Source organism: Williamsia sp. M5A3_1d, from assembly GCF_053345315.1.
The window spans coordinates 856,905-912,689 of sequence record NZ_JBKEZX010000002.1 but is presented as its reverse complement, the minus strand read 5'-3'; the positions used below and the strand labels follow the sequence as shown (position 1 = coordinate 912,689).

The window sequence follows — 55,785 nt, the reverse complement described above, 5'->3', positions numbered from 1 at the left end:
AGTTCGGCGAGCGCGGCGCGGATCTGGTCGAGCCGCTCCTCGCGGTGGGTCTTGTAGAACCGTGCGACCGGGATGAGGTCCGGGTGGTCGGGGCCGTGTCCGGGGAGCAACGCGCATCCCTCGCCCTCGACGATGAGTCGGTTCAGTGAGTTGAGGTAGTCGCGCAGAGTGCCGTCGCTGGGGTCGAGAACCGTGGTGCCGGAACCGAGGATCGTGTCGCCGGTGATCATGGCGCGGCCGATGACGCGTACGGGTTCGGTGGCTGCGGTGTTCGCGGGGTCGCCCTTGGCGAGGTGTTCGACGAGGAAGCTCGTGGAATCCGCGGTGTGGCCCGGCGTCAGCAAGACGGTGATCCGGAGTCCGGCGGCCTCGATCACCTCACGGTCGGTGAGGATCGCGCCGTCGCGGCAGTGCGCATCGGTGCGGGCGCGTACCGGTGCGCCGGTCATCTTGTGGAAACGCTTGATCGCGTCGGTGTGATCGGCGTGGCGGTGGGTGATGAGCACCAGCGCGACATCGCCGGTCTCGGCGACCCGCTTGAGGTGCTTGCGATGGGCACGGGGACCGGGGTCGACGACGACACAGTCGGTGCGCCCGGGTGCCTGCAGGATCCAGGTGTTGGTGCCCTCGAGTTCCATCATCCCGGGGTTCTCGCACAGCACCACCGAGGCGAACGCGGTGACGGGGCGTCGGATCTCGTACGCGGGATGCGCTGGGGCGGTCATGGCACGAACGCTACCGGGTCCGGTCATGGTGCACCTGTGCGTTCACAGCCCACTGACAGTGGCGCGCAATGGTCCTGCCAGTTCGCGTCCCTAGTTTTCGAGGTGTGCGGAGATGGTCCGCACGCCCACGTGTCGGACTCGGCGCAGGACAGCAGGAGTGAAGAGTGAACATCAAGAAGGCAGCCACATCCACCATCGCCGCGGGATTCGTCGGTGCCGCCATGCTCGGCCTCGGCGTGACCGCCGGGACCGCGAACGCTGCGCCGGTGGCGCCGAACACCCACACCCAGCAGCAGGTGCAGCGGCAGCAACCCCAGCAGCAGCGCGTGGTCACCGTCAACCGCCCGAACTACCGTCCCTTCACCTATCGCGGTGCGCACGTGACGCCGCGGTACGACGTCGCGCGCGGCCAGTGGGGGTTCACGTTCGACCGCACCTTCGTGCACGTGGTGCTCGTGCGCCGCTGACCCGCTCGCCCGCGGGCGACACCAGAACTCGACGGTGGGAGGGTGCGCACCCCCGCAGACGCACCCGAACACCGTCGATCACCGGACAACCCGGCAGACCCCGTCCGTCTGCCGGGTTGTTCGCCGTCGGTCAGTTGACGGCGTGCGCGATCCGGTCGAGGACGCCCTGGATGTGCAGACCACGCCGCGCGTCACAGTCGTGATCGGCTCCGGTGGCGACGGTCTCGAGGAACTCGTCGATCAGGACGGCGAAGCAGTCGGGTGATGGCGTGCTGCGGTCGGTCAGCTCCACGACACCGTCGGGGCCGTGGACGCGGAACTGGCTGATGGTGGGTCGCGCCGGAACCCGCAGCGACAATTGCATCGCCGTGCGGGCGCCGGATTCGTGGACCAGTGACACCGACCAGACGTCGGAGCCGCGGTCGATCGACGCCGCCTCGACATCGACAACGGGGCCCAGGGCGCGGTCCATGAGGTCGACCACGTGCGGACCGACGTCGAGCAGAGCGCCGCCGTCGGCCCGCCACTGAGATGCCGAGTAGCGACCGCCGAGCAGTGCGCCCGACAGCCACACGCCGAGGCCGCCGGTGAAGGTCCCGGCGTCGACGGCGTGGAGGAACGCCCGGGTCTCCGGGGCGAAGCGTCGGGTGAACGTCACGATCGACCGCACCCCGGCCTCGGTGACGGCCTCGACGACCGCGTGCGCATCGGCGAGGGTGCCGGCGATGGGCTTGTCGAGGATGACGTGTTTCCCGGCGCGGGCGGCCTCGATCGCCAACGGAGCCTGCGCCTGCGGGGGCACGGCGAACGACACCGCGTCGTTGTCGCCGAGCAATGCCTCGAAGCTGTCGAAACGGGGGATGTCGAGGTCGGCCGCGGCCTCGGGACGTCGGGTCCACACGCCGGTCAGCGTGACGCCGGGATGGGCGGCGAGGGCGGGGATGTGGGTGTCGCGAGCCCAGGGCCCGCCTCCGACGACGGCGATGCGCATGCCGACGAGCCTAGGCCCGTCGCCCGGGATGGCCTGTCGTCACCGGCCCGCGGGAGCGTCGCAACCACTCGAACCACGCGTCCATGCCGTCGCCGGTCTTCGCGCTGACCGGCAGGATCGCCGCGGACGGGTTGGCCTCGCGGACGGCGCGGATGTAGTCGTCGAGATCGATGTCGAGGTACGGCACCAGGTCGATCTTGTTGATCACCACCACGTCGACGCTGCGGAACATCACCGGGTACTTCTGTGGTTTGTCGTCACCCTCGGTCACCGACCACACCATGGCGCGTCGGTGTTCGCCGACGTCGAACTCGGCCGGGCACACCAGGTTCCCGACGTTCTCGATCACCACGAGATCGAGGTCGTCGAGGTCGAGGCCCTGCAGCGCGCGGTTCACCATCGGGGCGTCGAGATGGCATTCGCCGCCGAACCCCTCGGAGGTGTTCAGCAGCGACACCTGCGCGCCGCGACCCGCGAGGCGGGCGGCGTCCAGATCGGTGGCGATGTCGCCCTCGATGATGCCGACCGCCATCTCGTCGGCGATGGCGTCGAGAGTCGCCTCGAGCAGGGTCGTCTTGCCCGAACCGGGGGAGCTCATGAGGTTCACCGCGGTCACCCCGGCCGCGGCGAACGTGGCGCGGTTGATGTCGGCGCGGTGATCGTTCTCCCCGAAGATCGCGTCGAGGACGTCGACCCGCTCGCGACCGGTGTCGTAGCCGGACATGTCACCGTGGTCGTGGTCGTGGTCGTGGTCGTGGTCGGTGTGCGTGTGCCCGACACCGTCGTCGTGTCGATGAAACCTGCCCATGCCCGCCTGCGCCTCTACTCGGCCGGTGCGTTCGACCGTGTCGAGACCGCGTGCGGCGGAACCCATCCGCCGAATGCCTTCTCGAGCTCGAGTGCGATGGCGATGGTGACGTTGTCGTTGCCGGGCTGCGAGGCGACCTGCACGCCGACGGGCAGATTGCGGGGACTGAATCCCAGTGGCACCTCGGTGACGGCCATCCCCAGCATGTTGAAGATCGCCGCGCCGCCGAACAGCCAGGGGCGGGCCAGCGTGCCGTGGTGGAACGGCGCGGGTTGCGGCAGCGGCGGATGCAGCATCACGCCGTTCTCACCGATGGCGCCGGCGACCTCGTCGGCCAGGTCGCGGGCGAACTTGTCGATCAACTTGCGCGCCGGCGGCGGCAGGAGTTCTGGGAGGCGGTCGCCGATCATCGCCAGCTGCAGCTGAAGACTGTTGGCGCGCAGCACCGCCGGGGTGAGGTGCCGTTTCGGTGTCTCGCCGAAGGAGTCGAAGAGGTTCATCACCGAGGTGCCGGCGTGGCGGCGCAGTTCCATCAGGTAACTCGCGATCACGCGGCGCATGGCCGGCATCGGCTGCCACACGACATCGGCGCCGCGCTCGGCGAGCGCCTGACCGGCGGCGTCGCGGGCGTCGCGCACCGACCTGTCCATCGGACGCAGGTAGCTCGATTTCGTCGGGATCACCACGCGCAGACCGTCGAGGTCGACGGAATCGACCGAGCCGCAGCGGGTTCCGTCGGCGTCGTCGGCGAGGATGCGCAGCAGCGGCATCAGGTCGGATGCGCGGCGCGACATGGGTCCGAGCGTCTCGAGGAGATCGACCTCCTCCTCACCCGACAGCGAGGGGATCGATTCGTTCGCGGGCACCAGCCCGGGGGACGGCTTGTGGCCGAAGACGCCGCAGTAGAACGAGGGGATACGGATGGAGCCGCCGGTGTCGCCGCCGACACCGAACGGGATGCCGCCGCCACCGATGGCCGACCCCTCACCGCCCGATGATCCGCCCGAGACCCGACGCACGTCATAGGGATTCGAGGTGCGGCCGTAGACGCTGTTGGTGCTCTCGATGCCCAGGCACAGTTCGGCGGTGTTGGTGACACCGACGACGATCGCGCCCGCGCGGCGAAGCCGTTGCACCGCAATCGCATCGACATCGGCGATGATGCCCGCGCGACTCGACAGGCCTGCGGTGTGCGGCATCCCGGTGACCGGGATCGACTCCTTGATGGTGCAGGGCACCCCGAGCAGCGGGCGGGCGGGATCGGCCTTCGTACGGGCGGCGTCGACGGCGTCGGCCTCGGCGAGCGCGGCGTCGAACCGGTCGCGCGCGATCGCGCCGAACTCGGCGCGGGAGCGCAGGGTGTCGACATGGAACTCCACGACCCGCCGCGAGGTGGTGCGACCGTCGGCGATGGCCTCGGCCAGCTCGAAGGCCGAAGCGGTGCCGATCCAGGCGTCATCGACGGGTGTCGAGGCGGACGAACGTCGTCTGGCACGTGGCTGTGTCACACCGACGACCCTAGTGGAGATGACGCCGAGATCGTCCGTCTCCGCGACCACCGCCGGCCATATGCCGGAGGTGACCCCGTGCTCGGACGATCTCAGCGGAAAATCGGGTGTGCGCGGCGCGGGCGACTCCGTACCGTCTCGGCATGGTCAGTGAGGGAACGGTCCGATCGTGGGACTTCGACAACAAGTTCGGTGTCATCGAATCCGTCGACACGCCGGGCGGCTGTCGTGCCATGTCCTGGGACGTGATGGTGGAGGGAGTGTCGGTGACCGGCGAAGACGGGTTCTCCACGATCGGCTTGCCGGTGGGCGAATCGGTCGGTTTCGAGTGGAAACCGGCCGCCGGCGACGAGGAGTTCGACTTCTGCGCGGTCGCGGTGTGGCCTTCGCGATGTGACCCACCCGCGGAGATCCCCAGGGGTGCTTTCCGCACGTCGCTGTGGACGATGACCGACGGCGACGTGCGCGGCGATGGTGCGCAGATAGCCCGAGAGATGAACGCCGCCGACCTCCCGGAGCCACCGCCTCGCGCGCCGCTCCCGCGGACCGTCGGCACGGTCCGGTCCTGGAAGCCCGACGAGGGCTGGGGCGTGGTCGATTCGGCCGAGACGCCGGGCGGTGCGTGGGTGCACTTCAGCGAGATACGCGGGGTGAGCGGGTTCCGCACGCTCGAGACCGGAGCGCACGTCGAGTTCGCATGGGAAGAGGCCCGGCAGGATGGGTTCGCCTACCGCGGCAGCGACATCGACGTCATCGAGACACCCGCGACATGAGACGACTCCCGCGCCAGTGATCACTGGCACGGGAGTCGATGCGTGACGCAGGACTATCGGGAGGTCAGCGCGCGCGTCGGGCGAGACGCTCGGAATCGGCGATGAGGACGCTCTTCCCCTCGAGTCGCAGCCATCCGCGCTGGGCGAAATCGGCGAGCGCCTTGTTGACCGTCTCACGGGAGGCGCCGACGAGCTGGGCGATCTCCTCCTGTGTGAGGTCGTGGGTGACGCGCAGGGCGCCGGCCTCCTGGGTGCCGAACCGCTGGGCGAGCTGCAGCAGCTGCTTGGCGACACGTCCGGGGACATCGGTGAAGATGAGATCGGCGAGGTTGTTGTTGGTGCGTCGCAGGCGCCGGGCCAGGACGCGGAGCAGCTGCTCGGCGATCTCCGGACGATCGGCGATCCACGCCTTGAGGGCATCGCGGTCCATCGACACCGCGCGGACCTCGGTGACCGTGGTCGCCGAGGAGGTGCGGGGCCCGGGATCGAAGATCGACAGCTCGCCGAACATGTCCGACGGACCCATGATGGTGAGGAGGTTCTCGCGGCCGTCGCCCGACCGGCGACCGACCTTCACCTTGCCGGCGAGGATGATGTAGAGCCGATCGCCCGGTTCGCCCTCGTTGAAGATGACGTGTCCGCGCGGGAAATCGACGGGCTGGAGTTGCTTGGTCAGTGCGGCGACTGCGCTCGGCTCGACTCCTTGAAAGATGCCGGCCCTCGCCAGTACTTCCTCCACGTACGCCCCTTCCTAGGGTGCTGCGGCGGGTCGGGCCCGCGACAAGTTGCTCGGCAGTGTTGAATTTGTCACCACGCCACGGCTGAGTCTACGGCCAAGACTGTTGGCGGGTCCGGAGAACGTCGACAACGCCGCCACCTGCGTCGTTCACGCGGTCGGCGGGCGAGGTGTGCGGGACTGGGTCGGGGTCAGCTGGCCCGGACCGTCGGGGCCACCGCGGCGGGGTGTTCGTCCTCGGCGTCGTCGCGACGGGCGCGGAACTCGTCGAGCGCGGCGGGGAAGCCGTCGACTGCGAGTGTCTCGACCTGTTCCGGGGCGGCGCCGGCGAGGAACTCCTCGACGTCGTCGCGGGTCACGCTGTCGTCGTTGATCTGGTGTTCCATCTTCTCCATGGCCAGCGCGAAGAGCATGAGCACTGCGGGGAAGAGCAGTACCGCGAGTCCGTGCATGTGCAGTAGTGAACACGACGCAGGTCTCGGTGGGGCAACGAAACCCGCGGGTGGAACCCAAGCGTTACCTTCGGCCGATCAGGCGACGTCGCCTCGGCGTCGTGGTGGCTGACCGGAAGCTGAAGAAGCGGCGGCCGACCCCACCGACCTCGCAGAACGGGGCACTGCGCTCAGTAGGCTGGAGCAGGTGAGCCCAGATCACCCCACCAGCGCCGCGCCCGGGTCCGCCCGTCGCACGCGGCGCGCCACCGCGGCCGACCGTGGCACCGAGACCCGCACCGGGCTGGTCCGTCGGGCGCGTCGGATGGATCGCACCCTGCAGACGGCCTTCCCGCACGTGTACTGCGAACTCGACTTCACCACCCCGTTGGAGCTGTCTGTCGCGACGATCCTGTCGGCGCAGTGCACCGACGTACGCGTCAACCTCACCACCCCGGCGCTGTTCGCGCGGTACCCCGACGCCGCGGCCTACGCCGGCGCCGACCGCACCGAACTCGAGGAGATGATCCGCTCCACCGGCTTCTATCGGAACAAGGCCAACTCGATCATCGGCCTCGGGCAGGCCCTCCTGGAACGGTTCGACGGCGAGGTGCCCGGACGCCTCGAGGACCTCGTCACCCTGCCCGGCTTCGGTCGCAAGACGGCCAACGTGGTGCTGGGCAACGCGTTCGGCGTCCCCGGCATCACCGTCGACACCCACTTCGGTCGGCTGGTGCGCCGATGGAACTGGACCACCGAGACCGATCCGGTGAAGGTCGAGCACGCCGTCGGTGAGCTGATCGAACGCAAGAACTGGACCGATCTGTCGCACCGCGTGATCTTCCACGGCCGTCGCGTGTGCCACGCCAAGAAGCCGGCCTGCGGCGTGTGTGTGCTGGCGAAGGACTGTCCGTCGTTCGGCGAGGGACCGACCGAGACCGAGAAGGCCGCGGCCCTGGTCAAGGGCCCCGAGACGGCGCATCTGCTCGCGCTGGCGGGGGTCTGAGACCTCCGATGCGATCCGGTCTGCAACGCATCCCTGCGTCCGCTCGGTGGTCGATCGCCGCCCTCGTGGTGGTCATCGCGCTGATCGTGGCGATCTGGCCCCGCGACACCTCCTCCCCCGACGCCGCCCTGGGCGCGGGTCAACCCACCACCGCCGGCCCCATCCCCGGGGCGAGTGCGTCGGTGAGCGCCGGTGATCTCGACGCCGCCCGCGCCCGCGCCGCGCTGGCCCCGTGCCCGGTCGGTACCGGTCCCGCGCCGGGCACCTCGGCTCTCGCCGGGGTGACGGTGCCCTGCCTGGGCGCCCCGGGCGACGTCGACATGGGAGCGGCCACCGCGGGACGTCCACTGCTGGTCAACTTCTGGGCACCGTGGTGCCTGCCGTGCCGTCGCGAACTCCCCACCGTCGCCGCCTTCGCCGCGTCGGCGGCGGGCAAGGTCGACGTCCTCGCCGTGCAGGCCAAGGAGGGCTCGGAGAACCCGGTGCTCGCCCTGGGTCTGCTCAGCGAGATCGACGTGCGGTTGCCGTCGGTGGTCGACACGCAGGCGAAGATCGCCGCGGCCCTGGGCATCCCGCGCGCCTACCCGGTGTCGGTGCTGGTGCGGGCCGACGGAACCGTCGCGAAGGTGCTCCCGGAGGTCTTCACCGACGAGAAGTCGATTGCCGACGCGGTGAACCGGTACCTGGGCGTCACCCTGTGAGCCGCGATCGCGACGCCGCGGCCGCCACGGTCGAGGCCGGACCTTTGGTGCCCGCCGACGAGATCCCGGCATGGCTGCGTCCCCTCACCGACAACGTCGACGGTGTCACCGACAGCGTCAACAATCGCGGTGGCGACCGCACCCGGCTGGTGCAGGCCGCGTTCCGACGCGGGTCGCGACCGGCGTCGGTGCTGGTGTTGTTCGGCGGCGCCTTCGACAGCGACCGTAACCCGCCCGCCGACGCCGACGTGCTGCTCACCCAGCGGGCGACGACCCTGCGCAACCACGCCGGGCAGGTCGCCTTCCCGGGTGGCGCACGCGATCCCGGCGACGACTACCCCGTGGGCACCGCGCTGCGCGAGGCGCAGGAGGAGACCGCCCTCGACCCGGGCGAGGTCCGCGTGGTGGCCCGCCTGCAGTCGTTCCCCGTGCCGCCCTCGGGCTTCGACGTGATCCCGGTGATCGCGTGGTCGCCCGACCCCGGGCCGGTGCGCGCAGTCGATCCCGGCGAGACCGCACGCGTGGTACGGGTGCCGATCGCGCAGATGATCGACCCGGACAACCGTTTTCAGGTGCAGCGCTCGGTGATGGGCGGACGCGTGTACCGCGGGCCGGCGTTCTGGGTCGCCGACATGCTGGTGTGGGGTTTCACAGGCGGTCTGCTCGACGCCATCTTCGACACCGCGGGATGGACCGTCCCGTGGGACACCGACGACGTGCGTGACCTCGCGGACATGCTCGAGAAGACAGGACAGCGATGAGCGGTTCGGGTTGGGTCGATCTCGTGGTGATCGCGATCGCGTTGCTCGCGGCCGCCTCGGGGTTCCGGCAGGGCGCGGTCGCCTCGGCGCTCGCGTTCGTCGGCGTGGTGCTGGGTGCCATCGCGGGGATCCTGTTGGCACCACACATCATCGACCACATCGGCGACCGGCGGTGGCGGTTGGTGGTCGGTGTCGGTCTGCTGGTGGTGCTCGTCGTCATCGGTGAGGCGTCGGGGATGATCCTCGGCCGCGCCGCCCGCGGCGGCATCCGGTCGCTGCTGGTGCGTCGCGCCGACAGTGTCGTGGGGTCGCTGCTGCAGGCCGTCGCCGTCCTCATCGCGGCGTGGTTGCTCGCCATCCCGGTGAGCAGTTCGGCCGAACCCACCATCGCCAACGCCGTACGCGGGTCGAAGGTGCTCGGCGGTGTCGACGACGTGGCGCCGGGATGGCTTCGGCAACTGCCCAGCGATTTCAGTTCCCTGCTCGACGACTCGGGGCTGCCCGAGGTCATCGGACCGTTCGGTCGCACACCGGTCACCAGCGTCGATCCGCCCGATTCGGGATTGCTGACCCTGCCTGTCATCGCGCAGCTCCGTCCGAGTGTGGTGAAGATCGAGGGTGTCGCACCCAGTTGCAACCAGGCGCTCGAGGGCAGTGGTTTCGTGGTCTCGCCCGAGCGCGTGATGACCAACGCCCACGTGGTGGCGGGTACGCGGACACTGCGCGTGCAGTCGGGCAACGGTGCGCTCGACGCGAAGGTCGTGCTGTTCGACCCCGACAACGACGTCGCCGTCCTCGACGTCCCCGGCCTCACCGCCCCGGCGCTGAATTTCGCCGATCGCAACGCCTCCACCGGCACCGACGCCATCGCGCTCGGCTACCCCGAGGCCGGTCCGTTCACCGCGAGCGCCGAGCGCATCCGTGAGGTGGTGAACCTCTCGGGACCCGACATCTACCGCGAGGGTGAGGTCAAGCGTGAGGTGTACACCGTGCGTGGGTCGATCCGGCAGGGCAACTCTGGAGGCCCGCTGATCGACACCGACGGGCGGGTGCTCGGCGTGGTGTTCGGCGCGGCCGAGGACACCGCGAGCGAGACCGGGTTCGTGCTCACCGCCGATCAGGTGCAGGCGAACCTGCGGGCGTCGGAGAACAACTCCGCGGCGGTCGACACGCAGTCGTGCGTGCACTCCTGACCGGCGCCGCTACAGGGTGAGCCGCAGGTGGTGGTCGAGCAACTCGATCACCCGCCCGGGGTTCTCCTCATGGGCGTAGTGGCCGCTCCCGTCGATCTCGGCGTAGGTCATCCGCGACGCGAAATACCGGCTGGCCGAAAGTGTCTCGGCGTGGATGTACCGGTCGTCGCGACCTCGCGCGGCGAGCACCGGGATGTTGAGTCGTCGGTTCATCAGCCGCAGGAACTTGGCGCCGTCGCGGCGGAACTGTGACCGGAAGGCCCAGCGGCGGTACTCCAGGCTGCAGAAGGCGACACTCGGGATCTGCACGGCGGATCGGTTGCGCCGCACCATCTCGGCGAACTCGTCGGTGCGCGCGAAGGCGGGGGTGGTGCGCTCGGTGAACATCGTCTCGATGAACGCACCGTCGTCGCGGGTGAGGGTCTTCTCCGCGGTGCGGGGCAGCTGGTTGCCGAGGAACTCGCCCATGAACGCCGACCGCTGGGGGCCGTTGCGCAGCACCGCGTGACGCAGGGCGCGCGGGTGCGGTGAGCCGATCACGGCGATCGACGTGACGGCCCGGGGATGCAGTGTCGCGGTGGCCCAGGCGACGAGACCGCCGTCGGCGTGACCGACCAGTGCCGCCTCGGTGTGGCCCAGGGCCCGCACGAGGGCGTTGGTGTCGCCGGCGAGCGTCCAGCCGTCGTAGCCGCGTGGCGGTTTGTCGGTGTCGCCGTAGCCGCGCAGATCGAGCGCGACGGCTCGGAAACCGGCGGCGTCGAGCGCGGTCAGCTGGTGGCGCCAGCTCCACCAGAACTCGCCGAACCCGTGCAGCAGCAGCACCAGCGGCCGATCGGTGCGTCCGGACCCGCATTCCACGGCGTGGAACCGGATGCCGTTGGCCCGGACGTCGAGATCGATCCATGGTCCGTCGATCCGCGCCGTCGACGGATCGGGCGCGGTCACCGGTGTCTCAGGTTCTCGGCTCAGGGGCTGGCGATCAGCGCGTCAGCGGCGCGGGGCGGCGCCGATGCCACCGGGGAGGTCGACCGGCGCGCCCTTGTCGCCGCCGGGCAGCACGCTGGGGAGCGCCTTGGCCGAGTCGATGGTCTTCTTCGGGGCCCGCACCCGTTTGAACACGATGAAGCCGACGACACCGACGACGATCGCGAGCACCAGCAGGATCAGGAAGACGATCCCGAAGGCGGCCCAGCGGGGGAGCCACTCGTCGAGGAGTTCGGCGAGGAAGAAGAAGAAGAAGAAGCTCGAGTACAGCGCGACCACGGCGGCGACGATGAACAGTCCCGCGCCGATCGCACCCTTCTTGACCTCACCGACGATCTCGGTCTTGGCCAGCTCCACCTCGGCCCGGACCAGGGTCGACATGTGTGAGGTCGCGTCCTTCACCAGACCGCCGATGGACTGCTCGGCAGGGTTGTGCGGATCGCTCAGCGGTATCGAGGAGACGTTTCTGCCGACGTGATCGGATGCACGGTCGTCCAGGCTCACAGCTGTTCCTCCATTGCGGGTCGGGCTACGGCCTCATCGTGCCATGCCCCTCATCGTGTCATGCAGCTGTGGGGTTCGACATCGGCAGACCACCCGGACCGGCCGATGCCGAACCACGTCCTCACGCGTTGGCCCCGGTGAGGGATCGGACCACCGCGGCGGCCGGCTTGTCGGCCCAGGTGTCGGTGTAGACGCCGAAGGTGCTCTCCGCGTCGGTGGTGTCGGCGGAGTTGCGATCGACGAGGGTGTAGATGAACGCCGGCCCCGCGTACGAGAGCGTGCGCCACGTGGTCACGAAGTCGCTGATGTAGTCGGCCTGCTGTGCCGCGCTGACCTGCATCGTCGACAGTCCGTACTCGGTGGCCCAGATCTTCTTCGCCGAATCGCCGTGGGAGACCATCAGGCCCCGGATGTCGTTGACCTGATTCAGCGGCGAATCGGGCAGCGTCGCTCCCTGGGAGAACCTCGTGGAGTTCTGATACGGGTGGAACGATAGGGCGTCGAACTTCCCGGCCGCCCCGGCGGCGTACATCTGCGAGACGAAATCGACCGGGTTGAGGCTGTAGCCACCCCAGGTGACCACCGAACCCAGCACGCCGCCGACGACGACGGCCGAGCTGTTCGCCGCCTTGATCTTCGGGTAGGCGGCGGCCAGCAGCCGGGTGTACCCGGCGGGGTCGGGGGCCGGGGCGTAACTGATGGCGCCGTTCGGTTCGTTCCAGATCTCGTAGGAGGAGATGGCCGAGTGGTACCGCGCGGCGACGGTGCCCGCGAAGGCGCCGAAGTCGGCGGGATCGGTCGGGGGCTGGTAGACGCTCGTGTTGGCCGGGCGAGCCCAGGTGGGCGTGGTGGTGACGACGGCGAGCACCCCCATTCCGCGTGCCGATGCGGCGTTGACCATGTTGTCGACCCCTCCCCACGTGTACTGCCCCTTCGTGGTCTCGACCGCTGCCCACGGGACCACGAGGCGGACGTCGTGGATCCCCAGCGCGGCGGTCTCGTCGAGGTGTTTGGCGACTGCGGTCGGGTCGTTGTAGGCGAAGTAGAGGTCGCTGTCGGCGATGCCGAGGGTCGTCGATGCGGTGCTCACCGTCGCGGCGTCGGTGATGGCATCCGGGGGACGGTGTCCGGGGGATCCGAGGGCGGTGACGCCGATTATCAGTATCGCGATCAGCGCGATCAAAATTGATCGAAGAATGTCTCGGAGAGAGATCTGTGGTGCGATTCGCATTTCTGTGCTCCATTCCGGTGAACCCCCCGGAAGAATTCCAGTCAAACAAAATCCGGCCCAGAAAAGAAAGCGGTCCCGACGAATTCCATGAATGTGTTTTTGTGCGAGAGGTGCCGACGAACTTAAAATGTGTACAGAATGAACAATCGTTAGAATGGACGTTTGCGCAGTTCGGGGGCGGTGTTCAGGTTCCTGTCCGACGCAGATTCACTACGGCAAATGTGCGATACATAAACTTCGTGATCGGCCTCGAATTCATTCCGAGAATGTCCAAAATGATGCCGAATTCGAGTCATCGACGCCGAGATCGGCGTTCCGACGAATGGTCGCTCGATGTGTGAACGTGTCCGGTACGGACGTGTTCGGACCTGCCGATCACGCCTCGGTCGCGCGCGGGGTCCGGATGACGACGATGGCCTCGGCGGGGCCACGAGTGGCATAGCGGTGCGGGGTGTCGCTGCGCCACGTGTGCGATTCGCCGGACCGTAGGTGCGTGGTGTTCTCGACGGGCCCCACGTGCAGTTCACCCGCAACCACCGTCAGGTGTTCGGTGACGCCGGCGACGTGGCCGGGGGAGGTGTGCTCGGCGCCCCCGATGAACTCGAGGCGGAACACCTCGACCGTGGCGTCGGGCAGTTCGCGGACGTCGAGTGTCACCGACGTCATACCGCCGCTGTCGGTGCGGATCGACGCCGCCGTCAACGCGGTCATCGGCACACCGAGTGGCGTACACAGTGCGTACAGCGTCTCGATGGTGGGGTTACGCCGTCCCGCTTCCAGGTCGGACAGCGAGCTCTTGCCCACTCCGGACCGGCGGGCGAGTTCCGACAGACTCAGCCCGGCTCGCCCACGGAGTAGACGGACACGTTCGCCCACCGCGGCCGAGATCGACGTCGGTTCCATGGGTCTCGACTCTATGGCCCGAAGGCTCTATCGTTCTGTGAACAGAACGTTCTGTATGTAGAACGGTGCGGTGAGGTGGAGGGTTGGCGATGCAGCGGGTGAGTCTGTCGGTCCCGATAGGTGCGGGTGTCGTCACCGCGATCGTCGGGTTCACCAGTTCGTTCGCGGTGGTGCTGACGGGGTTGCGTGCGGTGGGGGCCAGTCCGGCCCAGGCCGCGTCGGGACTGCTCGCGGTGTGTCTGCTCCAGGGCATCGGCATGGTCGTGCTGTCGGTGCGACACCGGATGCCGATCGTTCTCGCCTGGTCGACGCCGGGCGCAGCCCTGTTGGCGTCGACGGCATCGGTCGGCGGCGGGTGGCCTGCCGCGGTGGGTGCGTTCGCGGTGACCGGGGTCCTCATCGTCATCACCGGGATGTGGTCGGGATTGGCGGAGCTCATCGGCCGTATCCCCGCTCCGGTGGCGCAGGCGATGCTCGCCGGGGTCATCCTGCCGCTGTGTCTCGCGCCGGTGACCGCACTGTCGGGCAATCCCGTGGCGATCGCCCCGATCCTGCTCGCCTGGCTCGCCCTGCTCCGCTTCGCGCCAAGGTGGGCGGTTCCCGGTGCCTTCGGTGTGGCCGCGGTGGTCATCGTGGTCGAGATCGTGCGGCGAGGATCTGCCATCGACGCGAGTGCGCTGCTGCCGCAGCTGGTCTGGACGACTCCACAGTGGACGCTGCAGGCGATCACCGGGGTGGCCATCCCGCTCTACATCGTCACGATGGCCGCGCAGAACGTGCCCGGGGTCGCGGTGATGACGTCGTTCGGCTACGCCGTCCCGTGGCGCTCGGCGATGTCGGTCACCGGTGTGGGGACGCTGCTGGGTGCCTGCTTCGGAGGACACGCCATCAACCTGGGTGCGATCAGTGCGGCGCTCTCGGCCGGGCCGCAGGCCGATCCCGACCCGCAGCGGCGGTGGGTGGCCGCGTTGACGGCCGGACTCAGCTACCTCGTCATCGGCGCGGCATCCGCCGCGACCGCGACGCTGGTGGTGCTGGCGCCGGAGGGCGTGGTCCAGGCCGTTGCCGGTGTCGCTCTGCTCGGCACAATGGCCGCGGCGATCGCCGCCGCCGTAGGCCCCGCCGACACCCCTGCCCATCATCGGACCGCCGCGATCGCGACGTTCGTCGTCGCCGCGTCGGGCGCGGTGTTCGTCGGTGTCGGATCTGCCTTCTGGGCCCTGGTGGCGGGGATCGCGGTCTACGCGGTGCTGCGTCCCCGACACCCCCGCGACGCCGCCGAGCTCACCCCTCGAGACGACGCCTGAGCTCGTCGATCTCGGCCTGCATCGCCTGCATCTTCTCGGCGTGGGCGACGTTGAGCTCTTTGACGTACTCGCGGTCGTACTGCGGCACGATGCTGCGTGAGCAGTTCCAGTCAAACGCCTCGATGTCGATGACGATCGACCGCTCGCTGCGCGCGGTGAGCCGCCCGTCGGCGACGGTCATCAGCCAGCCGTGCAGGTCGGGGTCGTCGGCGGAGTCGATCACCTGCGCATGTCCGTAGAACTTGATCCGGGTGCGCATCGGGAAGTCGGCGACGAAGATCGCCACGCGCCCATCGGTGTCGATGTTCGCCAACGACGTGAACTGGGAGTTGCCGTGGTGATCGGCGAAGCCGAAGCGTGACCCGCCCAGGTGGTGGATGAAGCCGCGGGGTCCGCTGCGGTACTGGACGTACGGCCATCCGGTCTCGGCCACCGTCGCCAGGTGTATCTGGAAGGCGTTCGTCAGCATCGAGATCTCGCGGCCGGAGAGTTCGGGAGGCCCGTCGTCGCCACGTTCCATCTCCGAGCCGTACGCGGTGTAGCTGCCCGTCGCGCGCTGTCGGGCGAGGGCGCGGGGCCCGAAGACGAGGTGGTGGTAGTGGTTGTTCGGCACACCGCTGAGGTTAGGCTCGCCCGATGGCCGCCCATAAGTTGCAACCCATCGACGACGTGTCCTTCTTCCACCGCGCGCCGGTGACCTACCGGTTCACCGTCGACCTCCCGGTGACGCCCGATGTCGCGTGGGCCGAACTGACACGGCAGAACACCCTCGACTGGTGTCGGATGATCAAGAAGGTCACGTTCACCTCGCCCGAGCCGCACGGCGTGGGCACCACGCGCACCGCCGAACTCGCGCCCGGGCTGGTGAAGATCGATGAGCGGTTCTTCGTGTGGGAGGCCGACGCCGAGGCCGGCACCTACCGCAACGCGTTCACCGTCGTCTCCGCGAACGTCCCCGGACTGCGTCGCTTCGGCGAGCTGACCGAGGTCGTCCCCTCCGGACTCGGGTCGCGGTTGACGTGGGCGTTCGCCATCGAACCCGCGGGTCCGCTGGCGAAGCTGCCGGGACTCTCGGTGGTCAGCAAGCCCGCGCTGGGTACCTTTCGCACCGACACGGTGAAGTACTTCTCGACGCTGGCCTGATCCCCGAGGGGCGTATCAGTCGTCGTCGAGCAGGCGGGTGTGCACCCGGCCCCGTCTGATCAGGGCTGCCGCCCCGATCAACGAGGCGACCATCGAGCTGAGAAGTACTGCGGCCTTGGCCAGCTCGGCTTCCTCCGGTGGTAGTGCGAGTTCGGCGATCAGCAGGCTGACGGTGAACCCGATGCCACCGAGGATGGCCACCGCGAGCATGTCCCGCGGGAAGAAGCCCGCGGGTTTGGTCACCCAGCCGAGGCGGATGAGCGCCCAGCTCACGCCGAAGATGCCCACGGTCTTGCCGACCACGAGGCCCACCATGATCCCGAGGGCGATGCGGTCGGTGAACAGGTCACCGGCCACTGACGGGCTCACGGGTACACCGGCGGCGAAGAGCGCGAAGATCGGCACGCAGATGGCGGCCGAGATCGGCTGTATCCGGTGTTCGAGTCGCGCGCCGGGAGCGTGGTCCTCGCCAGGATCGGATCGCACCCGCGTGAGCAGACCGAGGGCGACACCCGCGATCGTCGCGTGGATTCCGGCGTTGTAGACCGCCACCCAGGTGATGACGGCCAGCGGGACGTAGACGAACGGGCTGGTGATACGCCGCCGCTGGCAGACCCAGTACAGCGCCAGCGCCGCCACCCCGACGGCGAGCGCCAGGAAGTTCAGCGACTCGGTGAAGACGACGGCGATGATCGCGATCGCGATGAGGTCGTCGACGACGGCGAGGGCGAGCAGGAACACCCGTGCGCTCGACGGGATCCGTGACCCCACCAGCGCGAGGATACCGAGCGCGAAGGCGATGTCGGTGGCCGCGGGGATCGCCCAGGACCTCTCGATTCCCGGTGTGCCCCAACCGATGGCGAGGCAGACCGCGATGGGGACCACCACGCCGCCGACCGCTGCGGCGATGGGGAGTGTCGCCTGTTTGAGGCTCGAGAGTTCGCCGAGGACGATCTCGCGTTTCAGTTCCAGACCGGCGACGAAGAAGAAGACGGCCAGCAGCGCGTCCTGCGCCCAGTGGCCGATGGTCAGATCGAGACCGAGGACGTCGAGCCCCACATGGGTGTCGCGTAACGAGACGTAGGTGTCGCCCCAGGGCGAGTTCACCCACAGCAGTGCGACCGCCGCGGCGGCGAGAAGAACCATGCCGCCGAAGGTCTCGGTGCGCAGGTACCGCGCGAACTCGCTCGGGGACGGTGGTGACAACTTCGGCGCGTTGATGACGGGGTCCTTCGTGTCGAGGGGTCGGCTGAGACGTTGCCGACCAGACTTCCCGGCGCACCGGCTATGACTTTAACGCGTCTTTGACGGGGTGGGTGTCAGGCATGGACGGTGAACCGCTTTCGTAGCGCGAGTGACACGTAGACCAGGCCCACCAGTACCGGCACCTCGATGAGAGGGCCGACGACACCGGCGAGGGCTTGGCCGGAGGTGGCGCCGTAGGTGGCGATGGCCACGGCGATCGCGAGCTCGAAGTTGTTGCCCGCCGCGGTGAACGCGAGTGTGGTGGTGCGTGCGTAGCCGAGTCCCATCGCGGCGCCGAGGCCGTACCCGCCGCCCCACATCACCGCGAAGTACACGAGCAGAGGCAGCGCGATCCGGACGACGTCGAGGGGGCGCGAGGTGATCTGATCACCCTGCAGCGCGAAGAGGATGACGATGGTGAACAACAGCCCGTAGAGCGCCCAGGGGCCGATGCGGGGAAGGAACGTCTCCTCATACCAGTCGCGTCCCTTCACCTTCTCGCCGTACCGCCGGGACAAGAACCCGGCCACCAGGGGGATGCCGAGGAAGATGAGGACCGATTTCGCGATCTGCCACGGCGAGGTGGAGATGGTGGTCTGTTCCAGGCCCAACCATCCGGGCAGCACCGACAGGTAGAACCAGCCCAGGACCGCGAACATGACGACCTGGAACACCGAGTTGATCGCGACCAGCACCGCCGCGGCCTCTCGGTCGCCGCAGGCGAGGTCGTTCCAGATGACGACCATCGCGATGCAGCGGGCGAGCCCGACGATGATCAGTCCGGTGCGGTACTCGGGCAGGTCGGGCAGGAACAGCCAGGCCAGCGCGAACATCAGAGCGGGCCCCAAGATCCAGTTCAGGGCCAGGGACCCGAGCAGCAGTCTCCGGTCGCCGGTCACGGTGTCGAGGCGGTCGTATCGGACCTTGGCCAGCACCGGATACATCATGATCAGCAGGCCGATGGCGATCGGCAGGGAGACGCCGTCGACCGAGATCGACGACAACGCGTCGTTCAATCCGGGGATGCCACGCCCGAGCAGCAGGCCCGCGACCATCGCGACGCCGATCCACACCGGGAGGAACCGGTCGAGGGTCGACAGCTTGCCCACGACGGCCGGGGCGTCGGTGGTGGTGCTCATGCGCGCATCGTCATCGTGTCCGCCGCCGCAGGATCGACGGCGGCGAGCACGATCGAGAGCTGGTGCAGCGCTGCGGGGACGACGCGGTGGTAGACCCACGTCCCGCGACGTTCGCAGTCGAGCAGACCCGCCTCGCGGAGCACCTTGAGGTGATGGGAGATGGTGGGTTGCGACAGGCCGAAGGAGTCGGTGATGTCGCAGACACAGGCCTCGCCGGTGGCGTGGCTCGCCACGAGGCTGAGCATCCTCAGCCGCACCGGGTCGCCGAGTGCCTTGAACATCCGGGCCAGACCGTCGGCGTCGTCGGCGGTCAGGGGCTCGGCGACCAGGGGAGAGCAACACGGGTCCGACGTGTGCGCGGCGGCCTCGTGTATTGACATGTGTCTATATTGACGTTCGTCGATGCAGCATGCAACCGAACGGATGGTGAACGCGTGCGAGGTGGTCTCGACGATTCCCACTCTCCCCTCCGGGGAGGGTAGGGTCCGCCGAGTGTCCGAAACATCGACGGTGACCCCGTCCGAGCGCCAGTCGGTGCTCGCCACCCTGACATCGCCACCGCAACTGCGAACTGAGGTCCTCGCCGGCCTCGTCGTCGCGTTGGCGCTGATCCCCGAGGCGATCTCGTTCTCGATCATCGCCGGGGTGGATCCGCGAGTGGGCCTGTTCGCGTCGTTCACGATGGCGGTCACCATCGCCATCGTCGGGGGGCGCCCCGCGATGATCTCCGCCGCGACCGGTGCGGTCGCCCTGGTGGTCGCGCCGCTGGTCGCCGACCACGGGCTGAACTACCTCATCGCCGCAGTCCTTCTGGCCGGTGGGTTCCAGATCCTCTTCGCCGGCCTCGGCGTGGCGAAGCTGATGCGGTTCGTACCGCGCAGCGTGATGGTGGGGTTCGTCAACGCCCTGGCGATCCTCATCTTCATCTCCCAGCTCACGCATCTGATCGACGTGCCGTGGCTCGTCTATCCGATGGTGGCGATCGGGATCGCGATCATGGTGTTCCTGCCGAAGCTGAGTTCCGTGGTCCCCGCGCCGCTGGTGGCGATCGTGCTGCTCACCGGCGCGACGGTGGTCTTCGGCTGGAACAACATCCCGAATGTCGGCGACGAGGGTCAGCTGCCGTCCACCCTGCCGTCGTTTCTCATCCCCGACGTGCCGTTCACCCTGCACACGCTGTCGATCATCGCCCCCTACGCGGCGACGATGGCCGTCGTCGGTCTCCTCGAATCGCTGATGACCGCCAAGTTCGTCGACGACATCACCGACACCCACTCCGACAAGACCCGTGAGGGTCTCGGCCAGGGTGTTGCGAACATCGTCACCGGCTTCTTCGGTGGTCTCGGTGGCTGCGCCATGATCGGCCAGACGATGATCAACGTGAAGGTCTCGGGCGCGCGCACCCGGATCTCGACGTTCCTCGCCGGCGTGTTCCTGCTGATCCTGGTGGTCGGTCTCGGCGACATCGTCGCGCTCATCCCGATGGCCGCGCTGGTCGCGGTGATGGTCATGGTGTCGGTCGGCACCTTCGACTGGCACAGCATCACCCCGGCCACGCTGCGGCGGATGCCGAAGAGCGAGACGCTCGTGATGGTGGTGACCGTGGCGGTCACCGTCCCGACCGGCAACCTCGCCTACGGCGTCGGCGCCGGGGTGCTCACCGCGATGGTGCTGTTCGCCCGTCGCGTCGCCCACATGACCGAGGTGGTCGACGTCGCCCATCCCGACGAGCAGACCCGCGTCTACGCGGTACGCGGCGAGCTGTTCTTCGCCTCCAGCAACGATCTCGTCTATCAATTCGACTACGCCGACGACCCCACGAACATCGTCATCGACATGAGTGAGTCGCACATCTGGGACGCCTCCACCGTTGCCGCCCTCGACGCCATCATCACGAAGTACGAGGCGAAGGGCAAGACCGTCACCATCGTCGGACTGAACGACTCGAGCGCACAGCGCCACGACCTGTTGAGCGGACAACTCGGTGCCGGGCACTGACGGCCCGGTGGCGCACTCCCAGATCGGGGAGGTCGCCGAGCGAACCGGGCTGTCGATCAAGACGATCCGGCACTACGACGAGGTCGGGCTGGTGGTGCCCTCGGCCCGATCGACCGGGGGATTCCGGCTCTATACCGAGACCGACGTCGACCGACTGTTCGCCATCCGCCGGATGAAGCCGCTCGGCTTCACCCTCGACGAGATGGGCGCACTGCTCGAGTCTCTGGCCGTGCTCGACTCGTCGGCGGCGTCCGAATCCGAGAGAGCCACGGTCCGAACGTATCTCGCGGACTGCCACGCCCGGGCGACGCAGGCGTGCGAGAAGTTGTCCACCCAGCTCGATTACGCCCGCGAACTGACCGCGCAGCTCGCCGAACACGCCCGCGACTGACCTTCGGGGTCAGACCTTCGCCGAGGCGAGCTGCGGGTACATCGCTTCGATGGGCGCACTCAGGCCGGCCTTGACCGAACGCGTCAGGTCGTCGCCCAGCACCTCGAAGTCACCGGCTTCGACTGCGGCGTAGATGGACTCGACGAACGGTGCCGGTTCGAGTTTCGGGCCGTCGGCGCCGGCGGCCATCGGGGTGTCGACATATCCCATGTGGACGCCGACCACATGCACGCCCTTCGGCGCGAGTTCCAGGCGTAACGAGTTGGTCGCCGACCAGATGGCGGCCTTCGACGCGCTGTAGACACCACCGAACGCGTTCCAGCTCGCGACCGAGTGGATGTCGATGAGGGCCGCGTTCTCGGCGGCGATCAGAGCCGGGGCGAACGCGCGGGTGAGCAGCACCGGGCCGAAGAAGTTTACCTCGAGGTTGCGGCGCAGGTCCGCCTCGCTGATGTCGATGAGGCTGGCCGTGTGGGTGGTGATGCCGGCGTTGTTGATCAGCACCGTGACGTCGGGGGCGGCGGCGACCGCGGCGGCGACGGATGCGGGATCGGTGACGTCGAGGGCCAGCGGCACGACCCGCTCGTCGTCCCACTCGCGCGGGTTGCGTGCGGCGGCGTAGACCTTACGGGCGCCGTGCTCGAGGGCATGGGTGACGAACGGGTGGCCGAGACCGCCGTTGGCCCCGGTGACGAGGACGACGGCGTCGGTGAGTGTGGGCATGTGGACCTCCTGAAGACGAGTACACCGATCTGTGTACTAGCCATGCTAGACGATCGCGCAGGCGTTGTAAACAGATCGGTGTACTTGCCGAACGTGGAGGTGTTACTTCTTCTTGCGGATGTTCTCGAACACCGTGGGGTCGACGAGGGTCGAGGTGTCGCCGAGTTCACGGCCCTCGGCGACGTCCTTGAGCAGACGTCGCATGATCTTGCCGCTGCGGGTCTTCGGCAGTTCCGGCACCACGTAGATCTCGCGAGGCTTGGCGATCGGCGAGATGTCCTTCGACACCTGCGCTTTGAGTTCTTTGATGAGCTCGTCGCCGGTGTCGGTGGTGCTGCCACGCAGGATCACGAAGGCCACGATGCCCTGGCCGGTGGTCTCATCCGAGGCCCCGATGACCGCGGCCTCGGCGACGCCGTGGTGGTTGACCAGAGCCGACTCCACCTCGGAGGTGGAGATGCGGTGGCCCGACACGTTCATGACGTCGTCGATGCGGCCGAGCACCCACAGGGCGCCGTCGGAGTCATAGCGTGCGCCGTCGCCGGCGAAATACCACCCCTGCGAGGCGAACCGGGACCAGTAGGTGTCCTTGAAACGCTCGTCATCGCCCCAGATGCCGCGCAGCATCGCCGGCCACGGCTCGTCGAGCACGAGGTAACCCTGCTCGCCGTCGGCGACCGCGTTGCCGTCGTCGTCGACGATCTTCGCGCTGATCCCCGGGAGCGGACGCATCGCCGAACCCGGCTTGGTCTCGGTGACCCCGGGCAGCGGCGAGATCATCATCGCGCCCGTCTCGGTCTGCCACCACGTGTCGACGATGGGGCTGCGGTTCGCGCCGATCACGTCGCGGTACCAGCGCCACGCCTCGGGGTTGATCGGCTCACCGACGCTGCCCAGCAGGCGGATCGAGGTCAGATCGTGCGCGTCGGGGATCTCGCGACCCCACTTCATGAACGTGCGGATCAGGGTCGGCGCGATGTAATACGTGGTGACCTTGTACTTCTCGATGATCTCGAAGTGCCGGTGCTCGTTCGGAGAGTTGGGGGTGCCCTCGTAGACGATCTCCGTCGCGCCGTTCGACAGCGGACCATAGACCAGGTAGCTGTGCCCGGTGACCCAGCCTATGTCGGCGCCGCACCAGAACACGTCGGTCTCGGGTCGGTGGTCGAAGACGTTGCGGAAGGTGTAGTTGATCTGGGTGAGGTAGCCGCCCGAGGTGTGCAGGATGCCCTTGGGCTTGCCGGTGGTCCCCGAGGTGTACAGCAGGAACAGCGGGTGCTCGGCGTCGAATGCGGTGTAGGAGTGCGTGTCTGCGGCGTCGGCGACCGTCTCGTGCCACCACACGTCGCGACCCTCGACCCAGTTGAGGTCGGGGTCGTGGCCGGTGCGCTTGACCACCAACACCTTCTCGACCGACTTCGCGGCGTCGTCGCCGGTGCCCAGCGCCTCGTCGACGGCGGCCTTGAGCGGCGCCGGTTCGCCACGGCGGTACTGCCCGTCGGTGGTGACGACCAACTTCGCCGAGGCGTCGTCGACCCGCGAGCGCAGCGCGCCGGCGGAGAACCCCGCGAACACCACCGAGTGCGGCAGGCCCAGTCGGGCGCAGGCGAGGATCGTCACGATGGCCTCGGGGACCATCGGCATGTAGACCGCGACGCGGTCACCCGGCTCGAGGCCGATCTCGGTGAAGTAGTTGGCGGCGCGGCTCACCTCGGCGAGAAGGTCGGAATACGTGATGTCGCGGGTGTCGCCGGGCTCGCCGATCCAGTGGATCGCCACGCGGTCGCCGTTGCCGGCCTCGACGTGGCGGTCGATGCAGTTGGCCGCGACGTTGAGCTTCCCACCCACGAACCACTTCGCGAACGGCGCGTTCGACCAGTCGAGCGTGTCACCGAAATCGGTATCCCACTGCAGCTCGCGCGCCTGCTTGGCCCAGAACGCCAGCCGATCCGCATCGGCCTCGTCGTAGAGATCGGCCTGCGCGATGGCGTTCGCGGCGAAGTCCGCGGGCGGCGGGTAGGCGGCGGGATGTTCGGGCTCGCCTGCGGCAGTGGACTGATCGGTAGCGCTGGACATGGTGTGTCGATCACCTTTCTCTTCACACCGCGCTGGGGAGGTGACCCCGTCGTCGGTGCTCCTCGCGTCTTCCATGGTGAGGGTAGTCACGTTGGGATCGCGTTGCAGGCGGGTGGTGGTGACCGGCCGCGAGGTCGGGCCGCCGCCGGTAGATCGCCGACGACGGGTCAGCGACCCCCCGCACCGTCGGCGAGCCAGCGTTCGCGGCGCTGCGCCTGCGCGACCGGATCGGGGACGGGTACCGCGGCCAGCAGCTTCTTCGTGTAACCAGCCTTGGGGGATGTCAGCACCTGCTCGGTGGTCCCGACCTCCACCAGCTTGCCGTTGCGCATGACCGCGATGCGGTCGGACACCTGCTCGACGACGGCGAGGTCGTGACTGATGAACAGGCACGCGAACCCGTGCTCACGCTGCAGCTGGGCGAAGAGCTCGAGGACCGTCGCCTGCACCGAGACGTCGAGCGCGGAGGTCGGCTCGTCGGCCACCAACAGGGTGGGCTCGAGTGCCAAGGCCCGGGCGATGCCGATGCGCTGACGCTGCCCACCGGACAGTTCGTGGGGATAGCGGTTGCGCATCGTGGTCGACAACCGCACCTGGTCGAGCAGCTCCTCCACCCGGCGGTCGAGTTCCCTGCCGCGCATCGACCGCTTGAGCCGCAGGGGCTCGCCGATGGAGTCGCCCACGGGGAACCGGGGGTTGAGCGATGAACCCGGGTCCTGGAAGACGATGGCGACGTCGTCGCGGATGGCCTGCAGGCGACGACGGTCGGGATCGATCATCGACTTCCCGACGACGTCCATCTCGCCGTCGGTCGGTGCGAGCAACCCGACGACGGCGCGACCGATGGTGGATTTGCCCGAGCCGGACTCCCCGACGAGGCCGACCACCTCGGATCGGTCGATGTGCAGGGTCACGTCGTCGACGGCGCGGAACGCCGGTGCGCTGCCGCGGCCGGGGTACTCGATGACCGTGGCGCGCATGTCGAGTACCCGGTCTGCGCGCCCCGCGGTATCCGCGGTGGGGGAGTCCGCGGTTCGTGTCGTGTCCCCGGATGGCGAATCCGATTCTGCTGCAGCGACATCGGTGTCGGTGTGCGTGCCGAGGTGGGGGACCGCTTCGAGGAGCGAGACGGTGTAGGGGTCCGACGCGGACTGGTAGATGTCGAGCGCGGTCCCCGATTCGACGACCACCCCGTCCTTCATCACCAGCATCCGGTCGGCGATGTCGGCCACGACGCCCATGTCGTGGGTGATCAGCAGGATGCCCGCGTCGATGCGGTCGCGCAGGTCGCGCATCAGCTCGAGGATCTCGGCCTGCACGGTCACGTCGAGCGCGGTGGTGGGTTCGTCGGCGATCAGCAGTCCCGGCTCGTTGGCCAGCGCCATCGCGATCATCGCGCGCTGCCGCTGGCCGCCGGAGAGCTGGTGCGGGAAGGAGTCGACCCGGCGGCCCGGTTCGGGGATGTCGACCATGTCGAGCAGTTCGATCGCGCGGACGCGCGCGGCCTTCGGCGTCATCTGCCGGTGGCTGCGGATGACCTCGGCGATCTGGAAACCGATGGTGTACACCGGGTTCAGTGCGGTCATCGGCTCCTGGAAGATGACGGCGATGTCGTTGCCGCGTACGCCCCGGACCGTCGACGGCTTCGCCCCGACGAGTTCGTGGCCGCGCAGGGCGATGCTCCCGCCCACGCGCGCGTTCGCGGGAAGCAGGCCGAGCATGGCCATCGCCGTGGTCGATTTCCCCGAGCCGGATTCGCCGACGATCGCGAGCACCTCGCGGCGGGCCAGGGTGAAGTCGATGGTGTCGACGGCACGGAACCAGTCCTTCTGGGTCCAGAAGTCGACGGTGAGGCCGCTGACCTCGAGGATCGGGCCGTCCGCGCCCGCGCCACCGGCGAGGATGTCCTCGGATTCGGCGGGCTTGCCGCGGAGCAGGGTGGTCAGATCGAACATGGGAGATCCTCGCTGATGTGCTGGTGGCGTGCCCGGTGAGAGCATGGGCGGATGGAGACGGTGACCATCCGGCCGCGCGGTGCGCTGGTGACGGCGTGCGTGTTGTGGGTCATCGCGGCGGCCTCGACGGTGTACGGGTTCACCCTCGGTGTGCTGCCCGGTCTGTCGGTGGCGGGTCCGATGGTCCTGGTGGCGTCGGCGGCGTGGTTGCTGTTGGTCAATCCACACGTCCGCGTGAGTGATTCGGCGGTCACGGTGGTCAACCCGCTACGCACCTTCGCCGTCGACCTGCAGTCGATCGTCGATGTCGCGACGAAGTTCGCGCTGACCGTGGAGACGGCGCACGAGACCGTCGTCGCGTGGTCGGCCCCGGCGCCGGGCGGACGCGACCACGTCCTCGGTGCCCGGGAGGGGCGTCGACGACCGGAGGCGGGAGCGGTCCCGCGGTCGGCGATCCGCGCCGACGGCACGGTGGCGCCGGGTGACCTGCCGGGGTCGGGTTCCGGCGATGCCGCCGCCGTGCTCCGCAGGAGATGGGAATCAGCCCGGGCCTCGGGGGTTCTCGACGAACTCCCGATCACCGGTGTCCGAGCGCACTGGAATCTCGCGTCGATCCTCCTGGTGGTCGCGGGAATCGTCACGACGGTGATCTCTGTGCTGGTGGCGTGAGATCCGACTCGTCGTCGAGTCGCGGTTTCGCGGTCCGACCGAGCAGGCGTTCGTACCAGCGCACCTTGGGGATGTCGCGCTGCCGCGGATCGTAGGCGTCGCGCAGGCCGTCGCCGATGAAGTTGACCGTCAACGCGATGATCACGATGAACAGGCCGGGCCACCAGAACAGCCACGGCCGGGTGGTGAACGCGGCCTGGTTCTCGGTGATGAGAAGTCCCAGCGAGGTGTCCGGACTACGCACGCCCACACCGAGATACGACAGCGACGTCTCCAGGAGGATGGCGGTGGCGGTCATCAGGGTCGCCGAGACCACGATGACGCCGACGGTGTTCGGCAGGATGTGTCGAAAGATGATGCGCATCGGTGACGCGCCACCGACACGCGCGGCGTCGACGAACTCGCGCTCGCGCAGCAGCAGGAACTCGCCCCGCACCACACGCGCGAGCGATGTCCACCCGACGAGGCCGATCACCAGGCCGATGATGACGACGCCGGACTGACCGAACTTGGCGCCCAGGGTCGCGGCGATCGCGATCACGGGGATCGTGATGACGACGTCGGTCGAGCGCATCAGGATCGCCTCGGTCCAGCCGCGGAAGTAGCCTGCGACGGCACCGACCACGGTGCCGACGATGGTGGAGGTGAGTCCGGCGACGAACGCGACGACGATGGACTGCTGCGCACCGCGCATCGTGAGCGCGAAGTAGTCGATGCCGATCGAGTTCTGCCCGAACGGATGTGACCCGAGATGGAACGGGAACCGGTAGGTGGGGTGTCCGCCGTTCACCGTCGGTGACGGACTGGTGTAGTCCCACTTCCACCAGCCGGGGATGCCGGCCCACCCGATCGAGCTGTAGACCAGCACGATCGTGAGCACGAGGATCGCGACGCCCACCATCGCACCGCGGTGCCGGATGAACCGGCGGTAGACCAGCGAGCTCTGCGACTGCGCGGCGGTGGTCGGTTCCTCGGCCTCGGGGGTCGGCGGCCCGGTGTGGGCGGGCACCGAGGGATCGAACGGGGTGATCGGTGTCGTCATTGGAGCCTGATCCTCGGATCGAGTGCGGTGTACAGCAAGTCGGCGAGCAGGTTGAAGACCACGGCCGCGGTTCCGGTGACGAGGAAGAACGCCATGACCACGTTGGGGTTCACGTCCTTGAGCCCGGAGATGAACAGCGTGCCCATCCCTTTCCAGCCGAAGACGTTCTCGGTGATGACCGCGCCACCGAGGACGGCCGCGAAATCGTAGGCGACGACGGTGGTCAGCGGGATGAGCGCGTTGCGGAAGGCGTGGCGCATCACCACGGTTCGCTCGGTGAGGCCCTTGGCGCGGGCGGTGCGGATGTAGTCCTGGTTCATCACCTCCAGCATCGACGCGCGCGTGTAGCGGGTGTAGCTCGCGAAGCTGATGAGGATCAGCGCCGTGGTCGGCAACAGCAGCGACGTGGTGAGGTCGAGGAAGTGTTGCCAGGTGTTGCCGCTGAAGTTGGGCGTGGAGTCGCCCACGGTCGGGATGGGGCGACCGAACTTCTTGTCGGAGAAGCGGGCGAAGTTGCTGAGCACCCGGTCGAGAAGGACCATGAGGCCCGTTCCGATACCGGTGAACACCGCCGCGCGCACCGCGGGGCTGCGGTACTCCTCGCCGCCGACGAACCACCCGACGGCCGCCGAGACGACCACGGTGATGATCAGCAGGACGAACAGGAAACTGATCGCGGGATTGCGCAGCACCGGCTGCAGCACCAGTGCGAGGATCGTCCCGAGGACGGCGGTGATGAGCGCCGACGACAGCACGGGTCGGGCGGCGAGGCCCGCGGTCAGCGATGTGGCGGCCAGTGCGATGAGCAGCGACAGCACCAGGATCAGTCCGACACCGAGCGCGGGGCGCGCGAACCAGTCGACGGCCGAGAAGTACTGCAGGACCGCGACGACGACCACGAGCGAACCGCCGAAGGTGATGGAGCGTTTGCGTCGGTTGCCGCCGATCACCCCGGTGAGCACCAACCCGACGAGTACGCCGGCCACCACGCTCACCCAGATGGGGATGGAGGGGCTGGCCAGCCAGTTGTTGAACTTGATCGCACCGAACTCCTTGAGCAACACCGCGACCCAGAAGATGGGCAGCGAATAGAAGAGGAAGGAGGCGAAGGTGATCGTGTAGTCGAAGCCGCTGTACTGACGCAGCGCGGAGAGGATGCCGACGATGACGCCGAGCACCACGGCCAGGAACAGCGCCAGGATCACCAGTCGCAGTGTGGTGCTGATCGCGTTGCCGAGCACCGCGGTCACCTGCGTGCCGTCGATGGTCTTGCCCAGATCACAGGACACACCGGGTACGAAACAGCCGCCCGCACCGCGTAACCAGTTGAGATAGCGCAGGATCACGTTCTGATCCAGATCCAGCGCCTTGGTGACCGCCGCGATCTTGTTGTCGCGGACGGCGGCGGGGAAGCTCTCGAAGTTCTGGCGCGGATCGCCCGACCACACCGTGAGCATGTACATCAGGAACGTCGCGCCGAGCAGCACGAAGAAGCTGGTGATGAGTCGGCGGAGGACGAAGTAGAACGCGGGACTGCGCAGGAATCGCTTCGGCGACCAGCGCGCCGCGGTGGGTTCGATCCCGGAGTTCGTGGCTGCGGGATCCGACGTTGCTGTCGACATGGTGTGGACTCTCGAGGAATGGGGGCCGATGACCGGCCCGCGGACGGCGGACGCCAACGAACCGGGTGGCGCGGGCCATGTCGGCCGCGCGCCACCCGGGGCGAGAGTTCAGGTCAGGACTTGACCCAGCTCGCCGCGTCGAACGTCGCCTGCGTCTGGGTGGTGTTGAGCACCACGCCGGACACCCGCGGGCTGTAGGCGTTCAACAGCGGCCAGGCGAACACGGGGATGGTCGCCAGGTCCTTCCACAGGATCGTCTCGATCTGCTTGGTCAGATCGAGCTGCTGCGACTTGTCGCTCGTCTCGGCCAGCGTGGCCAGCAGCTTGTCGACCTCGGGGTTGTTGTACTTGCCGTAGTTCTGATCGCTCGTCGAGGTGAACAGCGGCGGGTTCTCCGACACCAGACCGCTACCACTCCAGGCGAACTGGGCCACGTCGTAGGCGCCGCTGGTGGTGGCCACGCCCCACTCCTTCGGGGTCAGCGCCTTCACGTTGTACTTGAACCCGGCCTGGCCGCACGAGTCGGCGATGAGCTGCTGGGTCTGCTGACGCCGCTGGTTCGGGTTGCCCAGGTAGATCGCGTTGACCGTGAGGTCGGTGACGCCGGACTTGGCGATGTCGGCCTTGGCGCCGGCGATGTCGACCGAGTCGTACGCCTTGCCACCGTCGGCGTCGGCGACGGTGGAGTAGCCGTCCTGGACCGGGTAGATGATGCGGGTCTGCATCAGGTTCGCGCTCGGCTCCACGGGCTTGATCAGCTTGTCGACGATCTCCTGACGCGGCAGGCACTTGGCGATCGCCGAGCGCAGCAGCGGGTTGGAGAACTTGCTCTTGAAGTTGAAGTCGAGGTGGTCGTAGGAGAACCCGGCGCCGGTGTTGATCTTCGCCGCGTCACCGAGCCCCTTGAGCGACGAGACGAGGTCGACGTTGGGCTGCGGCTCGATGACGTCGGCGTCACCGTTCTGCAGAGCCTGGACCTGCTGCTCCTGCGGGATGAACTTGATGGTGATGCCGCCGTTCTTGGGCTTGGCACCCCACCACTTGTCGTTGGGGACGATGGTGATCGACTGGCCGGCCTGCCAGGTCCCGAGCTTGTACGGGCCCGACGACGGGATGATGTCGGCCGCGGGCAGCTGCCCGGGTGCGAAACCGGTCCACTTGTTGTTCCAGAAGTCGGCGATCTTCGCGATCGCGGCGGTGTCGTCGTTCTTGACGGCCTCGGCGACGTTGACGCCGGTCTGCTTCTCGATCACGTGCGCGGGCAGCAGCGGCTGGTTCTGCGTGCCGAGCGCGACCTGCCAGTCACCGAACGGCTTGGCGTAGGTGACGGTGAACGTCTTGCCGTTGGGATCGTCGGTCGGCTTGTTGATGTCGGAGATGCCGGTGGTCGACGCGACCTGGAAGTCGCTGTACTTGCCGTTGTGTGACAGCCAGAAGAGGTACCAGTCGTCGGCGGTGACCGGCGTCCCGTCGGACCAGACGGCCTTGTCGTTGAGCGTGTACTTGACCGTCAGCGGGTTGTCGGAGACCTTCTCGAAGGTGCCGTAGTCGGTGTTGCGTTGGACGTTGCCCTTGGGGTCGACGTAGGAGAAGTAGCCGAACGTCTGGTTCTGCACGACGGCGTTGGCCACGGCGTTGGCGTTCGCGTTGTCGTTGTTGTACGCCGAGTACTCCTGCTCGTAGGCGTAGCTGATCTGGTTCTGGTTTCCCGCTGCGCTCGCAGATGCGCCACCGGAGTCACCCGTGTCGTCATCGGAACTGGTGCACGCGGTGGCGACCATGCTGGCGACGGCGATGCCGACGACCGCGGATATGAGTCTTCTGGACTTCATCGTTTCCCTCTTGCTTGTGAACGGGTGACGGCCTTGCGACGAGTTCGTTGAATGTGGACGAATCGTGGCCGAACGTTAGCGAACCACACACACCCCCGGCGGCATTACCCGGGAATTCACAATCAACACGAACGAAACATTTGGGCACCGAAATCGACGTTTTGCCGCATTGGTCCGACCGCCTTTCGTGGTGGGCGTCACAGGCCCGTCGAGGGTGCCGACCGGCCGCCCGCGAACTCGGCGACGGGCCGGCGGATTAGAGTTCGGGTGGTGACCGATCCGCTCGCGCCCCTGCTCGATCTCCCGGGTGTCGCGGAGGCCGCCGATTCCGCCCGCGAGGCACTCAGTGCCGTGCACCGTCACCCGGTCAATCTGCGGGGATGGCTCGACACGTCCACCGAGGCGTCGTGGCGGGCCGCGCACTCCTCGGCCGCGATCGAGGGGGTGAGCGCGTCGTTCAATCGTTCCGATGACGTCGACGACCCGGTGCTGGCCGGCGCGCTCCGAGTGGCCCTGGCTCTCACCGGCGACTCCCTCGACGCACTCGTGTCGGTGTGGACGCGGGCGCCGCTACAGGCACTCGCTCGGCTGCATCTGTTGGCCGCCACCGATGTCGTGACCGACCCGGACACCCTGGGGCGTCCCCGGGTCGACGCCGAGGTGTCCGAGCGACTCGAGATGCTGGCCCAACTCGTCACCGGCGCCACGTCTGTCGCCGCCCCCGTCCTCGCGGCGGTGGTACACGGCGACCTGTTGACCCTTGCTCCGTTCCCGGTCGCGAACGGGCTGGTGGCGCGGGCCGCGGCGCGTCTGGTGGCCGCCTCGACCGGTCTCGACCCCCACAGCCTCGGCTGCCCCGAGGTCACCTGGCTGCGCAGGATCGACCAGTACCGTTCGGCGGCAATCGCCTTCGGTGCCGGAACCGGTGACGGCGTGCGGGAGTGGGTGCTGTTGCACTGCGAGGCACTGTCGGCCGGCGCGGTGGAGGCCAGGTCGATCGCCGAGGCGCGGCGCTAGGTCTCCTCCGCGAGACCTGTTGGGATCGAGCCTGATACACAACGTAATACGGGCGGCCGGGGTGATCCGATGTGGATCATCCTGGCCGCCCGTCAGCACGGATCCGGGTTACCAAGCGTGCGCGGTGGGTTGCGTGGGTGGCCTCGGCGATGGACCGCGATGCGATGTCCCACGACGCCCACCCAAGGGTCGTCGTGGTTCTCACTGAACGCGATGTCGCAGGCCCGCAACACTTCTGCCTGTCGCGGCGTGCTCCGCGTGGGTGCTCGATATCCGTGCTGGGTCACGACGTCCGGGGGTCCATTTCTTCTCTTCCGAAGTGGACTTTGCCGCTCGTCGATCCCGTGCCCTCAGTTCTACACCGTGACGGCCATCACATCAAGGGCTCGGGGCCAGTGATTTCACCCGGATCCTCGTCGAGGGATGTCGCAGGTCCGAATCGGCAGCGGCGCTATCGGTTTCGGTTCCCGCGCAGTGCCGCGTACGTGAGGCCGCCGGCCACGACGGCGCCGACCCCGACGGCCGCGGCACCGGTGATCGTGCCGCGTGACGGTGCGCCCGGTAGGCGGTCGCGCAGCGACACCGGACGGGAGAACGTGAGCACGGGCCAACCATGAGTCGCTGCGGCCCTGCGCAACTGGCGATCAGGGTTCACCGCGGTCGGATGGCCCACCGCCGCGAGCATGGGGAGGTCGGTGATGGAGTCGGAATAGGCGAAGCATGCGGCGAGGTCGTATCCACGTTGCGCGGCGAGTTCCTCCATGGCGCTCACCTTGCCGTCGCCGTAGCAGTAGAACTCCACCTCGCCGGAATAGTGCCCGTCGACGATCTCCATGCGACTGGCCACGGTGGTGTCGACACCGAGCATCTGCCCGATGGGCTCCACGATCTCGCTGCCCGACGCCGACACGATCACCACATCGTGACCGCGGGCCCGGTGGCCGGCGATCAGATCGGTGGCCTCGGCGAACACCAGGGGATCGACGATGTCGTGCAGCGTCTCGGCCACGATCGCGCGCACCTGCTCGACGTCCCATCCCGCGCACATCTGCGTGACGTGCCTGCGCAGCCGCTCCACCTGGTCGCGATCGGCCGCGGTCAACAGGAACAAGAACTGCGCATAACTCGATTTCAGAACCGCCCGACGATTGATCAGACCTTCATCGAAGAATGGGCGAGAAAATGCGAGGGTGCTCGATTTCGCGATGATTGTTTTGTCGAGATCGAAGAATGCGGCGACGGGCGTCTCGGCAGCACCTGCCGACCTCGGGACACCGTCTCGGCCGAGCGGGGTCGCGGTCACCGTCCGAGCCTACGTCGGCGGTGGCCCCCTGGGGCGGCGCCCGCGGACCGTACCTCGGGGTTTCGTCTGGTCAGACGCCGAAAACTACCCAGAAGTAACAACCGTCGGTAACTTGCATTACACCCCGCGGGAGTGTGTATAGTCGTCCTTACCCGGTTCATCCGGGGCTTTCAGCCCGACCCCCCGGGGCTGAAACGCGACGACCCTGGCCTCCTCCCCCCCTGGCCGGGGTCGTCCTCTATTCACGGCCTTTTTCTCACGTCGCATTCGACGTCATCATCAGCATTCACCATCGTGATCTTTCAGTGCACACCTGTACCCACAATCGGCCGCTCTGTCCCCACATAGGCCTTTGTGCACAGGTGGTGCCTGCAGTGGCCGCGAGACGCGCCGGTGCATGGGTGTGCACGACCATCATCGTCGCCATGACCGATCACCCCTCCGCCCCCGACCGACGATCCGGCCCCGACCAGCTGCTGGCGCTCGTCGGCGCCGATCTCCGTGACGACGTCGCACGCTGCGCCGCGGCCGCCGGCTACCAGGTGGTCGATGCGACCGCCACCACCGCGCGCCGTGCCTGGTCAGAGGCGACAGCGGTGGTGGTCGACGCCGCAGCAGCCCGCGAACTGATCGCGCTCGGGTGGCCGCGAAGGAGATGCGTCCTCGTCGTGGGTCCTGCAGAGGTCGATCCCGGACTCTGGCGCGCCGCGCTCACCCTCGGGGCCGAGGACGGACTGGTCCTGCCCGCCGACGAACACGCCGTCGTCGGAGCGCTCAGCCGTTATCGCGCGCCACGGCGACTCGCAGGTGCGGCCGTCGCGATCCTGGGCGGGCATGGAGGGGCCGGCGCCTCGGTGTTGGCCGCCGCGGTCGCCGCCCGGGCCGCCGACGACCTGTCCGGGTCGGCGTTGCTGCTCGACCTCGATGAACTCGGCGGCGGTATCGACCTGATCTTCGGGCTCGAGGACTCGGCCGGGCTGCGGTGGCCCGACCTCACCCTCGACGGTGGTGCGGTGTTCGCCGACAGCCTCCACGCGGCGGTGCCCCACGCCGCCCCGGGACTCGCGCTGCTCTGCCCGCGCCGTGGCGTCGACCACCGCATCGGGGTCGACGCCGCCGTGGCGGTCATCGAGGCCGGTCGCGACAGCGGTGACGTCGTGGTGGTGGATCTGCCCCGCGCCACCGACCCGGTGTGCCGCGCCGTCGTCGAGTGCGTCGACCTCGTGGTCGTCGTGACCACCGCGACGGTGCGCGGCTGCGCCGCCGCCCGTGACACCGTCACCCGACTGCGGCCGGTGACCGACCGCCTCGGGCTGGTGGTGCGCGGGCCCGCGCCCGGAGGACTCACCGCCTCACAGATCGCGGCCATCGTCGACATCGAACTGCTCGCCGCGCTGCGCCCGCAGCGACATGTCGTCGGCGCCATCGAATCCGGTCGGCTCCCACTCGGCCGCCGCTCACCGCTGGCCGCGGCGGCCGACGCCGTCCTCGATCGCGTTCTCGACGTGGCCGGACTCGCGGCGTGAGCAGTGTCGAATCGCGGTCGGACCTGCTGATCCGTGTGCGCGAGAGACTCGCCGCGGAATCGGCCGACCCCACCCCCCAGGTGATGGCCGATGCCGTCCGCGCCGAATCGGGCGGGGTACTCGGTGACACCGATCTGCTCGAGGCGCTGCGCTTCCTGCAGACCGAACTGGTCGGCGCCGGACGTCTCGAGCACCTGCTGTCCGATCCCGATGTCGCCGACATCCTCGTCGTCGGGCCCGACCAGGTGTGGGTCGATCGCGGGCGAGGTCTCGTCCCCAGCGACGTCCGGTTCGACGACGACGCCGCCGTCCGGCGCCTCGCGGTCCGCCTCGCGCTCGGCGCGGGCAAACGCCTCGACGACGCGGCGCCGTGGGTGGACGGCCAGCTCAGCAACGTCGGCCGCCGCGGTTACAGCGTGCGCCTGCACGCGGTCATCCCGCCGATCAGCGTCGATGGCACCTGCCTGTCGCTGCGGGTGCTGCGCCCGGCCACCCAACACCTCGGGGCGCTCGTCGAGCGCGGTGCCGTGCCGGCGGAGATCGCCGGTCTCGTGGAGTCGATCGTCACCGCCCGCCTGGCGTTCCTGGTGGTGGGCGGAACCGGCGCCGGCAAGACCACGCTGTTGAGCGCGATGCTCGGACGCGTCGATCCGGCCGAACGGATCCTCGTCGTCGAGGACGCCGTGGAACTCGCCCCAGCCCACCCGCACGTGGTGCGTCTGGTCGCGCGGACGGCCAACGTCGAGGGTGCCGGTGCGGTCGCCGTCCGCGATCTCGTACGCCAGGCCCTGCGTATGCGACCCGATCGCATCGTGGTCGGTGAGGTCCGTGGCCCCGAGGTCGTCGACCTGCTGACCGCGCTCAACACCGGCCACGAAGGGTGCGCCGGAACGCTGCACGCGAACTCGGGGGCGGAGGTCCCCGCGCGGATGGAGGCGCTCGCCGCGCTCGGCGGCATGGATCGCACGGCGCTGCACAGCCAGCTCGCGGCCGCGGTCCACGTGGTGGTCGTGGTGGCGCGTGACGCCGACGGTCAACGCGGTGTCGTGGAGATCGGGATGGTCGACCGCGGCTCCGATGGCTGGGTACACATCGAGCCGGTCTGGCGACGGGACACCGGATTCGGTTCCGCGGTCGACCGACTCCACACGCTGATGGCGCAGCGCGACAACAGGACCGCGCGATGAGCGCCGTCGTCGCGGCGATGGCCGCACTGCTGATGCTGTGGCCGCACGCACGACCCACCACCCGGGTCCGAGGACTCGTGCCCGAGCAGACACGCCGGCGCACGAACATTCCACTCGGCGTGCTCACCACCGGTGGAGCGGCACTCGCCGCGGTCACGGCGTACGGACCCTCGGCGGCGGTGGCCGTCGTGATCGTCGGTGCCGCGCTGCTGCACCGCGCCGGTCTACGCCGCCGCGAACGCGCCGACTCCGCCGCCCTCGACCTGCTGCTCGACGCCGTCGCGGTCATGATCGCCGAACTGTCCGTCGGTGCTCACCCGGCGCGGGCATGTCGTCAGGCCGCCGACGACGTCGCCGCGGAATGCGATGCCACACTGCGTGATTCGCCGGGTTCGGTTGTGTCGGTTCTCACGCGGATGGCCGGTCGTGCCGAACTGGGCGGCGATGTCGCCGCCGGGGTCGAGAACGCCGGAGCCGTGCACCAGTCGTCGTGGGACCGGGTGGCCGTCGCCTGGCGCACCGCCGAACAGCAGGGCCTGTCGATGGCCGACCTGCTCGCGGCGGTGCGTGACGATCTCGTCGCCCGACGTCGCTTCACCGAACGCACCCGTGCCGCTCTCGCAGGTGCCCGCGCGACCGCAACAGTTCTCGCCTTCCTCCCGGTCCTCGGGATCGGACTCGGGCAGGCGATGGGGGCCTCACCTCTGGCCGTGCTCACCGGTGGCGGCCTCGGCGGCATCCTGTTGGTGGTCGGTGTGGGCCTCGTGGCCGGCGGCCTGTGGTGGACCGAGAAGATCACCGCCAAGGTGATGACGCCGTGACCGTTCCCTGGATACTGGCCGGGTTGGCGGCTGCCGCAGGACTTCTCGTGATCCCATCGCCGGGGTGGACGGTGTTCCGAATCGCGCCGCCACCCCCTCCCGACCGCACCCCGCGGTGGCTCGGCGTGACCCGACCTCGCGACGACCCGTTCGCGACCGCCGCCGGATACGACCTGTTCGCGGTGTGTCTGCGCGCCGGGATGCCGGTCGCCTCGGCCGCCGCGGTGGTCGCCCGAGCGGCCCCGCCCGGTCTCGGGGCGACGCTCACCCGTGCCTCGGAGATGCTCGCGCTCGGTGCCGATCCGACTCAGGCGTGGGAGACCCCCGAGAACGCCGGCCCGGCGGCGACGTCGTTGTGCGCCATGGCCCGTCGATCGGCTCGCGCCGGGTCGTCGCCGGTTCGCGGGCTCGGCGAGCTGGCCGAGGCCGAGAGAGCGTCGGCCCAGGACAACGCGGCCGCGGCCGCCGAACGTGCCGGTGTCGCCATCTCGGGCCCGCTGGGCCTGTGTTTCCTGCCCGCGTTCGTCTGCCTCGGCATCGTGCCGGTGGTGATCGGACTGGCGGGCCGAGTTCTCGGCGGAGGGGTGCTGTGAACGCGCCGGCTCCGACCGATCCACGACGCGACGACAGACTGCCGTCGCGCATCACCAGGGGAGAAACGATGTACACCAGATGGATTCACGACATGCAGACGCGGATCATGATCGCGGCCACCGACGAGGACGGCATGTCCACCGCCGAATACGCGATCGGCACGATCGCCGCCGCGGCGTTCGGGGCCATCCTCTACACCGTGGTCACCGGCGACAACATCGTGTCGAGCCTGACCGGCATCATCACCAAGGCGCTCGACACCGCGGTGGGGTAGCCGTTCGAGGAGCGCCGCTCACGTCCGCGTCAGGCGGGCGTGAGCGGGCCTCAGCGGATGTCGACCTGCTTGCCGGTGCTGTCGCGTTCCTCGGTGCCGTACCAGGCGGCGAACTCCTTGACGCCCACCGCCTTCAGGCGTCGCAGGGAGATGTAGACGACGGCCTTCGGGGCGAGCGCGAGGCCGCGCGCGCCGGTGATGGCCCGGACGCGACGCTGCAGCATGTCGTCTTCGTTGGCCTCGTCGATCCGTACGCGGGGGAAACCTCCGCTGGTGAGGTACATGTCGGCGTCGATCGCCATGTTGCCGCCGCACACCGCGAAGCTGCGCCGGTCCTCGTCGGCGTCGTGGCGGGTCGCCCACCACTGCATCACGTGGCCGAGGCGCCAGAGGGTGCCGATGGCGTTGAAGACGTATCCGGTCGATCCTTCGTCGGTGCGTGCCCGCAGGCGCCCTGCGACCAGACGCCGACCGGTCGTCAAAGGCTCGACGATGCGACTCAACCAGTCTTCGCGCGGGAGGCAGTCGGCGTCGGTACGCGCGACATACAGTGCGCCGGTAGCGATCGCGTGCCGCGCCGCGGTGTCGACCGCGCAGCCCGTGCCCTTCTCCACCTCGGAGATGAGCTCGACGGGGACGCGGGGATTCGACGCGATGTGCGCCGCGACGACGTCGCGCGTGCCGTCGGTGCTCGCGTTGTCGACCACGATCACCCGGAAGGTGTCGACAACGCGCCCGTCCACGGTCGCGTGGAACCGCTGACGATCCAGGGCTCGCAGCGTGTGCGCTATGTATTTCTCTTCGTTGTGGGCTGGAACGATGACCGCCACAACGGATCTCTGTTCGCCGGTCACGCGGTACCTGCTGCCGGACGCACGCCAGTGTGCATCTCGAAATGTAAACACGATGTTGCGTGATTCGACGCTATTTGCAGATGAACACATCATAAATTGTGGATTGCGACAAATGAGGCGCCCGCAGACGATGACGATGACGACGAGCGCTGTTGAGTGGGCACACCGCCCCCGACAGACCTTGACGGGTCAGCGGATGTCGATCTGCTTCCCGGTGGTGTCGCGGTCGTCGGTGCCATACCAGGCGATGTAGTCCTTGGCGCCGAGCCCCTGCAGTCGGCGGAGCGACATGAAGACGACGGCATCCTTGGCCAGGGCGATCGCGTCGCCGCCGGCGACCTTGCGCACGCGGACCTGCAGCACGTGGTCCTCGTCCTCGTCGTCGATCTTCGTGCGCGGGAATCCGCCACTGCGCTCGTAGATGTCGGCGTCGAAGGCCATCGACGGTCCGCACACCGCGAAGCTGCGACGCTCCTCGTCGGGCAGGTTGCGCGTCTGCACCCAGTCGACGGCGTGGCCGATGCGCCACAGTGCCCCCACGGCGTTGAACACCTTGGCCGTCGAGCCCTCGTCGGTGCGGGCGCGCAACCGTCCACCCACCAGCCGCTTACCGGCGACCAGTGGGCGCAGCAGGTTGCTCAGCCAATCGGGTGCGGGGATGGTGTCGGCGTCGGTGCGGGCGATGAACGCGGCGCCACCGGCGATCGCGTGGCGCGTCCCGGTGTCGACCGCGCAGCCGGTGCCCTTCTCGGTCTCGGTGATCAGCTCGAACGGGACACGCGTCCCCGCGGCGATGAATTCCTCGACGAGATCCGCAGTGCGGTCGGTGCTGTTGTTGTCGACGACGATGACGCGGAAACCGCCGAGCACCTCGCGCTGGAAGAGGGTGTCGAATCGCTGCGCATCGAGACCTCTGAGCGTGTCGAGGATGAACTTCTCCTCGTTGAACGCGGCGACGACGACAGCGACGCGGGGCGACCCGTTACCCGACACGGAGACCAGTGAACACGATCGTGACGTCGGTGACCATCGTCTGATCGACGCTCAGCGGACGTCGGCTTCCATCGTCTTCCCGGCGCCGTCGCGGTCGTGGTACCAGGCGACGAAGTCCTTCACCCCGAAGGCCTCCAGGCGACGCAGAGAGGTGTAGACGAGGGCATCCTTCTGCAGTGCGATGGCGTCGCCGCCGGCGACGTGCCGAACGCGCTGCTGCAGCACGTAGTCGTCGTCGAGGTCGCTCATGTTGGTGCGGGGGAAGCCACCGCACTCGGTGTAGATCTCGGCGTCGATGGCCATGTTGTTGCCCACGACGGCGAAGCTGCGCCGCTGATCGTCGGGACCGCGTCGGGTCCGCAGCCACTCGGCGGCGTGGCCCACACGCCACAGATGGCCGATCGCGTTGAACGCGAACGAGGAGGTGCCCTCGTCGCTGCGGGCCTTCACGCGTCCGCCCACGAGGTGCTTGCCCTCGAACAGGGGGATCAACAGGTGGGCGAGCCAGTCGGTCGCCGGGAGCGAATCGGCGTCGGTGCGGGCGATGAACTTCGCGCCCAGCTCGATCGCGCGCTTCGCACCAGAATCGGCTGCGCAGCCGCTGCCCTTCTCGGTCTCGGTGATGATCTCGACGGGAAAGCGGGTGCCAGCCTCGATGTAGCCGTTGACCAGCTCCGCGGTCTTGTCGGTGCTGTTGTTGTCGACCACGATCACACGGAAACCGCCGAGCAACTCGCGATGGACGGTCGAATCGAACTCCTGGGCATCGATCGCGCGCAGCGTGTCGAGGATGTAGTCCTGCTCGTTGTACACAGGGATGATCACGGCGACCGAACATGTGCCTTGCGTCATGACCCTGAGTAAACACGGGGAACCCCGCGAGCGCGTTGTCAGTGGTGGTACAAGAACGCCAATTCTTCGACAACTGTGATGCAGCCCGAATCATGTCGAATCGCTCACCTGCGATGACGGGGAACCGATCGGCGGGCCGCCGCGTCGGAGTGACATGGTTCTCACTTCCCCCCGCTCACCGACCCACCGGTGTGACGTGGGCCGCCCGACGGCGCGGCGCTTGGCCGATGACGGCGGGATGGTCTCGGTGGAGGCCGCGTTCGCCATCGCCTCGATCGTCGCGGTCCTCGTGCTCGGCATCGGTACGGTCCTGGCGATCGGAACACATCTGCGATGTCTGGACGCGGCTCGTGAGACCGCACGCATAGCGGCGCAGGGAGACGCCTCCGGTGCACTCTCGGCGGGCCGGTCGGTCGCACCGGCGGGGGCCGACATCTCGATCGGGGGTCGCGGCGATCGCGTGGTGGTCACCGTGCACGCGTCCTCGCCGGTCCTGCCCGGCGTCGATCTCGGCGCCGAGGCGGTCGCCGTGCGTGAGCCGACCGAGCAGGACGCGCCGTGACCGGATGTCGCCGGCCGCTGCGCGACGAGCAGGGCATGGCCACGGTGTTGGGGGCGTGTGTGATCGCGGCGATGGTGGCGCTCATCGTCGGGGTGAGTTGGTTCGGTGCAGCGGTCGTCGCCCGACACCGGGCCCAGTCGGCCGTCGATCTCGCCGCACTCGCCGCGGCGCAGCGATGGATCCTCGCGCTCGACGACCCCTGTGGCGCAGCGCGTTCGGTCGCCGGCGAGACGGAGGTGCGGATCACGCGGTGTCGCACCGACGGCGACGACGTGGTGGTCACCGCCGCGGTGGATGTCGATCTCGGACCGCTCGGCGCACGGACCGCGGTCGCCAGCGCGCGTGCCGGGCCGTCGGGATGATCAGCGCACGCCGCTCGCGTGGGCGGCCACCGCCCGCATCGCGCCGATCGGGCCGTGGTCCTGCAGATGGCATTTCGCCAGTTGGTAGGCCACCCGCAGACACACGCTCGACGCGAGCCGGCCGAACACCTCGGGGTTCTCGAGGAACGCACCCGGCCGGTCGTGGTCGGCCCAGGCGAGTCGACGCAGATGGTCTGTGTCGCCGTCGATCATCGGGATCGTGTCGGCGTCGAGCACGGCGCACCAGGCCGCGAGCATGAGGGCGGCGTGGTCGATCGACGCGCCGCCCCGCAGACGATCGGCGATCACCGGCAGCACGAACTTGGGTACTCGATCGGAGGTGTTCACCATCTGACGGGCGAGGGTGTCGCGGATCGCGAGATTCGAGAACCGTTCGAGCAGCTCGTCGATGTAGTCGTCGAGATCGACGCCGGGAACCGGGCGGAGCGTCGGCAGCGCCTCGTGTCGCATGTAGGAGCCGACGAAGCCGCGGATGTCGTCGTCGGCGAGGGCCTCGTGCACGTAGGTGTACCCGGCGAGCACACCGAGATGGCTGAGCATCTGGTGCGAGGCGTTGAGCAGTCGCAGCTTCATCTGCTCGTGGGGTTCGACGTCGTCGACGAGGACCACACCGACGTCATCGAATGGGGGGCGTCCGGCGGAGAACGAGTCCTCGAGCACCCACTGGGCGAACGACTCCGAGGCCACCGGCCACGCGTCGTCGACACCGAGTTCGCGGCCGACCTGCGCGACGACGGCGTCGGTGGTGACGGGGGTGATGCGGTCGACCATGGAGCTAGGGAAGGCGACGTTCTCATCGATCCAGCGGGCGAGTTCGGCGTCGTGGCGGGCCGCGAAACCGGTGACCGCGGCGCGGGCGACCCGGCCGTTGTGTTCGATGTTGTCGCACGACATGACCGTGAACGGCGCGACACCCGCGTCCCGGCGGATCCGCAACGCGGCCACGATGAACCCGAACACGCTGGACGGCATGTCGGTCCGGTCCACGTCGGAGACGTCGAGGTCGCGCAGTGTCAGCGCGGCGCGCGGATCGAACTCGCCGGTGGCGTCGTCGACGCCGTACCCGCCTTCGGTGATCGTCAACGACACGATGCGCGTACCCGGCGCGGTCAGGACGTCGAGGGCCGCCTGCGGTCGGTCGGGCGCGAAGATCATGTCGGCCACGGCGCCGATGACACGCGTGTCACGACGGCCGTCGGTAGCGGTGGTCGTGAGTGTGTAGAGGTGGTCCTGCGCGGTGAGGACGTCGGCCATCCGACGGTCGCCCGGCAGGACGCCGATCCCGCAGATGGCCCAGTCGGTGTGTCCTGCGGCGAGCAGTCGGTCGACGAACATCGCCTGGTGCGCTCGGTGGAAACCGCCGACGCCGAAGTGCGCGATCCCGATCGATGTCGGCGTCGGTGCGGGGACGTGGGACCCGACGCCGACGTGGCCGGGGAGATCGGTCACGGTTGCCCGGTGCAGAGTCGGCATCAGATCACCTCCGGGGTGTCGCAGCAGAGGATCGAAGTATCGCAAATCGCCGGTGTCCGGTGATCCGGTTTCGCGGGCACGACATGTGATCGCGGTCTGCTCGTCGTCGAATCGTCACCAGGAGGACGACCCGCGGACGTCGGGGACCGTGATGGTGAGGTCGGCGCGATGACGTGTCCCGGCGATGATCGCGGCGTTGCGGATGTCGACGTGCTCGGTCCACTGCTGCGCCTCGTCGTGTGAGCGTCCGTGGTGCACGTGTCGACGGATGAGGCGGGCCGCGCGGACATCGGTGGTGGCGTCGAGGAACCACACCTCGTCGAGCACGTCGCGCACCTCTTCCCAGCCGCCGCCGTCGAGCAGCAGGTAGTTGCCCTCGGTGATGACCAACGACGCGGTGCGCTCGATGGGGACGGCCGACCCGATCGGTTCGGAGATCCCACGGTCGAAGCGTGGGGCGTAGATGACATCGACGGTCTGCGTGCGTAACCGACGCAGCAGGGCCACATATCCGTCGACGTCGAAGGTGTCGGGGGCGCCCTTGCGGTCGCGGCGGTTCAACCGATCGAGCTCGGAGTCGGCGAGATGGAATGCGTCCATGCCCACGAGCGCGGCGTCTCGGCCCAGGCGGGCGACGAGCATGTCGCACAGCGTCGACTTGCCGACCCCGGGAGCGCCGGTGACGCCCAGGATCCGGCGCTCACCTGCGGCGGCGAGCGAACGCGCGCGGTCGGTGAGCGTGTCGACGACCGCGTCGAGATCCGTTGCACCGGTGTCGTGGTGACTCATCCGATCTTCTCGTCGTCGGCGGAGGCCCTATCCGCGACCCGGGGCGTCGCGACTGCGACCGACCGGTCGTCGGAACCCGAGATGTGGGTGAGCAGGAGGTTGAGCACCGCGATCGCACCGGCCTTGTCGAGCGGTTCGTTTCCGTTGCCGCACTTGGGTGATTGCACGCAGGAGGGGCATCCGCTCTCGCATCGGCAGTCGGTGACGGCGTCGCGGGTGGCGCGGATCCAGGTGCCGAAGGCGGTGAAGCCGCGCTCGGCGAAACCCGCCCCGCCCGGGTAGCCGTCGTAGACGAAGACCGTGGGCAGGCCGGTGTCGGCGTGGATGTTGGTCGACAGTCCGCCGATGTCCCATCGGTCGCAGGTCGCGATCAGTGGCAACAACCCGATCGCCGCGTGTTCGGCCGCGTGCAGGGCACCGGGGAATCGGTCGACGGGCACACCGACGCCTTCGAGTGCCTCGGGCTCGAGGGTGTACATCACCGATCGCGTGCTCAGCGTCTGCGGCGGCATGTCCAGTTCGATCACGTCGAGCACCTCGCCGGTGTGCAGCGTGCGCATGTAGCCGACGACCTGGTGGGTGACGTCGACGTCGACGAGGGCGACGGTGAGCGGCCCCGACCGCCACGAGCGGGTGGTGGCCGTGATGTCCATCGCCGTGGTCTCCCGCGCCGACGTCGACCACTCGGGGTCCTCGGGGTGGGTGATCGCGAGGCCGTCGTCGAGATCGAGTTCGTCGACCACGAACGACCGTCCCTGGTGCAGGTGCACCGCCCCGGGGTGCACCGTCGACATGGCGCGCCCGGTGTCGACGGTGCCGAGCAGCTGCGAGGAGGTGCCGTCGACGATCATCACCTGCCCGCCGATCCCGCCGCGGATGTCGATGTCGCCATGCGGGAACAGCCCGGCCGCGGGATACCAGCCCGCGGGACGCCGGCGCAGCAGGCCTCGCGCAGTGAGGTCGGCGACCACGTCGGCCGCATCGAACGCCGCCACGTCGGCGTCTGACAGCGGGAGTTCGGTCGCCGCGCACAACAGATGCGGGCCGAGGACATACGGGTTGGTGGGGTCGGTGACGCTCACCTCCACCGGCCGCTCGAGCAGCGCCTCGGGGTGGTGCACGAGGTAGGTGTCGAGCGGGTCGTCGCGCGCCACCATCACCACCAGCGACCCCTCACCGCGACGCCCGGCCCGGCCGGCCTGCTGCCAGAACGACGCGACCGTACCGGGATAACCAGCCACCACGACCGCGTCGAGTCCGGCGATGTCGACGCCGAGTTCGAGGGCGTTGGTGGTGGCGACACCGAGCAGGGTGCCGTCGCTCAGGGCCGCCTCGAGCTCGCGACGGTCGTCGGCGAGATAGCCCGCGCGGTAGGCGGCCACCCGGCCGACCAACTCGGGGTCCGCGGCGGCGAGAATCTGCCGCGCCGAGAGCGCCGTGATCTCCGCGCCGCGTCGGCTGCGGACGAAACACAGTGTGCGAGCGCCCTCGATCACGAGGTCGGCCATGATGCGTGCGGCCTCGGCGCCCGCCGAACGTCGGACCGGTGCACCGTGTTCCCCGGTCACGCCGGGCGTGAACGTGGGCTCCCACAGCGCGACCGTGCGCTCGCCGTGCGGGGACCCGTCGTCGGTCACCGCGGTGCAGTCGCTGCCGATGAGACGGCTCAGCGCGCGGGCGGGTTCACCGGCGGTGGCACTGGCCGCGATCACCGTCGGGTTCGCCCCGGCCGCGCGGGCGAGCCGCAGGGTGCGCTGCACCACGAGCGCGGTGTGCGAACCGAAAACCCCTCGGTAGTGGTGGCATTCGTCGATCACGAGGTAGCGCAGGTTGCGGAAGAAGTGCCGCCACCGGCCCGGTGAACCGAGGAATCCGATGTGCAGCATGTCGGGGTTGGTGAAGATCCACCGGGAGTGTTCCCGCGCCCACTGGCGCACGTCGGGTTCGGTGTCGCCGTCGTAGGCGCACGGCGCGATGTGTGCGAACTCGCGACGACCTGCGGTCAGCGCGGTGAGCGCACGGATCTGGTCGGCGCCCAATGCCTTTGTGGGAGCGATGTAGAGAGCCGTGGCGTGTGGCGCGGTACCCGAGGTCATGTCGGACAGGATGGGTAGTTGGTAGGCCATCGACTTGCCCGAGGCGGTCCCCGTCGAGACGACGACGTGGGTGCCGTCGTGGGCGTGCTGCGCGGCCGTCGCCTGATGGGTCCACGGCGCGCGGACGCCGATGTCGGCGTAGGCGGCGCGCACCGGATCGGTGACCCAGTCCGGCCAGTCGGCGAACTGTGCTGTCTGCGAACGGATCACGGTTTTGTATGTGACAGGTGACAAATCGGGGTCGACACCGGCCAGGGAGCGGTGCAGGAGTTGCTCACCGAACGATTCGGCGTTGTGTGAGCTGGTCATCGGTGTCCCCGACCGGTTGTGGCGGCGTTACCGACAGATGTCGCCGGCCTGAAATCTGACCATGTTTCGGTCAGTTTGAGTTCTGCGACTGACGGGGGCGACATGTTCATGATTGACTGTCGTCGGTCGCAGCTTTCGGGGGCTTCCACAGGGTCGACATCGTCACGGATGGTCTGCCTCCCGAGAACGTGTTGCGGGCGTAATACCCAAGGTTAGTGCGCGGCTGGTCCGCAAACGTCGCCAGTCGGTATGGCGGTCGGAACGGGCCCGTCGCGGTGACACACCGTGACGTATCCGGTGAGTCAGTAAAGGAATGCAAGAAATGGCACAGGGAACTGTGAAGTGGTTCAACGCGGAAAAAGGCTTCGGCTTCATCGCGCCTGATGATGGACCGGACGACGTGTTTGTCCACTACTCCGAGATCCAGGGATCCGGTTTCCGCACCCTCGAGGAGAACCAGCGCGTCGAGTTCGAGGTCGGTCAGGGAACCAAGGGTCCGCAGGCCACCGGCGTCCGCGCGGTCTGAGCTCGCACACTCTCGACTCCGCCCCCGGCGTCCGCACACAGCGGCGCGTCGGGGGCGTTGTGCGTCTGTGGGGTCGTGGGTTCGTCGCCGTCGTGGCGGGCGGCCCGGTGATGTGTGCTCCGGTCGACCATCCGTTCGAGTAGAGTTCCCGACCGTGGGCCAACTGTCCTTCTTCTCGGCCGAAACCGACGAGCCCTCACTGGAGGATCTGTCGGGATTGTTTGCCGCGCATGGGCAGTCGTCGTTCTCCCCGGCCGGTAGTCGCGTCTCCATCGTGGTCGACGCGCAGTGGCGGGCCGACGCCCTCGTCGAGGAGATCGAACTGTGCGGTGTGCGCGCACATCCTGCGGTCTCGGACGAGGGTTCGCCGATGGCGCGCACGGAGACCTCGAAGTCACTCGACGCCCTCACGCGATCGTGGGTGAAGGGCGCGGTCAAGACGATGCCCGCCGACTGGGTGCCCAGTCCGCGCGCGCTGCGCCTGTGGGCGATCGCCGCGGGGCGTCGTGAGGAGGACCGATATCTGCTCGGCCTCGACCCCCACGCACCCGAGACGCACTCGCCCCTGGCGACCGCGCTGATGCGTGCGGGGATCGCGCCCACGCTGGTCGGGACGCGGGGCCATTCGCCGGCCCTGCGCGTCGCCGGACGGCGTCGGCTGTCGCGTCTGCAGGAGAACATCGGGGCACCACCGGGGCACCTCGAGGCGGTCGGATTCTGGCCCACGGTGTGACATACCGATCTGTCAGATCGATCACCCCGGTGAGCTGCGGTTTCACCCACGCTGCGCCGCACTGACGCAGGCTGTGCGGCGCCGTGGAAACCTTTGCGCTCTCAGCGGCGTTGTGTGCATAGGCTGTTATATGGGGTAGAACAAGCCAGATGTGTCGGCTGCGCGGACCGTCTCCGATGCCGTCAGAACACATATAGAAGGCCTTACCCACAGGCCGGTAGAAAGGTGCAGGCACAGACAGTGGCTGATAGCGACACCGCGTCCACCCGCTCCGGTGGCAATGTGCGCCGCCTCGTGATCGTCGAGTCGCCCACCAAAGCCCGCAAGATCGCCGGATACCTCGGCTCGAACTATGTCGTCGAGTCGTCGCGCGGACACATCCGTGACCTCCCGCGCGGCGCCGCCGACGTACCCGCCAAATACAAGGGACAGCCCTGGGCCCGCCTCGGGGTGAACGTCGAGCAGGACTTCGAGCCGCTCTACGTGGTGTCGCCGGACAAGAAGTCCACGGTCACCGAACTCAAGCAGCTGCTCAAGGGTGTCGACGAGCTCTACCTCGCCACCGACGGTGACCGCGAGGGCGAGGCCATCGCGTGGCACCTGCTGGAGACACTGCGTCCCAGCGTCCCCGTCAAGCGCATGGTGTTCCACGAGATCACCCAGTCGGCCATCCAGGCCGCCGCCGACGCCCCGCGCGATCTCGACGTCGACCTCGTCGACGCCCAGGAGACACGCCGCATCCTCGACCGCCTGTACGGCTACGAGGTGTCGCCGGTCCTGTGGAAGAAGGTCATGCCGAAGCTCTCGGCGGGCCGCGTGCAGTCGGTGGCGACCCGCATCATCGTGGAGCGTGAACGCGAGCGGATGGCGTTCATCTCCGCCTCGTACTGGGACATCGACGCGACCCTCGACGCCGGAGCCGAGGTCTCCCCGCGGACGTTCAAGGCCAAGCTCGTCTCCGTCGACGACAGCCGTGTCGCCTCGGGTCGGGATTTCGACGCCTCGGGCCGCATGAAGAAGTCCGACGGCGTGGTGGTCCTCGACGAGGCCCGCGCCAACGCACTGGCCGCCGGTCTGCAGGGTGCCGACCTGTCGGTCACCTCGGTGGAGGAGAAGCCCTACACCCGTCGCCCGTACGCGCCGTTCATGACCTCGACGCTGCAGCAGGAGGCGGGCCGCAAGCTGCGGTTCACCTCCGACCGCACCATGCGCATCGCGCAGCGGCTGTACGAGAACGGCTACATCACCTACATGCGTACCGACTCCACGACGCTGTCGGAGTCGGCGATCAACGCCGCGCGCGGACAGGCCCGTGAGCTCTACGGTGCCGACTACGTGCACCCGACCCCGCGGCAGTACACCCGCAAGGTGAAGAACGCGCAGGAGGCGCACGAGGCCATCCGCCCGGCCGGTGAGACGTTCCGTACCCCCGGTCAGGTCGCCTCGGCTCTGCAGTCCGACGAGTTCCGGCTCTACGAGCTGATCTGGCAGCGCACCGTCGCCTCGCAGATGGCCGACGCCCGCGGCACCACCATGAGCCTGCGGATCTCGGGCAACGCCTCCTCCGGCGAGCGCGCGACGTTCGCCGCGTCGGGTCGCACCATCACCTTCCCCGGCTTCCTGTCGGCCTACGTCGAGACCGTCGACGACCAGGCCGGTGGACAGGCCGACAACGAGGAGGTGCGGCTCCCGCTGCTCACGCAGGGCCAGCACCTCACCGCCGCCGAGCTCTCCGCCGCCGGCCACTCGACGAACCCGCCCGCACGATTCACCGAGGCGTCGCTGGTGAAGACGCTGGAGGAACTCGGTATCGGTCGCCCGTCGACGTACGCGTCGATCATCGGCACCATCCAGGACCGCGGCTACGTCCACAAGAAGGGCAGCGCGCTCGTCCCGTCGTGGGTGGCGTTCGCGGTCGTCGGTCTGCTCGAGGCCTACTTCGGCAGCCTCGTCGACTACGACTTCACCGCATCCCTCGAGGACGACCTCGACCAGATCGCCTCGGGTCGGGAGAACCGCACGCACTGGTTGTCGCGGTTCTATTTCGGCGCCGAGGCCTCCGATGACGCCACCGAGTCGGCGGCGAGTTCCGACGTCGCCGCCCACGGCGGGCTCAAGAAGCTCGTCGGTGTGAATCTCGAGGAGATCGACGCCCGGGAGATCAACTCCATCAAGCTGTTCGACGACGAGCAGGGTCGCCCGGTGGTGGTCCGCGTGGGCCGGTTCGGGCCGTACCTCGAACGCAACGTCGCCGGACCCGACGCCGAACCGGATCTGCAGCGGGCCAACCTGCCCGACGACATGACGCCGGACGAGCTGACCATCGAGGTCGCCGAGAAGCTGTTCAGCACGCCGCAGGAGGGTCGTACCCTCGGCGTCGACCCGGTCACCGGGCACGAGATCGTCGCCAAGGAGGGACGTTTCGGTCCCTACGTCACCGAGATCCTCCCCGACCCGGACGAGGAGTCCGATTCCGACGAGGGCGATGGCGGCAGTTCTGTTCCGGCACTGACGGTCCCGCCCGGTCCCACGCCGCTCGACGGTGACGGTGCGAGTGCCTCCGGCGGATCGGGCAGCGGCGGCACCGCCGTGGCCACGAAGGCCGGGGCGACCACGAAGACCGCGGCCAAGAAGGCGACGAAGAAGGTCGCGGCGAAGAAGGCCGGACCGAAGCCGCGCACCGGTTCGCTGTTCAAGTCGATGGAGATCGCGACGGTCACCCTCGACGACGCGCTGAAGTTGCTGTCGCTGCCGCGTGTCGTGGGCGTCGACCCGGAGAGCAACGAGGAGATCACCGCCCAGAACGGCCGGTACGGCCCGTATCTGAAGAAGGGTACCGACTCCCGATCGTTGAGCGCCGAGGACCAGATCTTCGGCATCACCCTCGAGGAAGCGCTCAAGATCTACTCCGAGCCCAAGCGACGCGGTCGTGCCGCCGCGGCCCCGCCGCTGCGCGAACTGGGCAAGGACTCGGTCAGCGAGCAGCCGATGGTGATCAAGGACGGCCGTTTCGGACCGTATGTCACCGATGGCGAGACCAACGCGAGTCTCCGCAAGGACGACGACGTCGCCTCCATCACCGACGAGCGGGCGATGGAACTGCTCGCCGACCGTCGTGCGCGCGGCCCGGTGAAGAAGAAGGTTAAGAAGGCACCGGCCAAGAAGGCGCCCGCGAAGAAGACCGCCGCCAAGAAGGCCCCGGCCAAGAAGGCAGCTGCCAAGAAGGCGCCCGCGAAAAAGACTGCGGCCGCCAAGAAGACCGCTGCGAAGACCACCGCTGCGAAGAAGACGGCTGCGAAGAAGACGGCGACCACCGATGAGACCGGATCCGGCTCCGGCGACTGACGCCACCGACCTCGACGACCGGTGGTACCGGGCGATGTTCGAGGCCAGCACCGTCCCGATGGCACTCGCCGACGAGGATGGCCTGCTGGTGGTGGCCAACGAGGCCTACTGCGCGATGGTCGGACGGCCGTGGTCGGAGATCGCCGGACGGTCGTCGCGCGACTTCACCCACGCCGACGACCTCGCCCAGCATCGCGCGATGGACAAGCTGATGGCCGCCGCGGCCGAGCGTGGCGAGATCCTGCGTGTCGAGAAGCGCTACCTGCACCCCGACGGCGAGGTGCGGTGGGGCTGGGTCTCGGCCAGCCCTGTCGTCGGCCCCGACGGCCGGCGGTGGACGATGGCCGTCATCCACGACACCACCGACAGGCGGCGCACCGAGGAGAGCCTCCTGACCGCGGCGAGCACCGATCAGCTGACCGGCCTGCTCAACCGTCGGGGATGGATGGCGCGGCTCGCCGAGTTCGAACGCGTCGGGGCGCACCTCGAGGACGACCTCGTGCTCGCCATCATCGACCTCGACCGGTTCAAGGCCTACAACGACACCCTCGGCCACGACGCCGGTGATCGCCTGCTGGCCCAGTTCGCGCGGGCGATGGTGGCATCGGTGGGCAGTTCCGGGGTGCTCGCCCGGTGGGGCGGTGAGGAGTTCGCGCTCGCGTTGCCCGGATCGTCGGCCGCCGACGTCGACGCCGTGCTGGACCGAATCGCGCGCGTGGTCCCCGACGGGCAGACCTTCTGCGCCGGCCACGCCCGCCAGCGGCCGGGCGAATCGGTGACCGACTGCTTCTCGCGCGCCGACGCCCGGCTCTACGAGGCCAAACGTCAGGGGCGTGGACGGGTGCTCGGCACCGGCTGAACGCCGAGAACTCAGACGCTGCTGCGGGATTCCTCGTCGTCGTCGGAGTCGGCGGCCTCACCGGCGGTGTCCCCCGACGCTGTCGCGGACCGGTGCGATGTCCCCGACGGCGTCGTGTGCGAGGCCCCGACTGCGGCCTCGACGACACCGTCGGTCTCGGCGTCCACGTCGATGTCATCCTCGATCACCAGCGCGAACTTGGGACGCGCCAACTTCGTCTCGATACCGCGCCCGCGCAGTTCCACGCCCTCGCCGATCTCCCAGCACTCGGCCTCGGCGTCCGACGCCAGATATACCGCGCGCGCCGACCCGAGCACCCGGGTGGGTTCGTCCTTGGCCAGCTCGGTCAACCGCGCGGCCTCGTTCACCGGGTCGCCGATCACGGTGTACTCGAGGCGACTCTCGGAACCGATGTGGCCGGCGATCGCCTTGCCCGCGGACACACCGATCCCCACGTCCGTCTCACCGAGTGTGCGTTCGAGTTCGATCCGCAGCTCGCGGGCGGCGGCGAGGGCCTGTCCGGCGAAATCCTGGAGATCCAGCGGCGCACCGAAGATGGCGAGCGCGGCGTCACCCTGGAACTTGTTGATGAAACCGCCGTGGCGACCGACGGTCTCGACCACGACCTGGAAGAAGTCGTTGAGCAGATCGACGACCTCCCGGGGCGGGCGGGTGACGGCCAGCCGCGTCGATCCGACGATGTCGACGAACAGCACACCGACATAGCGCTCCTCGCCGCCGAGCTCGGTGCCGGATTCGATCGCACGTCGGGCGACGTCCTCGCCGACATAGCGGCCGAACAGGTTTCGAAGATTCGCGCGCTCACGTAGGTCGCCCACCATCTCGTTGAACCCGGCCTGCAGCAGACCGAGGTCGCTGCCGTCGTAGATCCGCACCGAGGTGTCGTAGTTGCCCTCACTGACCAGACGCTGGGCGTTGCGCAGTTGCTTGATCGGGTCGGCGATGGCGCCGACGAGACGCACCAACCCGATGAGCCCGAACACGACCGACGCGACGGCCAGCCACAGCAGTGGACGTTGCAGCCCCTCGGCGTCGGTGCGCACCAGCCCGGACTGCTGCCCCACGATGAGGCCGACGATCGCCAGCAGCGGCACCACCACGCTGACACTCCAGAACAGCGTGATGCGGACGGTGACGCTGGGTGCGACGGCACTCGTCGGGTCGTTGGCCATCGCCGAGACGGTGATGGGGCGCAACACCTTCTCCGACTGCATGTAGCCGAGCACGCACGAGACGAACCCGCCGATCGCCGACGCGATCCACACGACCAGTGCCGTCGCGCCCGACGCGGGCAGGTTCAGCAGCGCGAAGAGGATGCCGCCGACGGTCCACAACCCGAGATTCACCGCGGTCAGCAGGACCGGCAGCCGCAACGCGCGGTTGCGGGCCATCTCGTTGTCGAGGCGTGTGCGGCGGCGATGCCAGATCAGCACCGGCAGCGTCAACAGGATGCTGAGGTAGCCGCCGACGAACGTCGCGGCCACCAGATAGGCCACGAAGACGGCCTGGTTGGAGATGCTGATCTCCTGGATGCGCACCGTGTACTGGTACGGCATGCCGAACCGGAGGAACGCGAAGGTGAACAGGGCGCCGATGATGTTCGCGCGCACGAGGTCGAGGGCGAGCACCGGCCACGGCGTGTGCGCCAGCCACCGCAACAGGTGCACACCCCGTTGCAGACGCGACTGTCTCTCGATCACGTGTTCACGGTAGCGGTCGGATCATGCGCACATATGCCGTTGGTGACAGTGCCGACAGGGGGTGTCGGGGGGCGAGATTACGATACGCAGCGTGACGTCGGTGTTCGATCGCCTCGTGGGCCAGCAGGCCGTGGTCGACGAGTTGTCGGCCGCCGCGCGGTCGGCGGTGGGTGCCTCGGCCGCCCTCGACCACTCCGATGCGGGCGCCGAGTCGATGTTCGGCGACGAGGTGCCCGCACCGCGCAACTCGATGACCCACGCCTGGCTGTTCACCGGCCCGCCCGGTAGCGGCAGGTCGGTGGCCGCGCAGTGTTTCGCAGCGGCCCTGCAGTGCGAGACCGCGACCGGCGAGCCCGGCGGTGAGGTCGGGTGCGGTCGCTGCCACGCCTGCGCCACGGTGATGGCGGGCACCCACGGTGACGTGCGCCGGATCATCCCGGAGGGTCTCACCATCTCGGTGAAGCTGATCCGCGAGACCGTGCAGATCGCGTCGCGACGCCCCGGGGTGGGTCGCTGGCAGATCGTCCTGATCGAGGACGCCGACCGTCTCACCGAACAGGCCGCGAACGCACTGCTGAAGGTGGTCGAGGAGCCACCGTCACGCACGGTCATCCTGCTGTGCGCGCCGTCGGTCGATCCCGAGGACATCTCGGTCACCCTGCGCTCGCGCTGCCGCCACGTCCCGCTGACCATGCCCGGGGTCGACGCGATCGCCGAGGTCCTCGTCGGCGACGGCATCGACCCCGAGCGGGCCCGGTGGGCCGCATCGGTCAGCGGCGGTCACGTGGGTCGCGCCCGGCGCCTGGCCACCGACGAATCGGCACGCTCGGAACGCAATCAGGCCCTCGGCCTCGCGCGGGCGGCGACCAACGAGTCGACCGTGTACGGCGCCGCCGAGGATCTGGTGAAGACGGCCGAGAACTCGGCCAAGGCGATCAGCGCGGTGCTCGACGAGGCCGAGACCGAGGAGATGCGCACCGCCCTGGGTGCCGGCGGCACCGGCAAGGGCGCCGGAGGTGCGTTGCGCGGTACCGCCGGTTTCCTCAAAGACATGGAGCGGCAACAGAAGTCGCGCCGCACACGTCTGCAGCGGGATGTGCTCGACCGCGCGCTCGTCGATCTCGCCGCGTTGTTCCGCGACGCCGTCGTCGCCTCGTACGCCGCGCCGGTCGCCGCGATGCATCCCGACCACTCCGAACAGACCCTGAGGATGGCCCGCTTCGCCTCGCCCGAGAAGCTGCTGCGCTGCGTCGAGGCGGTGCTGGCGTGCCGCGAAGCGCTCGACGTGAACGTGAAACCGAAGTTCGCCGTCGACGCCATGGTCGCCGACGTCGCCACCGCGCTGCGTCGCTGACACCCGTCCCGTGTGGTTCTCGCGAGCGAAACCCCAGGTCGGTGTAGCGAGGAGCACACAGAACCGGGGCGGCTACCGCGGTTTGTCGCCGGATGGGCGCGGTCGATAGAGTGAGGACGTTGCCCCCGGGCGGCACGCCGCCTTAGCTCAGTCGGTAGAGCGCTTCACTCGTAATGAAAAGGTCGCGAGTTCGATTCTCGCAGGCGGCTCCATGAGACACGACGAATACGCCGGTCACGACGCGGTGGGTCTGGCCGACCTCGTGTCGCGCGGCGAGGTCAGCGCGGGCGAACTGCTCGACGCGGCCATCGCACGTGCCGACGCCGTGGAACCCTCTCTGAACTCCATCACCGTCCGCCAGGACGCCGAGGCCCGTGAGCGCGCGGCCGGCCCCCTCGCCGGACCCTTGGCCGGGGTCCCGTTCCTGGTGAAAGACCTGTTCCAATCGCAACGGGGTGTGGTGAGCACCAACGGGTCCCGAGCCTGCGCGACATCCGTCGCCACCGAGACCGACACCGTGGTGCAGCGCTGGCTCGACGCCGGTCTGGTGATCTTCGGGCGCACCAACACCCCGGAGTTCGGCGCCAAGGGGACCACCGAGCCCGAGGCCTTCGGCGCGACCCACAACCCGTGGCATCTCGCCCACACACCGGGTGGTTCGTCGGGCGGCTCGGCGGCGGCGGTCGCCGCGGGGATCGTCCCGGCCGCCGGCGCCAGCGACGGCGGCGGCTCCATCCGCATCCCGGCCGCGTGCTGCGGGCTGTTCGGGCTAAAGCCCGGACGCGGCGTGGTGCCCACCGGTCCCGGTCACAGCGAGTACCACTACGGTGCGGCCGTCACCGGCGTGGTCACCCGCACGGTCCGCGACAGCGCCGCCATGCTCGACGTGATGCGCGGAACCGATCCGGCGGCGCCGCCGTATGTGTTCGCCGAGCCGACCACCACCTATCTCGACGCGGTGTCGCGCGCACCGAAGCAGTTGCGCATCGGCGTGCAACGGCTCTCCGCACTCAACGACACACCTGATCCGGCGGTGCTCGACGCGCTGTCGTCGACCTGCGATCTGCTGACCGACCTCGGCCACATCGTGGAGGAGGCGCGCCCGGACATCGACGAGCACCAGCTCGCCGACGATTTCCTGCTGCCGTGGTTCGTGCATGTCGCCTCCGCCGTCGACGAACTTCGCGCCGGCGGCGCGAGCACCTCCGACTTCGAACTCGACACCCTGGTGATGGCCGCGATCGGCCGCACCACCGGAGGCGTGGAGCTCGAGACCACGCTCGGTCGATGGCACACCCACGTCCGCGCGCTGAGCGAGTTCCATCAGCGGTACGACCTGCTGATGACGCC

At 68.6% G+C, this 55,785-nt stretch carries 53 protein-coding genes and 1 tRNA gene (2 of these 54 running past the window's edge); 26 read left to right on the top strand and 28 right to left on the bottom strand.

Annotation, left to right across the window (positions count from 1 at the left end; all coding sequences use genetic code 11):
- A protein-coding gene (locus ACLBW1_RS11860) for an MBL fold metallo-hydrolase (protein WP_447812014.1) crosses the window boundary here: on the bottom strand, positions 1 to 725 show its 5' portion. Its footprint begins 130 nt before the window's first position; the window shows 725 of its 855 coding nt (coding positions 1–725); the start codon lies at positions 723 to 725; its stop codon lies beyond the left edge, outside the window.
- A gap of 164 nt (positions 726 to 889) precedes the next feature.
- On the opposite strand from ACLBW1_RS11860, the gene ACLBW1_RS11855 reads away from it, so the two are divergent.
- Positions 890 to 1,192 carry a hypothetical protein gene (locus ACLBW1_RS11855; RefSeq protein ID WP_447812013.1) on the top strand — a complete coding sequence of 101 codons (303 nt, stop codon included), beginning with the start codon at positions 890 to 892 and terminating at the stop codon, positions 1,190 to 1,192.
- A gap of 130 nt (positions 1,193 to 1,322) precedes the next feature.
- On the opposite strand, the gene ACLBW1_RS11850 is transcribed toward ACLBW1_RS11855, so the two are convergent.
- The 3 genes from ACLBW1_RS11850 to ACLBW1_RS11840 are packed head-to-tail and all read right to left on the bottom strand — an operon-like array spanning position 1,323 to position 4,499.
- On the bottom strand, positions 1,323 to 2,183 hold the full coding sequence (locus tag ACLBW1_RS11850) for a Gfo/Idh/MocA family protein (protein ID WP_447812012.1): 861 nt from the start codon (positions 2,181 to 2,183) through the stop codon (positions 1,323 to 1,325).
- 10 nt (positions 2,184 to 2,193) lie between these two features.
- The gene (hypB, locus tag ACLBW1_RS11845) at positions 2,194 to 2,991 is read right to left on the bottom strand and encodes a hydrogenase nickel incorporation protein HypB (protein ID WP_447812174.1); all 798 of its coding nucleotides are present in this window, start codon (positions 2,989 to 2,991) and stop codon (positions 2,194 to 2,196) included.
- Positions 2,992 to 3,005: 14 nt separating this feature from the next.
- Positions 3,006 to 4,499 carry an amidase gene (locus ACLBW1_RS11840; RefSeq protein WP_447812011.1) on the bottom strand — a complete coding sequence of 498 codons (1,494 nt, stop codon included), beginning with the start codon at positions 4,497 to 4,499 and terminating at the stop codon, positions 3,006 to 3,008.
- Between the two features lie 143 nt (positions 4,500 to 4,642).
- Here ACLBW1_RS11840 and ACLBW1_RS11835 point away from each other — a divergent pair, with 143 nt between their 5' ends.
- A complete protein-coding gene (locus tag ACLBW1_RS11835; RefSeq protein WP_447812010.1) occupies positions 4,643 to 5,272 on the top strand; it encodes a cold-shock protein in 630 nt (209 codons plus the stop codon).
- A gap of 64 nt (positions 5,273 to 5,336) precedes the next feature.
- Here ACLBW1_RS11835 and ACLBW1_RS11830 read toward each other — a convergent pair whose 3' ends face one another.
- Both ACLBW1_RS11830 and ACLBW1_RS11825 read right to left on the bottom strand, forming a co-directional pair.
- Entirely contained in the window at positions 5,337 to 6,011 is a 675-nt protein-coding gene (locus ACLBW1_RS11830; protein ID WP_447812009.1) for a Crp/Fnr family transcriptional regulator, read from the bottom strand.
- A gap of 188 nt (positions 6,012 to 6,199) precedes the next feature.
- Positions 6,200 to 6,460, bottom strand: a complete 261-nt coding sequence (locus ACLBW1_RS11825; protein WP_447812008.1) for a hypothetical protein — start codon at positions 6,458 to 6,460, stop codon at positions 6,200 to 6,202.
- A gap of 304 nt (positions 6,461 to 6,764) precedes the next feature.
- On the opposite strand from ACLBW1_RS11825, the gene nth reads away from it, so the two are divergent.
- From nth to ACLBW1_RS11805, 4 genes are read left to right on the top strand one after another with little or no spacing between them, the layout of a single operon-like run.
- Positions 6,765 to 7,445, top strand: a complete 681-nt coding sequence (gene nth, locus ACLBW1_RS11820) for an endonuclease III (RefSeq protein WP_447812173.1) — start codon at positions 6,765 to 6,767, stop codon at positions 7,443 to 7,445.
- Between the two features lie 8 nt (positions 7,446 to 7,453).
- Positions 7,454 to 8,146, top strand: a complete 693-nt coding sequence (locus ACLBW1_RS11815; protein ID WP_447812007.1) for a redoxin family protein — start codon at positions 7,454 to 7,456, stop codon at positions 8,144 to 8,146.
- Positions 8,143 to 8,907 (top strand): NUDIX hydrolase, encoded by a 765-nt coding sequence (locus ACLBW1_RS11810; RefSeq protein ID WP_447812006.1) that lies wholly within the window; start codon positions 8,143 to 8,145, stop codon positions 8,905 to 8,907. The genes ACLBW1_RS11815 and ACLBW1_RS11810 overlap by 4 nt, the downstream gene beginning before the upstream one ends.
- On the top strand, positions 8,904 to 10,100 hold the full coding sequence (locus tag ACLBW1_RS11805; protein ID WP_447812005.1) for a MarP family serine protease: 1,197 nt from the start codon (positions 8,904 to 8,906) through the stop codon (positions 10,098 to 10,100). The genes ACLBW1_RS11810 and ACLBW1_RS11805 overlap by 4 nt, the downstream gene beginning before the upstream one ends.
- A gap of 9 nt (positions 10,101 to 10,109) precedes the next feature.
- On the opposite strand, the gene ACLBW1_RS11800 is transcribed toward ACLBW1_RS11805, so the two are convergent.
- From ACLBW1_RS11800 to ACLBW1_RS11785, 4 genes are all read right to left on the bottom strand, one after another.
- The gene (locus tag ACLBW1_RS11800) at positions 10,110 to 11,045 is read right to left on the bottom strand and encodes an alpha/beta fold hydrolase (RefSeq protein ID WP_447812004.1); all 936 of its coding nucleotides are present in this window, start codon (positions 11,043 to 11,045) and stop codon (positions 10,110 to 10,112) included.
- 42 nt (positions 11,046 to 11,087) lie between these two features.
- Positions 11,088 to 11,588: a phage holin family protein gene (locus ACLBW1_RS11795; protein ID WP_434216564.1), complete on the bottom strand. Its 501-nt coding sequence runs from the start codon at positions 11,586 to 11,588 to the stop codon at positions 11,088 to 11,090.
- Between the two features lie 121 nt (positions 11,589 to 11,709).
- Positions 11,710 to 12,819, bottom strand: coding sequence for a cellulase family glycosylhydrolase (locus tag ACLBW1_RS11790; RefSeq protein WP_447812003.1), 1,110 nt, complete (start codon positions 12,817 to 12,819; stop codon positions 11,710 to 11,712).
- A gap of 375 nt (positions 12,820 to 13,194) precedes the next feature.
- Positions 13,195 to 13,722 carry a helix-turn-helix domain-containing protein gene (locus ACLBW1_RS11785; RefSeq protein ID WP_447812002.1) on the bottom strand — a complete coding sequence of 176 codons (528 nt, stop codon included), beginning with the start codon at positions 13,720 to 13,722 and terminating at the stop codon, positions 13,195 to 13,197.
- Between the two features lie 89 nt (positions 13,723 to 13,811).
- On the opposite strand from ACLBW1_RS11785, the gene ACLBW1_RS11780 reads away from it, so the two are divergent.
- A complete protein-coding gene (locus ACLBW1_RS11780; RefSeq protein ID WP_447812001.1) occupies positions 13,812 to 15,029 on the top strand; it encodes a benzoate/H(+) symporter BenE family transporter in 1,218 nt (405 codons plus the stop codon).
- Here ACLBW1_RS11780 and ACLBW1_RS11775 read toward each other — a convergent pair.
- Positions 15,007 to 15,642 carry a pyridoxamine 5'-phosphate oxidase family protein gene (locus tag ACLBW1_RS11775; RefSeq protein WP_447812000.1) on the bottom strand — a complete coding sequence of 212 codons (636 nt, stop codon included), beginning with the start codon at positions 15,640 to 15,642 and terminating at the stop codon, positions 15,007 to 15,009. The genes ACLBW1_RS11780 and ACLBW1_RS11775 overlap by 23 nt on opposite strands.
- Before the next feature lie 23 nt (positions 15,643 to 15,665).
- On the opposite strand from ACLBW1_RS11775, the gene ACLBW1_RS11770 reads away from it, so the two are divergent.
- Positions 15,666 to 16,172 carry an SRPBCC family protein gene (locus ACLBW1_RS11770; protein ID WP_447811999.1) on the top strand — a complete coding sequence of 169 codons (507 nt, stop codon included), beginning with the start codon at positions 15,666 to 15,668 and terminating at the stop codon, positions 16,170 to 16,172.
- 15 nt (positions 16,173 to 16,187) lie between these two features.
- Here the strand turns inward: ACLBW1_RS11770 and nhaA are convergent, their stop codons facing one another.
- The 3 genes from nhaA to ACLBW1_RS11755 all read right to left on the bottom strand — a co-directional run bounded on the left by nhaA (position 16,188) and on the right by ACLBW1_RS11755 (position 18,936).
- A complete protein-coding gene (gene nhaA / locus ACLBW1_RS11765; RefSeq protein WP_447811998.1) occupies positions 16,188 to 17,378 on the bottom strand; it encodes a Na+/H+ antiporter NhaA in 1,191 nt (396 codons plus the stop codon).
- A 113-nt stretch (positions 17,379 to 17,491) separates the two neighbouring features.
- Positions 17,492 to 18,556, bottom strand: coding sequence for an ACR3 family arsenite efflux transporter (arsB, locus tag ACLBW1_RS11760; RefSeq protein ID WP_447811997.1), 1,065 nt, complete (start codon positions 18,554 to 18,556; stop codon positions 17,492 to 17,494).
- Entirely contained in the window at positions 18,553 to 18,936 is a 384-nt protein-coding gene (locus ACLBW1_RS11755; RefSeq protein ID WP_447811996.1) for an ArsR/SmtB family transcription factor, read from the bottom strand. The genes arsB and ACLBW1_RS11755 overlap by 4 nt, the downstream gene beginning before the upstream one ends.
- A gap of 43 nt (positions 18,937 to 18,979) precedes the next feature.
- On the opposite strand from ACLBW1_RS11755, the gene ACLBW1_RS11750 reads away from it, so the two are divergent.
- Complete coding sequence (locus tag ACLBW1_RS11750; RefSeq protein ID WP_447812172.1) at positions 18,980 to 20,554, top strand: SulP family inorganic anion transporter; 1,575 nt, start codon at positions 18,980 to 18,982, stop codon at positions 20,552 to 20,554.
- Positions 20,541 to 20,945 (top strand): MerR family transcriptional regulator, encoded by a 405-nt coding sequence (locus tag ACLBW1_RS11745; protein ID WP_447811995.1) that lies wholly within the window; start codon positions 20,541 to 20,543, stop codon positions 20,943 to 20,945. Before ACLBW1_RS11750 ends, ACLBW1_RS11745 begins: the two co-directional genes overlap by 14 nt.
- A gap of 9 nt (positions 20,946 to 20,954) precedes the next feature.
- On the opposite strand, the gene ACLBW1_RS11740 is transcribed toward ACLBW1_RS11745, so the two are convergent.
- The 3 genes from ACLBW1_RS11740 to ACLBW1_RS11730 form a co-directional block, all read right to left on the bottom strand.
- A complete protein-coding gene (locus ACLBW1_RS11740) occupies positions 20,955 to 21,668 on the bottom strand; it encodes an SDR family oxidoreductase (RefSeq protein ID WP_447811994.1) in 714 nt (237 codons plus the stop codon).
- A 102-nt stretch (positions 21,669 to 21,770) separates the two neighbouring features.
- Entirely contained in the window at positions 21,771 to 23,744 is a 1,974-nt protein-coding gene (acs, locus tag ACLBW1_RS11735) for an acetate--CoA ligase (protein ID WP_447811993.1), read from the bottom strand.
- A gap of 167 nt (positions 23,745 to 23,911) precedes the next feature.
- Positions 23,912 to 25,615, bottom strand: a complete 1,704-nt coding sequence (locus ACLBW1_RS11730; protein WP_447812171.1) for an ABC transporter ATP-binding protein — start codon at positions 25,613 to 25,615, stop codon at positions 23,912 to 23,914.
- Positions 25,616 to 25,750: 135 nt separating this feature from the next.
- Here ACLBW1_RS11730 and ACLBW1_RS11725 point away from each other — a divergent pair, with 135 nt between their 5' ends.
- Positions 25,751 to 26,368 (top strand): hypothetical protein, encoded by a 618-nt coding sequence (locus ACLBW1_RS11725; RefSeq protein WP_447811992.1) that lies wholly within the window; start codon positions 25,751 to 25,753, stop codon positions 26,366 to 26,368.
- On the opposite strand, the gene ACLBW1_RS11720 is transcribed toward ACLBW1_RS11725, so the two are convergent.
- The 3 genes from ACLBW1_RS11720 to ACLBW1_RS11710 form a co-directional block, all read right to left on the bottom strand.
- A complete protein-coding gene (locus tag ACLBW1_RS11720) occupies positions 26,337 to 27,410 on the bottom strand; it encodes an ABC transporter permease (protein ID WP_447811991.1) in 1,074 nt (357 codons plus the stop codon). The two genes, ACLBW1_RS11725 and ACLBW1_RS11720, sit on opposite strands and share 32 nt — an antisense overlap.
- Positions 27,407 to 29,032, bottom strand: a complete 1,626-nt coding sequence (locus tag ACLBW1_RS11715; protein WP_447811990.1) for an ABC transporter permease — start codon at positions 29,030 to 29,032, stop codon at positions 27,407 to 27,409. Before ACLBW1_RS11715 ends, ACLBW1_RS11720 begins: the two co-directional genes overlap by 4 nt.
- A gap of 113 nt (positions 29,033 to 29,145) precedes the next feature.
- Positions 29,146 to 30,864 (bottom strand): ABC transporter family substrate-binding protein, encoded by a 1,719-nt coding sequence (locus ACLBW1_RS11710; RefSeq protein WP_447811989.1) that lies wholly within the window; start codon positions 30,862 to 30,864, stop codon positions 29,146 to 29,148.
- Positions 30,865 to 31,131: 267 nt separating this feature from the next.
- On the opposite strand from ACLBW1_RS11710, the gene ACLBW1_RS11705 reads away from it, so the two are divergent.
- A complete protein-coding gene (locus tag ACLBW1_RS11705; RefSeq protein ID WP_447811988.1) occupies positions 31,132 to 31,881 on the top strand; it encodes an oxidoreductase in 750 nt (249 codons plus the stop codon).
- A gap of 451 nt (positions 31,882 to 32,332) precedes the next feature.
- Here the strand turns inward: ACLBW1_RS11705 and ACLBW1_RS11700 are convergent, their stop codons facing one another.
- Entirely contained in the window at positions 32,333 to 33,184 is an 852-nt protein-coding gene (locus tag ACLBW1_RS11700) for an HAD family hydrolase (protein WP_447811987.1), read from the bottom strand.
- A gap of 425 nt (positions 33,185 to 33,609) precedes the next feature.
- Between ACLBW1_RS11700 and ssd the strand changes: the two genes are divergently transcribed.
- The 5 genes from ssd to ACLBW1_RS11675 all read left to right on the top strand — a co-directional run bounded on the left by ssd (position 33,610) and on the right by ACLBW1_RS11675 (position 37,586).
- A complete protein-coding gene (gene ssd / locus ACLBW1_RS11695) occupies positions 33,610 to 34,710 on the top strand; it encodes a septum site-determining protein Ssd (protein ID WP_447811986.1) in 1,101 nt (366 codons plus the stop codon).
- Positions 34,707 to 35,897, top strand: coding sequence for a TadA family conjugal transfer-associated ATPase (locus tag ACLBW1_RS11690; protein ID WP_447811985.1), 1,191 nt, complete (start codon positions 34,707 to 34,709; stop codon positions 35,895 to 35,897). The genes ssd and ACLBW1_RS11690 overlap by 4 nt, the downstream gene beginning before the upstream one ends.
- Entirely contained in the window at positions 35,894 to 36,718 is an 825-nt protein-coding gene (locus tag ACLBW1_RS11685; protein ID WP_447811984.1) for a type II secretion system F family protein, read from the top strand. Before ACLBW1_RS11690 ends, ACLBW1_RS11685 begins: the two co-directional genes overlap by 4 nt.
- The gene (locus tag ACLBW1_RS11680) at positions 36,715 to 37,311 is read left to right on the top strand and encodes a type II secretion system F family protein (RefSeq protein ID WP_447811983.1); all 597 of its coding nucleotides are present in this window, start codon (positions 36,715 to 36,717) and stop codon (positions 37,309 to 37,311) included. Before ACLBW1_RS11685 ends, ACLBW1_RS11680 begins: the two co-directional genes overlap by 4 nt.
- A gap of 92 nt (positions 37,312 to 37,403) precedes the next feature.
- The gene (locus ACLBW1_RS11675) at positions 37,404 to 37,586 is read left to right on the top strand and encodes a DUF4244 domain-containing protein (protein ID WP_447811982.1); all 183 of its coding nucleotides are present in this window, start codon (positions 37,404 to 37,406) and stop codon (positions 37,584 to 37,586) included.
- A 50-nt stretch (positions 37,587 to 37,636) separates the two neighbouring features.
- Here the strand turns inward: ACLBW1_RS11675 and ACLBW1_RS11670 are convergent, their stop codons facing one another.
- The 3 genes from ACLBW1_RS11670 to ACLBW1_RS11660 form a co-directional block, all read right to left on the bottom strand.
- A complete protein-coding gene (locus tag ACLBW1_RS11670; RefSeq protein WP_447812170.1) occupies positions 37,637 to 38,416 on the bottom strand; it encodes a glycosyltransferase in 780 nt (259 codons plus the stop codon).
- 213 nt (positions 38,417 to 38,629) lie between these two features.
- On the bottom strand, positions 38,630 to 39,433 hold the full coding sequence (locus tag ACLBW1_RS11665) for a glycosyltransferase (protein WP_447811981.1): 804 nt from the start codon (positions 39,431 to 39,433) through the stop codon (positions 38,630 to 38,632).
- Between the two features lie 51 nt (positions 39,434 to 39,484).
- A complete protein-coding gene (locus tag ACLBW1_RS11660) occupies positions 39,485 to 40,285 on the bottom strand; it encodes a glycosyltransferase (RefSeq protein WP_447811980.1) in 801 nt (266 codons plus the stop codon).
- Between the two features lie 238 nt (positions 40,286 to 40,523).
- Between ACLBW1_RS11660 and ACLBW1_RS11655 the strand changes: the two genes are divergently transcribed.
- Both ACLBW1_RS11655 and ACLBW1_RS11650 read left to right on the top strand, forming a co-directional pair.
- Positions 40,524 to 40,847, top strand: a complete 324-nt coding sequence (locus ACLBW1_RS11655) for a TadE family type IV pilus minor pilin (protein WP_447811979.1) — start codon at positions 40,524 to 40,526, stop codon at positions 40,845 to 40,847.
- A complete protein-coding gene (locus ACLBW1_RS11650) occupies positions 40,844 to 41,209 on the top strand; it encodes an Rv3654c family TadE-like protein (protein WP_447811978.1) in 366 nt (121 codons plus the stop codon). The genes ACLBW1_RS11655 and ACLBW1_RS11650 overlap by 4 nt, the downstream gene beginning before the upstream one ends.
- On the opposite strand, the gene ACLBW1_RS11645 is transcribed toward ACLBW1_RS11650, so the two are convergent.
- The 3 genes from ACLBW1_RS11645 to ACLBW1_RS11635 all read right to left on the bottom strand — a co-directional run bounded on the left by ACLBW1_RS11645 (position 41,210) and on the right by ACLBW1_RS11635 (position 45,897).
- Positions 41,210 to 42,703 carry a mannitol dehydrogenase family protein gene (locus ACLBW1_RS11645; protein ID WP_447811977.1) on the bottom strand — a complete coding sequence of 498 codons (1,494 nt, stop codon included), beginning with the start codon at positions 42,701 to 42,703 and terminating at the stop codon, positions 41,210 to 41,212.
- 114 nt (positions 42,704 to 42,817) lie between these two features.
- Positions 42,818 to 43,492: a nucleoside/nucleotide kinase family protein gene (locus tag ACLBW1_RS11640; RefSeq protein WP_447811976.1), complete on the bottom strand. Its 675-nt coding sequence runs from the start codon at positions 43,490 to 43,492 to the stop codon at positions 42,818 to 42,820.
- Positions 43,489 to 45,897: a DEAD/DEAH box helicase gene (locus tag ACLBW1_RS11635; RefSeq protein WP_447811975.1), complete on the bottom strand. Its 2,409-nt coding sequence runs from the start codon at positions 45,895 to 45,897 to the stop codon at positions 43,489 to 43,491. Before ACLBW1_RS11635 ends, ACLBW1_RS11640 begins: the two co-directional genes overlap by 4 nt.
- A 322-nt stretch (positions 45,898 to 46,219) precedes the next feature.
- On the opposite strand from ACLBW1_RS11635, the gene ACLBW1_RS11630 reads away from it, so the two are divergent.
- From ACLBW1_RS11630 to ACLBW1_RS11615, 4 genes are all read left to right on the top strand, one after another.
- Complete coding sequence (locus tag ACLBW1_RS11630) at positions 46,220 to 46,423, top strand: cold-shock protein (protein WP_045821523.1); 204 nt, start codon at positions 46,220 to 46,222, stop codon at positions 46,421 to 46,423.
- 154 nt (positions 46,424 to 46,577) lie between these two features.
- Positions 46,578 to 47,156: a hypothetical protein gene (locus tag ACLBW1_RS11625; protein WP_447811974.1), complete on the top strand. Its 579-nt coding sequence runs from the start codon at positions 46,578 to 46,580 to the stop codon at positions 47,154 to 47,156.
- Positions 47,157 to 47,396: 240 nt separating this feature from the next.
- Positions 47,397 to 50,501, top strand: coding sequence for a type I DNA topoisomerase (topA, locus tag ACLBW1_RS11620; protein ID WP_447811973.1), 3,105 nt, complete (start codon positions 47,397 to 47,399; stop codon positions 50,499 to 50,501).
- On the top strand, positions 50,473 to 51,360 hold the full coding sequence (locus tag ACLBW1_RS11615; protein WP_447811972.1) for a GGDEF domain-containing protein: 888 nt from the start codon (positions 50,473 to 50,475) through the stop codon (positions 51,358 to 51,360). The genes topA and ACLBW1_RS11615 overlap by 29 nt, the downstream gene beginning before the upstream one ends.
- A gap of 11 nt (positions 51,361 to 51,371) precedes the next feature.
- Here ACLBW1_RS11615 and ACLBW1_RS11610 read toward each other — a convergent pair whose 3' ends face one another.
- Complete coding sequence (locus ACLBW1_RS11610; RefSeq protein WP_447811971.1) at positions 51,372 to 53,081, bottom strand: adenylate/guanylate cyclase domain-containing protein; 1,710 nt, start codon at positions 53,079 to 53,081, stop codon at positions 51,372 to 51,374.
- A gap of 91 nt (positions 53,082 to 53,172) precedes the next feature.
- On the opposite strand from ACLBW1_RS11610, the gene ACLBW1_RS11605 reads away from it, so the two are divergent.
- The 3 genes from ACLBW1_RS11605 to ACLBW1_RS11595 all read left to right on the top strand — a co-directional run.
- Positions 53,173 to 54,435 (top strand): DNA polymerase III subunit delta', encoded by a 1,263-nt coding sequence (locus ACLBW1_RS11605; RefSeq protein WP_447811970.1) that lies wholly within the window; start codon positions 53,173 to 53,175, stop codon positions 54,433 to 54,435.
- Positions 54,436 to 54,571: 136 nt separating this feature from the next.
- Positions 54,572 to 54,647 (top strand) — tRNA-Thr (locus ACLBW1_RS11600).
- Positions 54,647 to 55,785: the 5' portion of an amidase gene (locus ACLBW1_RS11595; protein ID WP_447811969.1), read on the top strand. It continues 340 nt past the right edge of the window; only the first 1,139 of its 1,479 coding nucleotides appear in the window; the start codon lies at positions 54,647 to 54,649; the stop codon falls past the right edge of the window. Before ACLBW1_RS11600 ends, ACLBW1_RS11595 begins: the two co-directional genes overlap by 1 nt.

Bases quoted from the DNA above. Each gene is read 5' to 3' on its own strand.
- ACLBW1_RS11850 (WP_447812012.1), bottom strand. From the start codon at position 2,183: ATGCGCATCGCCGTCGTCGGAGGCGGGCCCTGGGCTCGCGACACCCAC.
- hypB (WP_447812174.1), bottom strand. From the start codon at position 2,991: ATGGGCAGGTTTCATCGACACGACGACGGTGTCGGGCACACGCACACC.
- ACLBW1_RS11835 (WP_447812010.1), top strand. From the start codon at position 4,643: ATGGTCAGTGAGGGAACGGTCCGATCGTGGGACTTCGACAACAAGTTC.
- ACLBW1_RS11825 (WP_447812008.1), bottom strand. From the start codon at position 6,460: ATGCACGGACTCGCGGTACTGCTCTTCCCCGCAGTGCTCATGCTCTTC.
- nth (WP_447812173.1), top strand. From the start codon at position 6,765: ATGGATCGCACCCTGCAGACGGCCTTCCCGCACGTGTACTGCGAACTC.
- ACLBW1_RS11815 (WP_447812007.1), top strand. From the start codon at position 7,454: ATGCGATCCGGTCTGCAACGCATCCCTGCGTCCGCTCGGTGGTCGATC.
- ACLBW1_RS11805 (WP_447812005.1), top strand. From the start codon at position 8,904: ATGAGCGGTTCGGGTTGGGTCGATCTCGTGGTGATCGCGATCGCGTTG.
- ACLBW1_RS11790 (WP_447812003.1), bottom strand. From the start codon at position 12,819: ATGCGAATCGCACCACAGATCTCTCTCCGAGACATTCTTCGATCAATT.
- ACLBW1_RS11785 (WP_447812002.1), bottom strand. From the start codon at position 13,722: ATGGAACCGACGTCGATCTCGGCCGCGGTGGGCGAACGTGTCCGTCTA.
- ACLBW1_RS11780 (WP_447812001.1), top strand. From the start codon at position 13,812: ATGCAGCGGGTGAGTCTGTCGGTCCCGATAGGTGCGGGTGTCGTCACC.
- ACLBW1_RS11770 (WP_447811999.1), top strand. From the start codon at position 15,666: ATGGCCGCCCATAAGTTGCAACCCATCGACGACGTGTCCTTCTTCCAC.
- arsB (WP_447811997.1), bottom strand. From the start codon at position 18,556: ATGAGCACCACCACCGACGCCCCGGCCGTCGTGGGCAAGCTGTCGACC.
- ACLBW1_RS11755 (WP_447811996.1), bottom strand. From the start codon at position 18,936: ATGTCAATACACGAGGCCGCCGCGCACACGTCGGACCCGTGTTGCTCT.
- ACLBW1_RS11750 (WP_447812172.1), top strand. From the start codon at position 18,980: ATGGTGAACGCGTGCGAGGTGGTCTCGACGATTCCCACTCTCCCCTCC.
- ACLBW1_RS11740 (WP_447811994.1), bottom strand. From the start codon at position 21,668: ATGCCCACACTCACCGACGCCGTCGTCCTCGTCACCGGGGCCAACGGC.
- acs (WP_447811993.1), bottom strand. From the start codon at position 23,744: ATGTCCAGCGCTACCGATCAGTCCACTGCCGCAGGCGAGCCCGAACAT.
- ACLBW1_RS11725 (WP_447811992.1), top strand. From the start codon at position 25,751: ATGGAGACGGTGACCATCCGGCCGCGCGGTGCGCTGGTGACGGCGTGC.
- ACLBW1_RS11720 (WP_447811991.1), bottom strand. From the start codon at position 27,410: ATGACGACACCGATCACCCCGTTCGATCCCTCGGTGCCCGCCCACACC.
- ACLBW1_RS11715 (WP_447811990.1), bottom strand. From the start codon at position 29,032: ATGTCGACAGCAACGTCGGATCCCGCAGCCACGAACTCCGGGATCGAA.
- ACLBW1_RS11710 (WP_447811989.1), bottom strand. From the start codon at position 30,864: ATGAAGTCCAGAAGACTCATATCCGCGGTCGTCGGCATCGCCGTCGCC.
- ssd (WP_447811986.1), top strand. From the start codon at position 33,610: ATGACCGATCACCCCTCCGCCCCCGACCGACGATCCGGCCCCGACCAG.
- ACLBW1_RS11685 (WP_447811984.1), top strand. From the start codon at position 35,894: ATGAGCGCCGTCGTCGCGGCGATGGCCGCACTGCTGATGCTGTGGCCG.
- ACLBW1_RS11675 (WP_447811982.1), top strand. From the start codon at position 37,404: ATGCAGACGCGGATCATGATCGCGGCCACCGACGAGGACGGCATGTCC.
- ACLBW1_RS11660 (WP_447811980.1), bottom strand. From the start codon at position 40,285: ATGACGCAAGGCACATGTTCGGTCGCCGTGATCATCCCTGTGTACAAC.
- ACLBW1_RS11655 (WP_447811979.1), top strand. From the start codon at position 40,524: ATGGTCTCGGTGGAGGCCGCGTTCGCCATCGCCTCGATCGTCGCGGTC.
- ACLBW1_RS11645 (WP_447811977.1), bottom strand. From the start codon at position 42,703: ATGCCGACTCTGCACCGGGCAACCGTGACCGATCTCCCCGGCCACGTC.
- ACLBW1_RS11640 (WP_447811976.1), bottom strand. From the start codon at position 43,492: ATGAGTCACCACGACACCGGTGCAACGGATCTCGACGCGGTCGTCGAC.
- ACLBW1_RS11635 (WP_447811975.1), bottom strand. From the start codon at position 45,897: ATGACCAGCTCACACAACGCCGAATCGTTCGGTGAGCAACTCCTGCAC.
- ACLBW1_RS11630 (WP_045821523.1), top strand. From the start codon at position 46,220: ATGGCACAGGGAACTGTGAAGTGGTTCAACGCGGAAAAAGGCTTCGGC.
- ACLBW1_RS11615 (WP_447811972.1), top strand. From the start codon at position 50,473: ATGAGACCGGATCCGGCTCCGGCGACTGACGCCACCGACCTCGACGAC.